The following is a 57671-nucleotide window of genomic DNA, read 5'->3' on the forward strand; positions in this document are numbered from 1 at the left end:
GGCGTTGAGCTAACCAATACTAATTGCCCGTGAGGCTTGACCATATAACACCCAAGCAATTTGCGAACTCGAAAGAGGCCAGATTGCGGTGTGTGAAGACGAAACGAACCGAAAGTTCGAGTTCACAAAACACCTAGCTGTCACATACCCAATTTGCTGAAGCGAGGCCCTCTGGTCACGACTCAGTACCCGAATTTCTTGACGACCATAGAGCGTTGGAACCACCTGATCCCATCCCGAACTCAGAAGTGAAACGATGCATCGCCGATGGTAGTGTGGGGTTTCCCCATGTGAGAGTAGGTCATCGTCAAGATTAAATTCCGAAACCCCAATTGCGAAAGCAGTTGGGGTTTTGTTTTGCCCGCAGGAAAGTTCGTACGACATTCTCGGACGCCCTGCGGCTGTCCTCGCCTGCCGACAATGCTAAGGTTCAGCCTTAGCTTTTGTACTTTTCCAAGGAAGCCTTCATGCCGGACACTCAGTCCCTCAACGCTGCATTCATGGTGGTTCAGAGCAACAGCCTGGACGAACTGCGCAGCCTTGTGATCAGCATAATGCGGCGCTATCCGCTGGCTCCTCTGGAGAACGAAATTGCGCTCGTGCAGAGCAACGGCATCGCTCAATGGCTCAAGCTGGCATTAGCCGAGGATCCTGAAGAGGATGACCTTGGCGGCTGCGGTATTGCCGCCGCAATTGATGTGCAGTTGCCGGGCAGTTTCATGTGGCAGCTTTACCGAATGGTCCTGGGGCGAGATGAGATCCCGGCAAAGTCCCTGCTCGACAAGGCACCTCTGACCTGGCGGTTGATGCGCTTGTTGCCGCAGGTCATCGACCTGCCGCATTTCGAACCGCTGCAACGATTCCTGACCCATGACACCGACTTACGCAAGCGCTACCAGCTGTCCGAGCGTCTGGCTGATCTATTCGATCAGTATCAGGTGTACCGTGCCGACTGGCTCGAGGATTGGGCCGAGGGGCGTCATCAACTACGAAATGTCAGAGGTGAAATAAAACCGCTGCCCATCACCAGTTGCTGGCAGGCGGAGCTGTGGCGCGCATTGCTTGAGGATGTCGGTGAACAAGGCATGGCTCAAAGCCGTGCGGGCGTGCACCAGCGATTCATCGAGTGCATCAACAACCTTGAAAAAGTACCGACAGGTTTGCCTTCACGAGTAATCGTTTTCGGAATTTCCTCACTGCCTGCGCAAGTGCTCGAAGCATTGGCAGGGCTGGCCCGTTTCAGCCAGGTCCTGCTCTGTGTCCACAACCCTTGCCGTTATCATTGGGCCGATATCGTTGCCGACAAGGATCTGTTGCGCCATCAATACAAACGTCAGGCTCGCAAGAACGGCATGCCCGTGGTTCTGGATTCTGAATCACTGCATCAACATGCCCACCCGCTACTGGCAGCCTGGGGCAAGCAAGGTCGTGACTACATCAATCTGCTCGACAGCTATGACGACCCCGGCAGCTATCGCGCGGCATTTCGCAATGGTCGTATCGATCTGTTCAGCGAATCAGTCCCGCAAAATATGCTCAATCAACTGCAAGATGACATTCTGGAGCTGCGCCCACTCGACGAGACGCGTGAGCTCTGGCCCGACGTCGATCTGAAGCAGGACCAGTCGATTCGATTCCACATTGCCCATAGTGCCCAGCGTGAAGTGGAGATTCTCCACGATCAGCTTCTGGCCCGCTTCAGCGCCAATCCCGAACTGCGCCCGCGCGATGTGATCGTGATGGTGCCTGATATCGACAGCTATGCACCGCATGTCCGTGCGGTGTTCGGGCAGCTGGATCGTCATGATCCACGGTTCATTCCTTTCACACTGGCAGACCAGGGGCAACGCGGTCGCGATCCATTACTGATCGCAGTCGAACATTTGCTCAAGCTGCCAGACAGTCGTTTCCCCGTCAGCGAAATCCTCGACTTGCTCGATGTTCCAGCGTTACGCGCACGGTTCGGAGTGGAGGAGCGGGACTTGCCGACTCTGCATCGCTGGATCGAAGGCGCCGGTGTGCGTTGGGGGATGGACGCTGATCAGCGCGCCGGACTGGGATTGCCAAATGAACTGGAGCAGAACAGCTGGCGTTTCGGCCTGAGGCGGATGCTCCTCGGGTATGCGGTTGGCGACTCAAGTGCCTGCGCGGGTATTGAGCCCTACGATGAAATTGGCGGTCTCGATGCCGCATTGATCGGTCCTCTGGTCGCCTTGCTGGATGCTTTGGAGTACTCGCACCAGCAATTGCTGAAGCCTGCGAAACCCCAAGAGTGGGGGAGCCGGTTACAGGTACTGATGCAGGTGTTTTTCAAAGCGAGCAATGAGCATGACGACTACTTGCTGACCCAGCTTGAAGAGCTGCGCGAAACCTGGCTGGAGACCTGCGAATCCGTCGGACTGGAAGACGAGTTGCCGCTGACCGTTGTTCGCGAGGCCTGGCTGGCCGGGCTGGATCAGGGGCGTTTGTCCCAACGCTTCCTGGCCGGAGCGGTGAACTTCTGTACCCTGATGCCGATGCGGGCAATTCCATTCAAGCTGGTTTGCCTTCTGGGCATGAACGATGGCGATTATCCCCGGGCACAACCACCGCTGGATTTCGACCTCATGGGCAGCGATTACCGGCCGGGAGATCGCTCCCGCCGTGAAGATGATCGCTATCTGTTGCTCGAAGCACTGTTGTCTGCGCGTCATCAGCTCTACATCAGTTGGGTTGGACGCAGTATTCGTGACAACAGTGAGCGGCCACCCTCGGTGCTGATCGGTCAGTTGCGCGATCATCTCGCCAACGGTTGGCGCACGACTGACGAAAGTGCGGATATTTTGCATGCCATGACTCAGGAACATCCGCTGCAGCCATTCAGTTCACGTTACTTCCATGAGGGAGATGAACTGTTCAGCTACGCAAGCGAATGGCAGATGCTGCATCAACGTCATGAGCCTGTTGAAGTGAAAGGAATGCTTGAACCCCATGTCCAGGAGGAACCGTTGAGTCTCGCACTGCTGCAGGATTTTCTGCGCAATCCGGTGCGACACTTTTTCACTCAGCGATTGAAGGTTTACTTTGAAGCGGCACAAGTACCTCAAGCCGATGAAGAACCCTTTGTCCTGGATGCGTTGCAGCGATATACCCTCAGCGACAGTTTGCTCGAAGCGGCCCTGAGACATCCGGAGAGTGTTGATCAGGCGCTTGAGGCTCAGGCTCGGCGCCTGCAAAACAGCGGGCTGCTGCCCATGGCGGGATTTGGTGAGTGCCTGCAGCGAGAGTTGATCGAACCGCTTCCTGATTTGCTGCAACGCTATCAGCAGCTACTGACGCTTTGGCCGACTCCGTTGACCAGCGCGATCCCGATCAATCATGAATGTCAGGGATTACGCCTGGAAGGATGGCTTGGAGGTCTGCATCAACGCGCCGATGGCGGTGTGCTGTCGGTGACGACGATCCCCAACAGCATCGGTTCGATCAAGAACCGCAAATGGCACCGTCTGACCAAACCATGGGTCAATCATCTGGTCGCTTGTGCGAGTGGGCTTTCTCTGACTACGGCGCTGGTCGCCAGTGACGACACCCTTTTGCTTGAACCGATGGAGCAGGATCGGGCCTGGAGAATACTCGAAGACCTGCTGCTCGCCTGGCAGTCAGGAATGCGTCAACCGCTCCCGGTGGCGGTGAAAACCGCTTTTGCATGGCTGGGCCAGAATGACCCGCTGAAAGCTGAAGCCGCTGCCCGTAAAGCCTATGAAGGTGATGGCCAGACCAGCGAAGGTGAGCGACGCGAAAGCCCCGCATTGGCCCGTCAATTCCCGGATTACGATGCATTGTTGGCCGAAGAGACATTCCCCGATTGGTGCAACGCTTTATACCGCCCAGTGCTCGAAGCCCCTTGGCAATCCTTGGCCAGCGCGGGGGGACGTTCATGAGCGCAAAGCAGCCTCTTGCCCTGGCGTTTCCGTTAAAGGGCAGTCAACTGATCGAGGCCAGCGCGGGTACTGGCAAGACATTTACAATCTCCGCGTTGTATCTGCGCCTGATCCTTGGCCATGGAGGTGAAGCGAATGGCTTCGGTCGCGAGCTGCTGCCACCGCAGATTTTGGTGGTGACATTCACCGACGCAGCGACCAAGGAGTTGCGCGAACGTATTCGCACTCGCTTGGCGGAGGCCGCACGCTTCTTCCGTGACGAGACACCGCCTCCAGATATGTTGATTGATGAGTTGCGCGCGCAGTTCGACCCTCAGCAATGGCCCGGTTGCGCCAATCGTCTGGACATCGCCGCGCAATGGATGGACGAGGCTGCCGTCTCGACGATCCACAGCTGGTGTCAGCGAATGCTGCGCGAACACGCATTCGACAGCGGTAGTCTGTTTACCCAGACCCTCGAAACCGATCACAGCGATCTGTTGGGCGAAGTGCTCCGCGATTACTGGCGCCTGTTCTGCTATCCGATGCAGGGGGATGTACTGAATTGGGTTCGCAGTCACTGGGGCGGTCCGGCCGCTTTGTTGCCTCGCGTACGTGCTCTCTTCGGTGCTGAACGTAATGGAGCGGAAGGCAGATCTCCGGCCGAACTGATCGAAGAATGCCTGCAAGAACGTCGAGCAGCATTGGTTGAATTGAAAAAGCCCTGGCAGCAGTGGGCGGATGAGCTGCTCGCCATTTGTCATCAGGGCGTCGCCAGCAAGACAGTCGACGGGCGCAAGATGCAGGCTCGCTACTTCGAGCCCTGGTTCGAGAAACTCAAGGCCTGGGCTGAAGACGAGTCACTGGAGCAACTGGATATCGGTACCGGATTTACCCGGCTCACGCCTGACGGCATGGCCGAGGCCTGGAAAGGCGAGCCACCGAGCCATCCGGGACTGGACGCCATGCAGGCACTCAAATCAAGCCTCGATGAGCTGCCAACCCCCGACGCAGCGGTGCTGCAGCACGCCGCCAAATGGGTGGGCGAGCGCTTTGAAGAAGAAAAGCGTCGACGTGCCGAAATGGGTTTCGACGACATGCTGCTGCGACTCGACGCAGCCTTGCAATCCGAAGGCGGCGAGCGCCTCGCCACGCTTATTCGCGAGCAGTTTCCGGTCGCCCTGATCGATGAATTTCAGGATACGGATCCGGTGCAGTACCGGATCTTCGAGAACATCTATCGCATCGAGGAAAACAATCCCGAGACCGGACTATTCCTGATCGGTGATCCGAAGCAGGCGATCTATGCCTTCCGTGGCGCAGACATCTACACCTACCTGCGCGCGCGAATAGCCACCACCGGGCGGCTACATACGTTGGGCACAAACTTCCGCTCCAGTCATGGAATGGTCCGTGCGGTGAACCAGGTGTTCGAGCGCGCGGAATCCCGTGAACAGGGACGCGGCGCGTTTCTGTTTCGAGAGAAAAACGGTGACAACCCGGTGCCGTTTCAGCCCGTGGATTCTCAGGGGCGCAAGGAGTATTTGCAGATTTCCGGGCAAGACGTCCCGGCGCTGAATATCTGGCATTTATCCACCGAGCAACCAGTCTCCGGTGTGGTCTATCGCCAGCAGATGGCGGCGGCCTGCGCCAGTGAAATCACTGCCCTGCTCAATGGCGGACAAGCCGGCAGCGCTGGTTTCGCGCAGGACGGCAAGGATTTTCGCGGGGTGCAACCGGCGGACATCGCAATTCTTGTGCGTGACGGCAAAGAGGCCCAAGCGATACGCGGTGAGCTTGCTGCCCGAGGGGTGCGCAGTGTTTACCTGTCGGACAAGGATTCTGTCTTCGCTGCTCAAGAGGCCCATGATCTGCTGGCCTGGCTCAAGGCCTGTGCCGAACCGGATGTCGAGCGCTCGTTGAAGGCAGCCCTCGCCTGCACCACGTTGAACCTGCCGTTGACTGAGCTGGAGCGCCTGAATCAGGACGAACTGGTCTGGGAAGCACGCGTCATGCAGTTCCGAGCCTATCGCGAGATCTGGCGCAAACAAGGCGTGCTGCCGATGTTGCGGCGTTTTCTGCATGACTTCCATCTGCCGCAAACCTTGATCGCGCGCAGTGATGGTGAGCGGGTGCTGACTAACCTGTTGCACCTGTCGGAGCTGATGCAGCAGGCGGCCTCCGAACTCGATGGCGAGCAGGCGCTGATCCGGCATTTGGCCGAGCACCTTGCGTTGTCCGGTCAAGCGGGTGAGGAGCAGATCCTGCGCCTTGAAAGCGACGAGCAACTGGTCAAGGTCGTGACGATCCACAAGTCCAAGGGGCTTGAGTATCCGTTGGTGTTTCTGCCTTTTATCTGCTCGGCCAAACCCGTGGACGGCAGCCGGCTGCCGTTGCATTACCACGATGCATCCGGCAAGGCTCAGGTCAGTCTCAAACCTGATGCCGAGCTGATTGCCCTGGCCGACAATGAGCGGCTGGCGGAGGACCTGCGCTTGCTCTACGTCGCTCTGACCCGGGCACAACATGCCTGCTGGCTTGGCATGACGGACCTCAAGCGCGGCAATAACAGCAGCTCGGTCCTGCATCTTTCAGCACTTGGTTATCTGGTGGGTGGTGGCGCGTCATTGAGTGAGTCCAGCGGTCTGACTCGCTGGCTCGACGATCTGCAGCAACATTGCCCTGCGCTGAGCATCGTTGAAATGCCCCTGGCAACCAGCGAACGCTACCAGCCGCCACGCAACGAAGCGATCCCAAGTGCCACGTTGATCCCCAAACGCAAGGCCAGTGAGAACTGGTGGATCGCTTCCTACAGTGCCTTGCGAATCAGTGACGTGTTGAGTGTGGGCAGTGATGAAGCACCGGACAGCCCGCAAGCGCAGAAACTGTTCGACGACGAGCGCCTTGAGCCTGATGCTCCCCGCGAGATCATTCCGGGAGGGGCCGAGATTCACCGCTTCCCCCGAGGACCGAATCCGGGGACGTTCCTCCACGGACTGCTCGAATGGGCAGGTGAAGAAGGGTTCGCGGTTTCACGCGAGGCACTGGAAGACGCGATCGCTCGACGCTGCAATCGACGCGGCTGGGAAGGCTGGATCACGACCCTCAGCGACTGGCTGCAGCATTTGCTCAAATCGCCGATGCCTGCAGGCACCGGTCGACCACCGGTGGTGCTGGAGCAATTGAAACAGTATCGGGTCGAGATGGAGTTCTGGTTCGCCAGCTACAAAGTCGATGTCGTCAGACTCGACGAGCAGGTACGCAAGTTCACCCACAACGGTGTTGCCCGGGTCGCCGCCGAAGCGGTGCAACTCAACGGCATGTTCAAAGGTTTCATCGACCTGACCTTTGAACATGACGGTCGTTACTATGTGGCGGACTACAAATCCAACTGGCTGGGCGTCGATGACGCCGCCTACACCGACCAGGCCATGGAACAGTCGATTCTGGAAAATCGTTACGACCTTCAATACGTGCTGTATCTGCTGGCACTGCATCGTCAGCTCAAGGCTCGCCTCGCCGATTATGATTACGACCGGCATGTTGGCGGTGCGCTGTATCTGTTCCTGCGGGGCTCTCGTGCTGACAGCGGTGGTGTGTATTTCGTGCGGCCGCCGCGAGAACTGATCGAGCGTCTGGACCGGATGTTCCAGGGCAAACCGGAACCGAAAGCCGAGCCCGCGTGGGAACAGGGAGAATTGCTATGAGCCGCACCATCGCGGATTTTCCGCCGGTTTCACTGGATGCCGACGGCCTCGCGCAGCTCACCCCTCTGACGCGAGCCCATGACCTGTTGCAGCTACTGAACCTCTGGGTCGAGCGTGGATGGCTGCGGGCGCTGGACAAGGCATTCGTGGCATTTCTTTACGAGTTGGCGCCTGACGTTGATCCGTTGGTATTACTTGCCGCCGCGTTGACCAGTCATCAACTCGGCCACGGTCATGTGTGTCTGGATTTGTTCGAAACCCTCAAGGCCCCGGACTTCGCCCTGTCCCTGCCGCCGGAGGGTGACGTGCAATCGGGTGTGTTGTTGCTGCCATCGCAATTGCTTGAAACCCTGGAAGGGGCGCACTGGTGCAGGGTGCTGGCCGGCAGCTCGCTGGTGGCGCTGGCTGCCGACGACAATGAGTCTGCACGGCAATGTCCTCTGGTGCTATCCGGTAAACGCCTGTACTTGCGGCGGTACTGGGCCTATGAGCGACGCATCGACACTGCTCTGCGTCAGCGCTTGGCGGAGCATGAGCCGACGCCGGGCGATCTGTCGCAGCGGCTGGACGAGTTGTTCGGGTCGGCAAAGAACGCCGATGCGATCGACTGGCAGAAACTCGCCTGCGCGCTGGCGACCCGAGGTGCTTTCAGCATCGTCACGGGCGGGCCTGGCACCGGCAAGACCACCACGGTGGTGCGTTTGCTGGCGTTGCTTCAGGCCCCGGCGGTCGAAGCCGGCCAGCCTCTGCGCATTCGCCTGGCCGCCCCCACGGGTAAGGCGGCTGCGCGGTTGACCGAGTCCATCAGCCAGCAAGTGCAATCGCTGAAAGTCGCCGACGCCGTTCGGGAAAAGATTCCTTCCGAGGTCACCACTGTTCACCGTTTGCTCGGCAGCCGTCCCGGCACCCGACACTTCCGTCACCATGCCGGGAACCGTCTGCCGCTGGATGTGTTGGTGGTCGACGAAGCGTCCATGATCGATCTGGAAATGATGGCCAACCTCCTTGATGCGTTGCCGTCACACGCTCGTCTGGTGTTGCTGGGCGACAAGGATCAACTGGCCTCCGTCGAGGCCGGTGCGGTGCTTGGGGATCTGTGCCGCGACGCCGAGGCGGGTTGGTACAGTCCGCAGACCCGCCAATGGCTGGAGTCCTTTAGCGGTGAGTCCTTGCAGGACAGCGGTTTGCATGAGGACATCGACGGTACACACCCGTTGGCGCAGCAAGTGGTGATGTTGCGTCACTCGCGGCGTTTCGGCGAGGGCAGTGGCATCGGCCAGCTCGCGCGTCGGGTGAATCAGCAATTGCCGGATGAGGCTCGCCAACTGTTGGCTGGGCGAAGCCATGACGACGTGTATTCACTGGCGCTCAAAGGTGAGCAGGACCACGCACTGGAGCGGCTTGTTCTGGAAGGGCATGGCGATGGCCCCCACGGGTATCGGCATTACTTGAGCGTTCTGCGCAATCAGCGTCCGCCTGCCGGAGCTCCCCTTGAGCATCCAGGGTGGCTCGATTGGGCGCGTGAGGTCTTGCAGGCGTTCGATACCTTTCAGTTGCTGTGCGCGGTGCGTAAAGGGCCGTGGGGTGTCGAGGGGCTGAACCAGCGCATCACCGACGCGCTGCTCAAGACGCGGCTGATCGACAGCGACCAGCAATGGTATGAAGGTCGTCCGGTCCTGATGACCCGCAATGACTATGGCCTGGGACTGATGAACGGTGACATCGGCATTGCTCTCAAGCTGCCCGAGCGTGATGGACCGAACGCCGGTGAAGCGGTCCTTCGGGTGGCGTTCCCGCGTAACGACGGGCGCGGCGGGGTACGGTTCGTGTTGCCGAGCCGGCTCAATGATGTGGAAACCGTGTACGCGATGACGGTGCACAAGTCGCAAGGCTCGGAGTTTGCCCATACCGCGCTGATCCTTCCGGACGCCTTGAATCCGGTGTTGACCAAAGAGCTGATCTACACCGGCATTACCCGAGCCAAGCATTGGTTCACCTTGATCGAACCGCGAGCCGGGGTATTTGAAGAGGCGGTGCAGCGCAAGGTCAAGCGCTTGAGCGGTCTGATGCTGGAACTGGAGGAGGGCGTGGGACCTCGATAATGAAAATGCTGATGGATCCCGGCGTTATCTGACCAGCCGGTCAGAGGGTGCTGTATCGCTGGCGTTCCAACGCTGTGCTATCGTTGCGGCATCATCTCGTTACGATCCAAGAGAATCCCTGCATGAAGCTGGCTGTCTGGGCGACAGAGCGCGTAGTTGGCAGCAAGCAAGTGTTGCTTGCCGGTCTGCTCTGTTTGCTCACGGGTGTGGCTGCTGCCCAGTCGCAAACACCGGTCGGTATGGCCGAGCAACGGGCAAAATCCGTTACTCAGGTGGTCCTCGGCATTCTCAGTTATGCCCGCTGGCCGGTTGAACCTGCACAATTGCGCCTGTGCATCGTCGGTCCCACCGAATACACCGACGACCTGGTGAAAGGCACGACCCAGGCCACGGGCCGACCTGTCACGGTGCGTCGCCTGCTGGCCGACAACCCGTCTATCGTCAGCGAGTGCGATGCGGTGTACATCGGCAAACTCACCGCCGATGAGCGCAGCCGACTGTTCGCTTCGCTGATTGGCCACCCGGTATTGAGCATCAGCGAGGGCGGCGATCAGTGCACGGTCGGCAGTCTGTTCTGTCTGCGAGTCGGTGATGAGCAGGTGTCGTTCGAGGTCAATCTCGACTCCGTCGCCCGCAGCGGCGTGCGCATTCATCCGAGCGTGCTGCAGTTGTCGCGCCGCAAGCCGGCGGCCCCATGAGACGCAACAAATCCACAGGGCGTCCGACCCTGGGTTCGGTCATCGGTCGCGGGCATTTGATTGTCGCGCTGGTTGCCGTGGGAATGGCCAGTGTGTCCCTGACCCTGCTCGGCGTGCTGGCGCTGCGGGTCTATGCCGATCACAACCTGCACCTGATCGCTCGTTCGATCAGTTACACCGTGGAAGCGGCGGTGGTGTTCAACGACAAGCCTGCCGCGACGGAAGCGCTGGCGTTGATCGCTTCGACCGAAGAGGTGGCGGACGCGCAGGTGCTGGACAGCCAGGGCCAGGAGCTTGCGCGTTGGCAGCGTCCGGAGAACGGCTTGTTTTCCGGGCTGGAAATGCAGATAACGCGGGTCGTTCTGGAAAAACCGATCAGCCTGCCGATCCTGCATCAGGATCGCGAGATCGGTCGGATCCTGCTGACGGGGCACGGCGGCAGCTTGATGCAGTTTCTGTTGAGCGGTCTGGCGGGCATCATTCTCTGCACCGCGATCAGCGCCTGGGTGGCGCTCTATCTGGCGCGCCGTCAGTTGCGCGGGATCATCGGCCCGCTGCACAGCCTGGCGGGAGTCGCCCACGCCGCCCGCAGTGAGCGGGCGCTCGACCGGCGCGTACCTCCGGCGAAAATCGCCGAACTCGACAACCTCGGTAATGACTTCAATGCCCTGCTCGATGAGCTGGAGTCCTGGCAGACCCACCTGCAAAGCGAGAACGAAACCCTCGCCCATCAGGCCAGCCACGACAGCCTCACCGGATTGCCCAATCGCGCGTTCTTCGAAGGCCGTCTGATCCGCGCGCTACGCAGCGCCAGCAAACTCAACGAGCGGATGGCGGTGCTGTTTCTCGACAGTGACCGTTTCAAGGGCATCAACGACAGTTTCGGTCATGCCGCCGGCGATGCGGTGCTGGTGGCGGTGGCTAACCGGATTCGGGCGCAGTTACGCGAAGAGGATCTGGTGGCGCGTCTGGGCGGCGATGAGTTTGCCGTTTTGCTGACGCCGTTGCACAAGACCGAAGACGCCGAGCGCATTGCCGACAAGATCCTCGCCAGCATGGACACCCCGATTGCATTGCCGGGCGACACCAGTGTGGTGACCTCGCTCAGTATCGGCATTGCGGTTTACCCCGATCATGGCGCCACGCCCGGCACCTTGCTTGATGCGGCTGACGCCGCCATGTATCAAGCCAAGCGCCTGTCGCGTGGCGCCCAATTCACGGCCGGGTCGGAGCACCCGGTCGATCCCGTTCAAACCAGGAGCTAATGCCCGTGTTCTCACTTTCCGTTCGACTGTTTTCCACACTGATGTTGATGGCCATGTTGGCCCTGACCGGATGCCAGACCGCCCCGCAAAAAGGCCTGACGCCAGCGCAGATTGCCGTGCTCAAACAGCAAGGCTTTGAACTGACCGACGACGGTTGGGAGTTCGGCCTGTCGGGCAAAGTGCTGTTTGGCAGCGACATCGAAAGCCTGAACAAGCAAAGTACCGAAATCGTCGAGCGTATCGGCAAAGCCTTGTTGAGTGTCGGCATCGAACGGGTGCGAGTGGATGGTCACACCGATGCCTCGGGCAAGGAAAGCTACAACCAGCAGCTGTCGCTGCGCCGAGCGAAAAGCGTCGGCAAAGTGCTGACCACGGTCGGCATGAAGGAAGAGAACATTCAGCTGCAAGGCCTCGGCAGCCGCGAACCGGTGGCCTCCAACGACACCGTTGCCGGCCGCACCGAAAACCGCCGGGTGTCGATTGTGGTCAGCGCCGATTAATCGGCGAACTGCATTTCGCGGGTCTCACCCATCAACAGCGCCTGATTGCGCTCGGTCACCTCACGGATGTAATCCCACAACAGGGTGATCCGCTTGAGCTTGCGCAGGTCCTCCCGGCAGTACATCCAGAACTGCCGGGTGATGTCGATTTCCTCCGGCAGCACCGGTAACAGGCGTGGGTCCTGGGCTGCGAGGAAACACGGCAGAATCGCCAGCGAGCGCCCCTGCTGCGCCGCCACGAATTGTGCGATCACGCTGGTGCTGCGCAAATTGGCGCTGGCGCCGGGCACCACGTTCGCCAGATACAGCAGCTCCGAGCTGAACGCCAGGTCATCCACGTAACTGATGAATTGATGCTTGCCCAGGTCGGCGGGGCGGCGGATCGGCGGGTGTTTGTCGAGGTATTCCTGGGTTGCGTAGAGCTGCAAGCGGTAGTCGCAGAGTTTGCAGCACACATACGGCCCGTGTTCCGGGCGTTCGAGGGCGATGACGATGTCGGCCTCGCGTTTGGACAGGCTGATGAAGTGCGGCAGCGGCAGGATGTCCACCGAAATTGCCGGGTAGGCGTCGACGAAGTGGCTCAGTTGCGGCGTGATGAAGAAACTGCCGAAACCTTCGGTGCAGCCCATCCGCACATGCCCGGACAGTGCGACACCGGAGCCGGACACCTGTTCGCAGGCCATGTGCAGTGTGCTTTCGATCGACTCGGCGTAGCTCAGCAGACGCTGGCCTTCGGCGGTCAGCACGAAACCGCTGGTGCGGGACTTTTCGAACAGCAATGTGCCCAACGCCGCCTCCAGCGAACTGATTCGCCGCGACACCGTTGTGTAATCCACAGCCAGGCGTTTGGCCGCAGTGCTGGCCTTGCGGGTACGGGCGACTTCGAGGAAAAACTTGAGGTCGTCCCAGTTCAGCGAGCCTAAAGATGTGATGTTTTTTTGCATGATGGACGGGCTTATATGTGCGTTCTTATTAGAAGTTTGCACATCTATACTCCAAAAACAGTCCGACAACCAATTCGTGACACACGCCTCATCTCAAGGCGAACCCTTCGCCTTGGCTCCTAAGATAAAAACAAGTTCTGGAGACCAGCATGAACGCATCGCTTACGCCCAACGAAACCACGATCCAGAAGGTCAAGCTGCTGATCGACGGCGAGTGGGTCGAGTCGCAGACCACCGAGTGGCATGACATCGTCAACCCGGCGACCCAGCAGGTGCTGGCCAAAGTCCCGTTCGCCACTGCCGCTGAAGTCGACGCTGCCGTCAGTGCTGCCCAGCGTGCCTTCCAGACCTGGAAGCTGACCCCGATCGGCGCGCGCATGCGCATCATGCTCAAGCTGCAAGCGTTGATCCGCGAACACTCCAAACGCATCGCCGTGGTGCTGAGCGCCGAACAGGGCAAGACGATTGCCGATGCTGAAGGCGATATTTTCCGTGGCCTGGAAGTGGTCGAGCACGCGTGCTCCATCGGCAGCCTGCAAATGGGCGAGTTCGCCGAGAACGTTGCCGGCGGCGTCGACACTTACACCCTGCGCCAGCCGATCGGCGTCTGCGCCGGCATTACGCCGTTCAACTTCCCGGCAATGATTCCGCTGTGGATGTTCCCGATGGCCATCGCCTGCGGCAACACCTTCGTGCTCAAGCCGTCCGAACAGGATCCGCTGTCGACCATGCTGCTGGTGGAGCTGGCGATTGAGGCCGGCGTTCCGGCGGGTGTGCTCAACGTCGTGCACGGTGGCAAGGACGTGGTCGATGGCCTGTGCACCCACAAGGACATCAAGGCGATTTCGTTCGTCGGTTCGACCGCCGTCGGCACCCACGTTTATGACCTGGCCGGTAAACACGGCAAGCGCGTGCAATCGATGATGGGCGCGAAGAACCACGCCGTGGTGCTGCCGGACGCCAATCGCGAGCAAGCGCTCAATGCCCTGGTCGGCGCCGGTTTCGGTGCGGCCGGTCAGCGTTGCATGGCCACGTCGGTGGTGGTGCTGGTGGGGGCCGCCAAACAATGGTTGCCGGATCTGAAAGCGCTGGCGCAGAAACTCAAGGTCAACGCCGGCAGCGAGCCGGGCACCGATGTTGGTCCGGTCATTTCGAAAAAGGCCAAGGCGAGGATTCTCGATCTGATCGAAAGCGGTATCAAGGAAGGCGCCAAACTCGAGCTGGACGGTCGCGACATCAGCGTGCCGGGCTACGAGAAAGGCAACTTCGTCGGCCCGACCCTGTTCTCCGGGGTGACCACCGATATGCAGATCTACACCCAGGAAATTTTCGGCCCGGTACTGGTGGTGCTGGAAGTCGACACCCTCGATCAGGCCATTGCGCTGGTCAACGCCAACCCGTTCGGCAACGGCACAGGCTTGTTCACCCAGAGCGGCGCGGCGGCGCGTAAATTCCAGAATGAAATCGACGTCGGTCAGGTCGGCATCAACATCCCGATTCCAGTGCCGGTACCGTTCTTCAGCTTCACCGGTTCGCGCGGTTCGAAACTCGGCGACCTCGGCCCGTACGGTAAGCAAGTGGTGCAGTTCTACACCCAGACCAAAACGGTCACGGCGCGCTGGTTCGATGACGACAGCGTCAACGACGGCGTGAACACCACCATTAACCTGCGCTGAGGAATGGCCATGAAAATCGCATTTATCGGTCTGGGCAACATGGGCGCGCCGATGGCGCGCAACCTGATCAAGGCCGGGCATTCGCTGAACCTGGTGGACCTGAACAAAACCGTGCTGGCGGAACTCGAGCAACTGGGCGGCACCATCCGCGCCTCGGCTCGCGAAGCCGCACAGGACGCGGAACTGGTGATCACCATGCTGCCTGCCGCCGTGCATGTGCGCAGCGTCTGGCTCGGTGAAGACGGTGTGCTCGCCGGGATCGGCAAAGGTGTGCCGGCAGTGGATTGCAGCACCATCGATCCGCAGACTGCTCGCGACGTGGCAGCGGCGGCTGCCAAACAAGGCGTGGCCATGGCCGATGCGCCAGTTTCCGGCGGCACCGGCGGCGCCACCGCAGGTACGTTGACCTTCATGGTCGGCGCCACCCCGGAACTGTTCGCCACTCTGCAACCGGTGCTGGCGCAAATGGGCCGCAACATCGTGCATTGCGGTGAAGTCGGCACCGGGCAGATCGCCAAGATCTGCAACAACCTGTTGCTCGCCATTTCGATGGTCGGCGTCAGCGAGGCGATGGCCCTCGGCGATGCGCTGGGGATCGACACTGGCGTGCTCGCCGGGATTATCAACAGCTCGACCGGCCGTTGCTGGAGCTCGGAAATGTACAACCCGTGGCCGGGCATCGTCGAAACGGCGCCGGCCTCGCGTGGTTACACCGGTGGTTTTGGCGCCGAGCTGATGCTCAAGGATCTGGGGCTGGCCACCGAGGCGGCGCGTCAGGCGCATCAACCGGTGGTGCTGGGCGCTGTGGCGCAACAGTTGTATCAGGCGATGAGTCAGCGCGGGGACGGTGGCAAGGACTTCTCGGCGATCATCAACAGCTATCGCAAGCCGCAGTAATCGTCGTCAGGCCTGTGCTCGTCACAGGTCTGTATTGCCGGGAAATCACGTCGGGTGGTTTCCCGGCTTTTTTGTATCAGGCGAACACGAAATATTTGCGCACAGTCTCGACCACTTCCCAGGTGCCCTTCATGCCCGGTTCGACGACGAAGATGTCACCGGCACGCAGGTGGATCGGCTCCAGGCCGTCCGGGGTGATGATGCAGTAGCCCTCCTGGAAGTGGCAGTACTCCCATTTCACGTAATCCACGCGCCACTTGCCTGGCGTGCAGATCCAGGTGCCCATGATCTTGCTGCCGTCTTCGCTGGTGTAGGCGTTGAGGTTGACAGTGTGCGGGTCGCCCTCGAGCTTCTCCCATTTGCAGGCGTCGAGTACTGGCAGCGGGTGAGTGTCGCGCAGAACGGTGATAGGTGCGGGCATGACGGCTCCAGGCCAAAGGCAGTTTGAGTCGCCACCCTAACGTTGGTCAGCACTGTCGGAATGTCTGGGGTCGACCTCCAGATGCCTGTTAGCGCTGGAGGGATTCCCCCTGAAACCGGCCACTTGCACCAATGCTGTGCATACATGACGGTTTTAATACAAGCGCACCATAAAAGTTCAATAAATTTTTAGACCAAAACGAGATAACCATCCGGGCACCTATTGCAAAACAAAATCGTCTGTACTATAACATTCGTACTAAAGGACAATCCCACCCTAATGGAGCTACACCAGAGTCACGGACAGACTTGAATCGGCTTTTCTTCACATAAAACTGACTTGGCCATCGGCGCAAGCGTGAACTTCTACCTGTTGTTAATGAATAACGACAATTGAATGAACCGGTCAGTTAACAAGTTGCGCAGACGCAATGTTGTGCGTGCTTTGAATAGAAGCCCTAAATAAACAGTTAATTGTTATTTGTGCATCGGCGGAATTATATCTGCGGGATACGCACGCCTTTCGAATTTATATGTGCCCGGCATCAATGGAATGAGGCTTGATTGTGGACGACATAAACGTAATTGAAGTTTCGACGACCGTGAATAACGCGAGTGAATTGGGCCGGCATGTCTGGATTCGTGCTGGCAGCCGCCTGCAAAACGTTCAGGTCGCCGATGATTGTTTCATCGGATTCAAGTGTGATTTGCAGTTCGCCTCCATTGGCGCGTCCAGCATGCTGGCCACCGGCGCACGGTGCCTGGGCACTGCGCAATCACCGGTACACATTGCCGACAATGTCTGGCTGGGCGCCAAGGCCACCGTGACCGCGGGCGTTTCCATCGGCGCGGGAGCGGTGATCGCTGCCGGAGCGCTGGTGACTGCTGATGTACCGGCCGATGCCATCGTGGTCGGCCGCCCGGCGCGAGTCATTGCCCTGCGCACGGTGGTCGAGGACGGCCTGCCGAGCCCGGCGCCGGTGCTGGCGAAAGTCCGGGATCGTGCGCGCCAGGGCTTGCCGTCGATGCTCGATCGGTCGACGCAGTCGGTGCCGCGGCTCAAGGCGTTGAACCCCGACGCCGCGACCTGGGACATCAGCGACGAAGCCTTGATTGATGCCGAATTGCGCGGCGGGGCTTCGGTGGAAATCGCCCGGGACTGCATTCTGATCGGACGCAGCAGCCGCCAGGGCGGCATGTCGCAACTGGGCGGCATCGAACTGGGCACTGGCGCTCGACTGGCGCCGGGCGTGGTTATCGAAGCGGCCGGTGGCGTGACCATCGGTGCCTTCAGCGAGCTGGCCGAAGGCGTCACGATTGTTGCGTCTACTCATGATCATTCGTTCCGCTCACTGCCTTGGGAGGAGGCACCTGTGCGCATTGGAAGTCGTTGCGTAATTGGCGAGGGCGCCATCTTGGTAGGTCCACTGAATATCGGTGACGGTGCAGTTATCAAGCCGTACTCAGTGGTGATAAGGGATGTATTGGAAAACACTGTGGTTCATGGCGTTGTTCAACTAATGGAGATTCAAGAATGATTTTATTTGCCCCCAATCCGACCGGTTCAGGCCACAACATGCGCGCGCTTTCGATCGCTCAGGCGATTAAAAAGCAACGTCCGGATATGCCATTGACCGTGGCGCTGGCTTCTTTGCAGCCAACCTTTACGCCGATGTTCGAAAAGTCCGGCGTTGAAGTGGTGGATATTGCCGGTCGTTTGGTCGATTACTCGAAAAAGAGCAACTTGTCGAAGGAACTCGACTGGAATAATTACATCGGCGGTTATATCGCCAATACCTTCTTGTCCGGTGAGCGGATTCTGTCTTACCTGGCCCTGATCGCCGAGTACAAGCCGACCGCCCTGGTGTCTGACTACAACATGGCCGCCTGCCTGGCCGCGATTTTCAGCGGCACGCCGCTGGTGTTCGTGACCGAGCGTTATGACTTCACACTCTGCCAGCTCCAGGATCACGACCTGGCCGACGGTGGTTTCGAAGTCAATGCGCTGGAAATGGCCCGGGCCCGTACCGCGCTGCACAGCCAGTTCAACTGGATGATCAATCAGAGCCAACTGGTGCTGACCGACAAGCCGTACGTGGCTTCCCTCGATCAGGGCACGCCGGTCGCCGAAGCGCTGATCAGCGGCAAAGCGCATTTTGTCGGGCCGATGATCCGCGACATCAATGTCCAGAGCGGTTTGAACGTTCGCGAGCAATTGAACCTGGGCGATGCGCCGTTCGTTGTTGCCTCGATCAGCGGCACCACGATGTTTGCGCAGAACAAGGACGCGCTGCTCGCCGCTTACCTCGACAGCTTCAAGGTCCTGCGCGAACGCAATCCGGAACTGAAACTGGTGTTGCTCGGCCGTCAGGATATCCAGGCCCAGGACGGCGTGGTTTGCGTACCGTATTACCCGGACTGGATGGGCCTGCTGCGCGAAGCCAGTCTGCTGATTTCGGCGCCGGGCTGGATCACCGTGACGGAAATCGCCGCGCTGCAGATTCCGACCCTGTTCGTGCTGCCGTCCAAATCCGAATACCACGAACTCGAAGCGCTGCGCCGCCTGGAGCTGCTCGGTTTCCCGACGCATCTGGGTCACGATCGCGATGCCATCGTCGAGCTGATTCAGGGCGAACTGGAGAAAGACACTCGCGCTTGCGCCTATTACGCGCCTCATCGTCAAGTGGCCGCGCCGGACGGCGAAGGTGCTGCCCGTGCCGCCATGCGCATCATCGAATTGTGTCAGGGCAGCGTTGTGTCGCTGACTGAAAGCAAAGCCGCTTAACCTCAAGGAAGAGGGATTTACCATGCCGCTGCATCCGCAGTTTGTATTTGATCAAGGCCTCAAGGACATTGAGTACGGCGGTTTTTTTGCTGTCACCGATGCCAGTGGCGAAGTCGCGATTTCCACTGACAAGCAGTTGCAGGATCAGGTCGCGGCCACGCTCTACCAGGCCGACCACGGTGACGATGTTCAACTGCGTTTTGCCCACGACGGGTTGATGCGTTTGTACGATGCGCCGAACGCCGGTTTTCACGAGCTCGCTGACCGCTACTGGACGCCGCATGGTTCGGGGCGTTGCCGAACGCTGGCGTTGCAACTGGACGCATTGGCTGCGCTGATTGCCTATCAGCGTCGAGTGCCGCAGGACGCGGCGAACGATGCCGTGATCCACGGCATGCTGGAAAAGGTCGAAGCGCTTTACGCCCGTTCCACGGTTGCCGGCCTGTACAGCAGCGACTGGTCGACGCCGCTGGAGCTGGCGACCTCGATCGATCTGGACATCAGCGCCACGGCCTTGCTGGCGCGTATCGGCAACGAGCCGTTGGGTCTGGGGCTGGTCGGGCACTTGCAGATTCACGCAGAAAACCTGATCGGTCGCGTGGCCGGCAGTGACAGTGCATCCTGTGTCGATGTGTCCCTAACCCGCTGCGCCGTACGCGCTCAGGTCAGCCTGGTGCTGGCGCGTCTGGCCGATGTGCGGGACGACAATGCGCTGTCGAACCTGGCCCGTTCGTTCCTACTGCAAACCCTGTCACTGTTTCGCGATCCGGCCTACGGCGGGTACTGGGACCGGGTGGGCATCAACGGCAAAGTGCGTTGCGACTGGCACACCTCGTACAAAAACCACGAGTCGCCATTCCCGATCAAAACCGCCTACGACGTGGCGTTGCTGTTGCAGGCGATTCAGGCCTTGCCGTCCGGCGCGAGCGAAGCTGACCGGACTTCGGTGACGGCAGCCTTGCTGGAGTTTCACGACGCCCGCAATGGCGGACTGTTCATGGGCAAGGGCTACTTCTGGTCGACACCTGATGACCCGACCGTGCCGTTCATTCGGCAGTTCTGGGCGCCGCCGCGTCAGCCGGGGATTTTCAGCATCGGCAACCTGACGTACCTGCCGTTGCACTTGAAGAGCCTGAAAACCCAGCTCGCCGCCGCCCACGCCTTGCAGGCCATCGAGCCGGCCGCTGCCGTGGCTCATCATGACGATGCGGCGTTGGTAAACCGTGAGCTGCAAGTGATCGATGGCGGTGGCGATGTGCAGCGCATTCACCCGAATGGCGTGCCGACCATCAATGTCGATCTGCAGCGTTATCTCGCGTGGCTGGCCAAGGCCCGGGCGTCGAATGAAACCCCTTACGGGCTGACCGCTGAAACCGCGCCGCTGGGTTTCCGTGCCGACAAAACCTGGCAGGTGTTTTCCGGGTTGCACGTGATTTCGGACTTGCATGCCCTGGGCCTGCAAATCGAAAACAAGGCCAGCCTGATCGATTGCATCAGGGCCTCGCAGAACACCGACGGCGGATTTGCCGAGCAGCCGGGGCACCTGAGCGATGTGTTCGCGACCTACTGCGCGGTGTTGTCGCTGCGGGTGCTGGGCGCGTTGCCGAACGATATCGGCGGCTGTGTGCGTTACCTGCAAGCATGTCAGAACCCCGATGGCGGGTTCGGCGATGTACCGGGTTTCGGCTCGGACATCTGGCACACCAACCTGGCGGTGTTGTCGCTGCATGCGCTGGAAGCCAAGGCGCCGGACGAGCAGGGCGTGATGGCGTTTGCCTTGCGCTGCCGCTCGGCCGATGGCGGTTTCGCCAACAAACCCGGGTATCCGCCGGACGCCTTTTCGGTGTACCGCGTGGTGTCGACGCTGTTCATTCTCAACCGACGCATCGTCGATGCCGAACAGACCGTCGCCTGGCTGCAGAGCCTGCAACTGGCCAACGGCTCGTTCCACTACCGGCCGGGCAAAGCGGTCAGCCTGGTGGGGACTTACATGGCCATCGCGGCGATGTATCTGCTCGACGCCCAGCCGACGTATTTGCAGGAATCGAAAGACTGGATCGCTTCCCATCAGAAGCAGGACGGTGGTTTCGGCCCGCTCAATGCGACCTCGGCGACCACCGATGAAAGCTTCGTCTGCATCCAGACGCTGCTGATTCTCGAGCAAGGGCTGTCGCAATACTGGGTGGCACTGTTGAACTGACCTGCACACAGCATCGAAGGACGTTAAATCATCATTTTGCCAGGGGAGGCGCTGATGAAAATTTTAGTGACAGGGGGCGCGGGCTTCATTGGCTCGGCCGTGGTGCGGTTTCTGATTGAAGAGACCGAATGTGAAGTGATCAACGTCGACAAACTGACCTACGCCGGCAATCTCGAGTCGCTGGCCGATGTGTCCGACTCGCCGCGTTATCGGTTCTGTCAGGTGGACATCTGCGACAAGCCGGCGCTGGACGAATTGTTCGCGCGGCTGCAACCGGATGCGGTGATGCACCTGGCCGCCGAGTCCCACGTGGACCGTTCGATCGATGGCCCGCAAGCCTTCATCGAAACCAACATCGTCGGCACTTACACGATGCTCGAAGCCGCACGCGGTTACTGGAACAGACTGGACGCGGCGCGCCAGGCGGCGTTCCGTTTCCATCACATTTCCACCGATGAAGTGTATGGCGACCTGGAACCCGAAGATCCGGCGTTCACCGAGCGTACGCCGTATGCGCCAAGCTCGCCGTATTCGGCGACCAAGGCCGGTTCCGATCATCTGGTTCGCGCCTGGCATCGCACCTACGGCTTGCCGGTGGTAATGAGTAACTGCTCGAACAATTACGGGCCTTATCACTTCCCGGAAAAACTGATTCCTCACGTCATTCTCAATGCGCTGCAAGGCAAGCCGCTGCCGGTTTACGGCGATGGCGCTCAGATCCGCGACTGGCTGTTTGTCGAGGATCACGCCCGCGCCCTGTATGCGGTGGTCACGCGCGGTGAGGTCGGGCAGACCTACAACATCGGCGGCCACAACGAGAAGACCAACCTTGAAGTCGTGCAAACCCTGTGCGATCTGCTCGAAGCGCGCGGGGCGGAAAAACCGGCGGGCGTCGCGCACTTCCGCGACCTGATCACCTTCGTCAAGGATCGTCCGGGCCACGACAAACGCTACGCCGTCGATGCCGGGAAAATCCACGCGACGCTGGGCTGGACGCCGCAGGAAACCTTCGAAAGCGGTATGAAGAAAACCGTCGACTGGTACCTCGACAACCGCGCCTGGTGGGTCCGGGTGATGTCCGGTGCCTACGCGCTGGAGCGTCTCGGCGAGCAACGCAACGAAGCCCTCGTGGCCTGAACACACAGTCATTCAAATCTCACTGCTTGAAAGGAAAAAAGCATGGCCAAGTACAAAGGAATTCTGCTGGCAGGCGGCGCCGGTTCGCGTCTGCACCCGATCACCCTGGGCGTCTCGAAACAGTCGCTGCCGGTGTATGACAAGCCGATGATCTACTACCCGCTGTCGGTGCTGATGCTGGCGGAAATCCGCGAGATCCTGATCATCTCCACCCCCGAAGATCTGCCGGGCTTCCAGCGCATGCTCGGCGACGGCAGCCAGTTGGGCCTGAGCCTGAGTTACGCTGTGCAACCGAGCCCGGACGGCCTCGCCCAGGCGTTCATCATCGGTCGTGAGTTCGTCGGTGAAGACAACGTCTGCCTGGTGCTCGGCGACAACATTTTCTACGGCGCCGGTTTCGGTGAAACCTTGCTGCAAGCCGCGTCTCGCGATGAGGGCGCCACGGTGTTCGGCTACTACGTGGCCGATCCCGAGCGCTTTGGCGTGGTGGAATTCGATGCCGCCGGCAAGGCCCTGAGCATCTGCGAAAAACCGAGCGATCCGAAGTCCAACTACGCGGTCACCGGCCTGTATTTCTACGACAACGAAGTGCTGCAGATTGCCGCCGACATCAAGCCGTCGCCGCGCGGTGAGCTGGAGATTACCGACGTCAACAACGTCTACCTGCAACGCGGCAAGTTGAATGTGTCGGTGATGGGCCGTGGCATGGCCTGGCTCGACACCGGCACCCACGATGCGTTGATGGAGGCCGGCAACTTCGTGCAGGCCATCGAGAAACGCCAGGGCCTGAAAATCGCCTGCCTCGAAGAGATCGCCTACAACAAGGGCTGGATCGACGACGCGCAGTTGCTGGTGCACGCGGGCAGCATGAGCAAGACCGGTTACGGTCAGTATCTGGCGCGGCTGATCAACGATGATGTGGTGGTTTCGATGGACGCGCAGCGCCCGCTGAAAGGCGCTGCCTGACCGTTGCGAGATCAATGTGGGAGCACGGATGCTCCCACGGTCTCAGTGGCCGGTCACACTGTCATGTTGCGGGGTTTTGACGCCCGGGCGTGGTTCGGCTGGCGACGGTTGCAGGGACTGCAAACGGGCTAGGCGATTGGCGTGAGTCGGCGCTTCGGCCGCCAGTGGCGAGCGGCGTTTGCGGGTTTCTTCACGCAGCACCGGCAACACTTCCTTGCCGAACATGTCGAGTTGTTCCAGCACGGTCTTCAGCGGAATACCGCCGTGGTCGAACAGGAACAACTGGCGCTGATAGTCGCCGAAGTGCTCGCGGAAGGTCAGGGTCTTGTCGATGATTTCCTGAGGGCTGCCGACGGCCAGCGGGGTCATTTCCATGAACTCTTCCAGGGATGGACCGTGGCCGTACACCGGGGCGTTATCGAAGTAAGGACGGAACTCCCGACGTGCATCCTGGGAGTTGCGACGCATGAAGATGTGCCCGCCGAGGCCGACGATCGCCTGCTCCGGCGTGCCGTGGCCGTAATGCGCAAACCGCGTGCGGTAGAACTCGACCAGCGCCATGAAGTGTTCCCGGGGCCAGAGGATGTGGCTGGCAAAAAAACCGTCGCCGTAATAGGCCGCCTGTTCGGCGATTTCCGGAGTACGGATCGAGCCGTGCCAGACGAAGGGCGGCAGGTCGTCCAGCGGTCGCGGGATCGAGGTGAAGTGGTTCAGCGGTGTGCGAAAGCGTCCGCTCCAGTTGATGTCTTCCTCGCGCCAGAGCCGGTGCAGCAGGCGATAGTTTTCCATCGCCAGGGGCAGGGCGTCGGCGATGCTCTTGCCGAACCAGGGATAGACCGGCGCGGTGTTGCCACGGCCGAGCATCAGATCCATGCGTCCGCCGCAGAGGTTTTGCAACAGCGAATACTCTTCGGCCAGCCGCACCGGATCGTTGGTGCTGATCAGGGTGGTGGACGTCGAAAGAATGATGCGTTGGGTCTTCGCTGCGATGTACGCCAGCAGCGTGGTGGGAGAGGAGGTGATGAACGGGGGATTGTGGTGCTCGCCGGTGGCGAACACGTCCAGTCCGATGTCTTCGGCCTTCTGCGCAATTTGCAGGGTGGCCTGGATGCGCTCGGATTCACTGGGGGTACGGGCGTTGGTAGGGTCCTGTGTGACGTCGCCAACGGTGTAGATCCCGAATTGCATAAAGCCTCCTTGCCTTGGGTAAAGGTGTGTTTGAAACCCTTGCCGCGAAGAATGAATCAACGTGGCACTTGAAATGTACGCCTGTACACGTACAATCGCAATCGTGGGGCATTGTACAAACGGATTTGAAGACCTCATCGAGAGAGGAACACGACATGGAACTGGGATTTATCGGTCTGGGCACGATGGGTGCGCCGATGGTGCTGAACCTGCTGAAGGCCGGACATCGGGTCCGCGTGTGGAATCGCTCGTCGGCACCGCTGGAAGAGCTGGCCAGGGCTGGCGCCGAACCTGTCGACACCCCCGCGCTGGCAGCGCAGGCCGACGTGCTGATTTCAATGCTTGGCGATGACACGGCGATCCGCTCGGTGTTCCTCGACGCCAAGGCGCTGGACGGTCTGCAGGCCGGCAGCGTTCACGTCAACATGTCCACGGTGTCCGTGGCGCTGGCCAAAGAGCTGGCGGCCCTGCACGAGGCGCGCGGCGTCGGTTATGTGTCGGCGCCGGTGCTGGGGCGGGTCGATGTGGCGGCCGCCGGCAATCTGAATATTCTCGCCTCGGGGCCTGCCGCAGCACTGGTCCGGGTGCAGCCGCTGTTCGATGTGCTGGGGCGCAAGACCTGGCACTTCGGTGAAGCCGCCGACGTGGCGTGCGCCGCCAAACTGTCGGCCAACCTGATGGTCGCCTCGGCGATCGAGTCCCTGGCCGAAGCCTCGACCCTGGCCGGTGGTTACGGCATCAGTCGTGCGGCGTTCATCGACATGATCACTTCGACCCTGTTCCCTGTTCCGGTCTATCAGGGTTACGGCAAGCAGATGGCCGATGAGACATTCGAGCCGGCCGGCTTCAAATTGTCGCTGGGCCTCAAGGATGTGCGCCTGGTGCTGGAGGCCGGGGAGGCTGCTCAGGTGCCGTTGCTGTTTGCCAGCGTGTTGAAGGACAACTTGCTGGACGGCATGGCCCATGGGCAGGCCGATCAGGACTGGGCATCGCTGTCGCGGGTCAGTGACCGGCGTGCCGGCGTGAAGTAATCAATCGGATTTAAACGCCGTAACTTGCCTTGCTAGTTCGGTTGGAATCTTGCGCTGTTAATTATTGTCGGACAGCTATTTGCCTTTTACTGAAAAGTGAAAGAAGTCTGAGAATAATGCTTGTCAAATGTACGACTGTAGACGTACATTTTTATCGGGGTTTAACAACAATAAAAGTTCGTCTGTTTTTTCGTCTGCTGATCGTAAATAAATAATAGCTAGGAGCCGTTATGAAAAATCTAATGCAATGGAACAGCCTTCCCTCCGAATCCAATGAATGGCTCGAGAAGGTGCGTGCACTGAATCCGCTGATTGTTCAGCACCGCGAGTACAGCGAGCAGACCAATGCGACTCACAAGGATGTGATGTCCCGCTTCTTCAAGGACGGTTTTGGCCGTACGTCGGTGTCCCGGGCGTTCGGTGGCTCCCAGGTCGATATCCAGACCACTTCCGCGCTGGTGCTGGAATTTGCCCGGCATGATGCCTCGCTGTCCTGGCAGCTGGCGGTACAAGTGGCGATGGGGCGCCTCTCGGATTACCTGCCGGAAGCCACTTCCGAAGCGATCTACAACCACTGCGACGGTTTCGTGATCGGCGCCATCCACTCCGGTGGCGAAGCGCTGCCAATGGGTGACGACTACCTGCTGAGCGGCAAGTGGGCCTTCGCCAGCGGCTCGGCCCACGCCGACTGGCTGGTCTGCACCGCCACCGTCAAAGGCACCGAAAACAACACCACCCCGGAAGTGCGGATGTTCTTCGTACCCGCCAGCCAGTGCACCATCCTGTCGACCTGGGACACCTTGGGCATGCGCGGCACCGGCAGCCATCACTTCCAGTGCTCCAACGTCATCGTCAACAAGGCGTTCTCGCTGGACGTCGAAACTCTGAAGAAATCCCCCGAAGCGCGCAGCTCCCGTGCCTACGCCACCGGCTACTACGAGTTCGGCACCCTGGCGGCAATGTCCACCGTGCTGGGCGTGGCCCGGGCCGCCGTGGATCACTTCCGCAACGACCGTGCTATCAACACCGACCCGGGCCTGGAAGGGGTGATCTTCGAGAAGACCGGCCGCGCCATCTCCTCGGTACACACCGCGCAATTGTTGCTTGAAGATGCCATCCATCAGGTGATCAACCGCGGTGAAACCATCGGCGAACCGGTCAGCGCCCGCGTCGGTCTGGCAGCGTCGGTGTTGACTGAAAACTCGGTCAACGCCGTCAACCAGATCTACTCGATGGCCGGTTCCAAAGCCGTCTACAAGTCGCACTTCCTGGAGCGTTGCTTCCGCGATATTCATACCGGTTCGAAGCACTTCACCCTGTCGCCTTTGAACTTGCACGGTATCGGCAAGTATTACCTGGATAAAACCAACGTACTGGCCGCGGCGTAATAGTCGATAAATAAAAAAACGGGTGCGTTATCAGTGAATGTTCACAGGGATCAATAGCGCGCCCGTTTCAAGTTGCACCTTTATTTTCTTAAATCTCAAACTTTTGTGCTCGCAGTAAAGAGTCAAGGGAGTGCCACATGCTTGCTCGAAATATTATTAAGTCGCTGGTGTTTATTATTCTGGTCGTGGTGCTGTCCGCCGCGCTGGGCTGGCGTTTCTGGTCGCCGCAACCGGCTGCGGCCGAGCAACGGATTCCCAGCACCCGGGTCGGTCTGGCCGTGGTCAAGAAACAACCGTACACCTACTACCTCGAAGCCATCGGCAAACTCGAAGCGCAGCGTCAGGTGCTGGTGTCGGCCGAAGTCAGCGGCAAAGTGGTGGACATCGATTTCGAGTCCGGTGATGAAGTGAAGGCGGGGCAGGTGCTGCTCAAGCTCAACGACGCACCCGAGCAAGGTGAATTGGTTCGCCTGAAAGGCGAGTACGAATCGGCCAAGGCACAGTTTGCCCGTGTCCAGGAACTGGCCAAGACCGGCGCCGAAAGCCGTCGCGCCTTCGACAGTGCCCGCGCTCAATACGACGCTGCCAAGGGCGACATGGAACGCATGCAGGCGCAGATCGCTCAACGGCACATTCGTGCGCCGTTCGGCGGCACCCTCGGCATTCGCCAGGCGCATCTGGGCCAGTACCTGCAAGCCGGCAGCGCGGTAGCGACCCTGACGGATCCGGGCCTGCTGCGCGTCAACTTCACCCTCGCCGAACGCGATGGCTCGCAAGTGCAACTGGGCCAGACCGTGCAGGCCAAGGTCGATGCCTGGGGTGACGTGACCTTCGCCGGCAAGATCGTTGCGGTCGACCCGCAGATCAACCAGTCCCACACCATCAACGTTCAAGCGGTCATCACCGACGCGCAAAAACGCCTGCGTCCCGGCATGTATGCACGGGTCTCGGTGACCCTGCCACAGACCGCCGAGTTGCTGATTCCGGAAACCGCGATCACCTACAACGCCTACGGCGAGAGCGTGTTCTCGGTCTACACCGACGAGACCGGCGTGCAGAAGGTCAAGCGTGAGTCGATCAAAGTCGGCGAGCGTCGCAACGGCTGGGCGGTGGTCGACAAGGGCTTGATCGAAGGTGTGCAGGTGGTGACTTCCGGTCAGCTCAAACTCCACGACGGCGTGGCGGTGGAAGGCGTGCCGGACACGATTGCTCTTAAACTCAGTGGGCTGGAAAAATGAATTTCACCGACCTCTTTCTTCGCCGCCCGGTGCTGGCCGTGGTGGTCAGCACGCTGATCCTGCTGTTCGGGGTGCGTGCGCTGATGAACCTGCCGATCCGTCAGTACCCGATGCTGGAAACGTCGACCATCACGGTCACCACCCAGTATCCCGGCGCATCTTCGGAACTGATGCAAGGCTTCGTCACCCAACCGATCAGCCAGGCCGTGGCCTCGGTCGAAGGCATCGACTATCTGTCGTCGGCCTCGACCCAGGGTCGCAGCCAGGTGACGATCCGCATGGCACTGAACAGTGATTCCATCGCGGCGCTGACCGAGGTCATGGCCAAGGTCAACCAGATCAAATATCGCTTGCCGAAGGACGCCTACGACCCTGTGGTTGAACGTACTTCCGGCGGTTTCACCAGCGTGGCTTACGTCGCGTTCGCCAGTTCCAACCTGACCATTCCGGAGATGTCGGATTACATCTCCCGTGTCGTCGAGCCGATGTTCGCCGGCATCGAAGGCGTGGCCAAGATCAACATCATGGGCGAGCAGAAACTGTCCATGCGCCTGTGGCTCGATCCGCAGCGTCTGGCCGGCTACGGCATGACCGGGCAGGACGTTTCGGCCGCCATCGAAGGCAACAACTTCCAGGCAGCACCAGGCCAGGTCAAAGGCCTGTACGTGGTCAGCAACCTGCGGGTCAACACCGACCTGAACAGCGTCGAAGATTTCCGCGACATGGTGCTGCGCAACGACAACGGCCACATCATCCGTGTGCGTGACGTCGGCACGGTGGAACTGAACGCAGCCTCCACCGACACCAGCGGCGCGATGAGCGACGTACCGGCGCTGTTCCTCGGTCTGGACGCCGCGCCGACCGGCAACCCGCTGGTCATCGTCAAACGCGTACGTGAATTGCTGCCGCAGATTCAGGAAACCCTGCCACCGGGCGTGACCGTGCAGATCCCGTTCGAAGTGGCGCACTTCATTCAGTCGTCGATCGACGAGGTGAGCTACACCCTGCTCGAAGCGCTGGTGATCGTGGTGCTGGTGATTTACCTGTGCCTGGGCACGTTCCGCACCGTGCTGATTCCGCTGGTGACGATTCCGCTGTCGATGCTCGGCGCGGCGATGCTGATGCAGATGTTCGGCTTCAGCCTCAACCTGCTGACCTTGCTTGCGATGGTGCTGGCCATCGGGTTGGTGGTGGACGACGCCATCGTCGTGGTGGAAAACGTCCACCGTCACATCGAAGAGGGCAAGACGCCGTTCGACGCTGCACTGATCGGTGCGCGGGAAGTGGCCGGGCCGGTGGTGGCGATGACCTTCACCCTGGCGGCGGTGTACGCGCCGATCGGTCTGATGGGCGGCCTCACCGGCACGCTGTTCAAGGAGTTCGCTCTGACCCTGGCCGGTGCCGTGGTGATTTCCGGCATTGTCGCCCTGACCCTGTCGCCGATCATGAGTACCCGTCTGCTGGACGCGAAAACCAGCGAAGGCTTCATGGCGGTCAAGGCAGATCGATTCTTCCAGTACCTGTCCCGTCGTTATGGCGCGCTGCTCGGCGGTTCGCTGGCACGTCGCTGGATCAGCCTGAGCGTGGCGCTGGTGATCTTCTTCAGCCTGCCGTTCCTCTATCGCTCAGCGCAGACCGAACTGGCGCCGCTGGAAGACCAGAACATCCTGCTGACCGCGATCAAGGCGCCGCAGCACGCCAACCTGAATTACCTCGAAGCCTACGCACACGAGCTGTACAAGACCTTCAACGAAATCCCCGAGGGCTACAGCAACTGGGTGGCGAACGGTTCCGACGGTCTGTCCAACAGCGTCGGCGGGATCAACCTGGTGGACTGGGAAAAACGCGGCCGCGATGCCAACACCATCCAGCCTGATTTGCAGGCACGGGTGAACCAGATCGAAGGCACGAGCATTTTCGTGTTCCAGATGCCGCCGCTGCCGGGCTCTACCGGTGGTCTGCCGGTGCAGATGGTGATCCGCAGCGATCAGGATTATCTGGCGCTGTACAACGTGATGGATCAGCTCAAGAAAGCGGCTCAGGCCAGTGGCCTGTTCGCGGTGGTCGACAGTGATCTGGACTTCAACAATCCAGTGGTGGAAATCCAGGTTGACCGCGCCAAGGCCAACGCCCTGGGCATCCGCATGCAGGACATCGGCGAGACGCTCAACAGCCTGATCGGCGAGAAGTACGTCAACCGGTTCTCGTTCCACGGTCGTTCCTACGATGTGATCCCGCAGTCGGTGTCGGCGGATCGCCTGACCCCGGAAACCCTCAAGCTGTATTACGTGAAGGATCAGAAGGGCAACCCGGTGCCGCTGTCGACGCTGGCGACCCTCAGCGTCAAGGTCGAGCCGAATCGCCTGACCCAGTTCAACCAGCAGAACTCCGCCACGTTCCAGGCCATTCCGGCGCCGGGCGTGACGTTGGGTGATGCGGTGGGCTTCCTGCAGAAGCAATCGGAAAACTTCCCGGCCGGCTTCAGTTTCGACTGGCAGTCCGATGCCCGCCAATACGTGCAGGAAGGCAACAGCCTGGCGTTCACCTTCGGCCTGGCCCTGGTGATCATCTATCTGGTGCTGAGCGTGCAGTACGAGAGCTTCCGCGACCCGTTCATCATTCTGATCAGCGTGCCGCTGTCGATCTGCGGGGCCCTGGTGCCGCTGGCGCTGGGCATGACTTCGATGAACATCTACACCCAGATCGGCCTGATCACGCTGATCGGTCTGATCAGTAAGCACGGGATCCTGATGGTCGCGTTCGCCAACGAGTTGCAGCGCCAGCAAGGCATGGACCGCGTGCAAGCGATCCAGCACGCCGCGCAGGTGCGTCTGCGGCCGATCCTGATGACCACCGCTGCCATGGTGGTCGGCCTCGCGCCCCTGTTGTTCGCCAGCGGTGCCGGTGCCAACAGCCGCTTCGGCCTGGGCCTGGTGATTGTGGTGGGGATGCTGATCGGTACCTTGTTCACGCTGTTCATTCTGCCGTCGGTGTACACGCTGCTCAGTTCGATCAAGCAACCGAGCCACGCACCCGAAGCCGAACCGGCCGGTGTGCCGCAACCCATCCTGTGAGGACGTGACATGTATTCGATTACACGTTTGATGCTGGCGCCCCTGGCGGCGGCCATCCTGTTGGCGGCGGGTTGTGTGAACTACGCCGGGATCGATCATCAGGGCAAATTGCTGGCGGTCGGCGATGCGCCGTCCGACAGCCTGAAAGACAAGTTGCCACCGGCCCAATGGCCGCGTGCGGACTGGTGGACATCGCTGGGTGATCCGCGTCTGGGCGCGTTGATCGAAGAGGCGTATGCCAGCAACCCGGACTTGCAGGAAGTCGCTGCCCGGGTCGCCAAGGCCAACGCATTTCTCGACCTGCGCGATGCCGAGCGTTACCCGGAAATGGACGCGTCGGCAGGTGTCACTCGCGGCCGGCTGTCGCGCTTCGAGGACTACAGCGGCGAGGGTGAAAAGTACTTCACCGCACGCAATCTGGCAGTGAACTTCAGCTACACCTTCGACCTCTGGGGCGGCCAGCGTGCCGCCTGGGAATCGGCGCTCAACAGCGCACGAGCTGCGGAAGTCGACCTGCAATCGTCGCGGCTGATTCTGGCGACCAACGTGGTCAAGGCCTACAACCAGTTGGCATACGCCTGGCAGGTGTCGGAGCTCAACCAGCGCGATCTGGAACGCTTGAGCAAATTGGTGGAGCTGACGGATTCGCGCTACGGCTCGGGCCTCGACAACCTGTCGCAACTCAAGCAGGTGCAGAGCCTCAAGGCACGTTCGGAATCAACCCTGATCGGCGCCAACGAAGACATCGAAATTGCCCGGCTGCAATTGTCGGCGCTGATCGGCAAGGGCGTCGACCGTGCGCACACGCTCGAGCGGCCATCGAATCTGCAGGCCAGCGTGGTGGCATTGCCGGCGCAGTTGCCGGCCCAGTTGCTCGGTCGTCGCCCGGACATCGTTGCGGCGCGCTGGCGAGTGGAGGCCGAGACCAAGAACGTCGAGGCGGTGAAGACCACGTTCTACCCGAACATCAACCTGGTGGCGGCGGCGGGTTCGCATGCCTTGATCGGTGATGCGATGTTCGCCGGGGTCAGCAAGTTCTGGAATGTGGCGCCGACGGTGTCGCTGCCGATCTTCGATGCGGGGCGTCTGCGCTCCGATCTGAAGGCCAGCAACGCTGAACTCGACAGTTCGATCGCACAGTACAACCGGGTGCTGAATTCGGCGTTGCATGAGGTGGCGATTTCGGTGACGCAGTTGCGTTCTTTCGAACAGCAAATCGTCGTGCAGCGCGATGCCTGTTCGATTGCGCAGTCGTCCTACGATCTGTCGCAGTCGCGCTACAAGGCCGGGGAGGACACGTTCCTCGATGCCCTGAATATCGAGCAACAATTGATTCAGGACGAAATGCGCCTGGCCTTCCTCAACAGCAAGCACATCGACAGTTCGGTTTCGTTGATGGCGGCGCTGGGCGGCGGGTTCCAGGCCCCCGCGCTGGAGACGGCACAGAGCAGTGCTCTGTAGTTTTTTTCGGGACGCCGCCTTCGGGGCGGCTGTCGCGGGAAAAAGGCATCTTGTGTATAGTCTTACTGTTCTCGTATAGACGAATACAAGCCGGATTATTCCCGCCTATATCATCAAGGGTACCTACCTATGAACGTCCCGAATCATCCCAATCAGGATCAGATCCTTCTGGAAAATGTGCTGAACGCATTGGGAAGCCCGCTACGCCTGACCGTGTTGAAAGTGTTGTCCGATGGCCAGGAACATCCATGCGGCCGGATCCTCAAGGGTGCATCGAAGTCGACCATGACCCATCACTGGCGGGTTCTGCGTGACAGCGGTCTGATTTGGCAACGCCCCTACGGCCGGGAAAACCTGCTGTCCTTGCGTCGTGAAGACATGGACGTGCGTTTCCCGGGGCTTCTCGACTCGCTGCTGTCGGCGGTCAAGACCGATGAACAGACCATCAGCGTGATCAGCAAACACGAAGTGACCGAAGAAAACGGAGCCGAGTGACAGACACCGCCGGTGAAGGGTTGGCCTTCCACGGCAACCAATCAATTCACCATCACCAGGAAGGTGTGTGCGGGTATGGATACAAGTCATTACTGGTCGTCGCGACCCCTGTCGGAATTGACCGGCTCCGAGCATCACTGGCTGTTTTTGCCCGGGGCACTGACCCCGCGTCTGAAAGCCATGGGCGACTATTCAATCGAAGTGGTCGAGCAGTCCCATGGCCCGCTCAATTCTGAAGAAGCGCAAGCGCTGAACGTGCCACCGGCGACCATCGGCTGGGTGCGTGAAGTGGTGATGAAGCTCGATGGCGAGGCCTGCGTCACCGCGCGCAGCCTGACCAGCATGCCGGCGCTGAACGGCGACTGGGCGGATCTGAATGGCTATGGTCGCCGGCCGCTGGCCGAGATTCTCTACACGTCGGATCAGACCCTGCGTGAACCCTTCCAATGCGCCTTGTTGTCCCCCGGCGCACCGTTGGCGGCGCTGTCCTATCGCTACGCGCCGCAGGCCAAACGGTTGCTGGCCCGACGTTCGCGTTTCACTCGTAATGGTTCGGCACTGCTGGTCAGCGAGTGCTTCCTGCCGGCGTTCTGGGCACGGGTCGAGTACGCTCAGGCGCTCAAATCGGCCTGACAAAATGAAACCTGCGGGAGCGAACTCCCGCAGGTTTTTTTTCGCAAGTTGTTCAGAGCCGGATGACCGCTTCGATCTGCTTGATTGCCGGCGTCAGGGCCTGCGCCAGTTCCTCGGCTTTCGAGGTCGGGCGCATGGTTCTGGATGAGCGCAGAAACAGAGGATCATCGAACCGCTTGCGCAGTCGTGCCAGCGATCCGCTGATGGCGGGTTGTTTGACGTGCAGGCGTTCGGCCGTGCGTGACACGCTGCGTTCGCGGAACAGCACCAGGAAAATGATGATCAGGTTCAGGTCGATATCCGCGAAGTTGTCTTCATTGAATAGCATGGTTACATCCCTGTCATGACCCGCCGGCTAGCAATCTGCGATGCCGGCGGGTGTCTGGATCACTGCTCGGGTGCCAGGCGCAGTTCGTCGTTCAGACGGTAGTAACTGCGGTTGAAATAGACCAGGCCTTCCGTGGCCTCGCTGTGTTGCTGCAGCTCGAGGATTTCACAGTAGAAGATGCTGTGGGTGCCGACCTCGTCGACCTTGCTGACCCGGCAATCGAGGCTGACCAACGCCTCTTCGATCACCGGCGAGCCGGTCTTGAGTGTCTGGCAATTCACGCTGGAAAAGCGCTCCTGCATGCTCAACTGCCGATTGGCGAACGCCCCGGAGGTCGACTGGTGATCGCCGGTCAGGACGTTCACGCACAGCACGCCATTGGTCTTGAAATGCTCGTGATTGGACGACGAGCGATTGACACATACCAACAGCGTGGGCGGTGAATCCGTCACGCTGCACACCGCCGACGCGGTAAAGCCGAAACGCCCCGCAGGGCCATCGGTCGTGACGATGGTGACGGCACTCCCCAGCATCGCCATTGCATTACGAAACTCCGTTGAATCAACCATCGCGTCACCTCATTCCATGTAGGTTTAATGGAGCCGATCCGTTCTTCCTTGTCCGTTGTCGTTGTGCGAAAACGGGTATCGGGCAACACGTTCGCTCTGGCGATATAGTACGTATGTATCCGTACCTTGCAAGCTATTCCTTGTGCTTATTTTGCAGATGAAAAGATAAATCTCAGGGGAGTGCCAAGGCTTGCAGCAAGGCTGTGGCATAGGCCGGCAACGTGGAGAAATCCCGGGCGCACAGCAACAGTTTGCGCATGGCCCACGCTTCATTCATCGGCAGGGACTTGAAGGCCTGCGGTGCGGCACGCTGGACCGCCGCCAGCGGCACGATGCCGATGCCGGCGCCCCGGGCCACCATGCGCATCACGCCGTCGAAACCATCGGCGCGGATGCGCATCTGCATCCGTGAGCCGCTGTGCAGGGCCTGTTCTTCCAGGTACACCGCCAGTGCGCTGTCGGCATGCAGGCCGACGAAGTCATGGCGCAGGGCGTCGCTGAAACTGACTTCGGTCGCATCAGACAGTGGATGTTCCAGAGGCAGAATCAGCACCAGCGGATCATCGCGAAAGGCTCGGGTCTGCAAGTCGGAGGTGTCGATCGCGTCGGACACAATGCCCAGATCCGCCGCGCCCTGGCGCAAGGCATGGGTGATGCGAGCGCTGGGCAACTCCTGCAAATCGATGTCGAGGTTGGGGTGCTCGCGCAGGAAATCCGCCAGTACCTCCGGCAGGTATTCGCTGAGCGCCGTGGTGTTGCACAACAGACGCACCTGGCCTTTGACGCCTTGGGCGTATTCGGCCAGATCCTGCTGCAGGCGGTCGGCCTGTTGCAGCAACACCCGCGCATGTTGCGCCAGAGCTTTGCCGGCCGGCGTCGGCGTGACACCACGGCGCCCGCGCTCAAGGAACTCGGTGCCCAACGAAGCCTCCATCGCCCGGATCCGCGCACTGGCCGCCGCCAGCGACAGATGACTGCGCGCGGCGCCGGCGGTGATGTTGCCGCTGTCGAGGATGTGCAGGTACAGGCGCAGGTCGGTGAGGTCGAAGTGCATGACGCGTGGCTCTTGCTGAGAGAGAGGCTGCCTCAGTGTATGACAGATTTTCAGTTCATCCGTGTGGGTGCAGAGTGTCGCCATGAACGCACTCGCAGATTTTTATCAAAACCTCGGTCTGGCCCTGTCATTGCTGGTGATTGCGACCTTCGTCGTCGCCGGCCTGATCAAGGGTGTGATCGGCCTCGGCCTGCCCACCGTCGCCATGGGCCTGCTCGGTCTGGCTATGGCACCGTCGCAGGCTGCGGCGTTACTGATCATTCCGGCAACCTTGACCAACGTCTGGCAACTGGCGTTCGGCGGGCATTTGCGCGGGTTGGTGAAACGGCTGTGGCCGATGCTGCTGGCGATCTTCCTCGGCACGGCTATCGGCACTTTGTGGATCGGCATGGCAGGCGGGCATTGGGTGGTGCGCGGACTTGGCGCGGCGCTGTTGCTCTATGCGCTGAGTGGATTGTTCCTGCCGACGCTAAGTGTCAGTCGCCGCCATGAACCGTGGCTGGGACCGCTGTGTGGCGTGGTCACCGGCGTCATCACTTCGGCCACCGGCGTGTTCGTGATTCCCGCCGTCCCCTACATGCAGGCACTGGGTTTGAACCGCGACGAACTGGTACAGGCGCTGGGCCTGTCCTTCACCGTGTCGACCCTGGCGCTGGCCGGTGGATTGCTCTGGCGCGGGTCGCTCGGCGGCGCAGAATTGAGCGCCTCGTTGCTGGCGCTGATCCCGGCGGTGCTCGGCATGCTGTTCGGCCAATGGCTGCGCCAGCGCATCAGCGCCGTGCTGTTCAAGCGAGTGTTCTTCATCGGTCTGGGCGCGCTCGGCGCCCATCTGTTGATCAGCGGCTAGCGGACGAATCGCTGAGCATGTCGATCGGACGGATGTCGAAATCCCGCTCCAGATACTCCATGCGCTGAGCGAGAAACTGCTGCATGTGCGGCAGGTTCGAGTGCACGTCCAGGTGCGCCTGGGTTTCCCAGATCTCGTAGAAAATGAACAGGCTCGGATCTTCCTTGTCGCGCAGCATGTGGTACTCGATGCAGCCGGGTTCGGCGCGGCTCGGCTCGACGTAGCCGCGGAAAAACGCTTCGAAGGCCTCGGCTTTTTCCGGGCGGGTCTTGGCGTGCAGGATGAAACCCTGGCGTTCGCTCATCGCAAAAAACTCCTCAGATTCAGATGGCGGCCAATCCTAAGGCAACAATCGGCATTCGATTCGTGCGTTTTACTCAAATGAATTTTGCGCAACCGCGGCTTATTCCGCGCGAGGCGCATCGTTAATCTGCCGCCATCCAGTTTTTCCCCTTCTCCATCCAGCGCTCTGCGCTGCGCATCGGAATCCGATCGAGGCTGTCCCATGAAAAAAGTGCTGTTGCTCAACGGCGGTAAAAAATTCGCCCACTCCGACGGTCGCTACAACGCCACCCTGCACGAAGCGGCGCTGAGCGTGCTGGATCGCGGCGGTGTCGACGTCAAGACCACCTTCATCGACGAGGGTTACGACATCGCCGAAGAAGTCGCCAAATTTCTCTGGGCCGACGTGATCATTTATCAGATGCCGGGCTGGTGGATGGGCGCGCCATGGACCGTGAAAAAGTACCTCGACGAAGTCTTCACCGAAGGCCACGGCAGCCTCTACGCCAGCGACGGTCGCACCCGTTCCGACTCCTCGCAGAAGTACGGCAGCGGCGGTCTGATCCACGGCAAGCAATACATGCTGTCGCTGACCTGGAACGCGCCGCAGCAGGCGTTCGATGACCCGACCGACTTCTTCGAAGCCAAAGGCGTTGATGCGGTGTACTTCCCGTTCCACAAGGCCAACGAGTTCCTCGGCATGACCGGTCTGCCGACGTTCCTCTGTGTGGACGTGATGAAGCGCCCGAACATCGAAGCGGATGTGGCGCGTTACGAGCAGCATCTGACCGAGGTGTTTGGCCTCAAGGCCTGACGCTCGGCTACTATCGAAGGCCTGAGCTTGCGCAGCAGGCCTTTCGATTCGAGGACACCCGTGAAAGCCAGATCCGATGAGTTGCAGATTTTCGTCTGCGTGATCGAATGCGGTTCAATCTCCGCCGCCGCCGAGCAGGTCGGACAGACGCCGTCGGCCGTCAGCCGCACGTTGTCGCGGCTGGAAGCCAAGCTCGACACCACGCTGATCAACCGCACGACCCGACGCATGGACCTGACCGAGGAGGGCAAGTATTTCTTCGAGCAGGCCAAGCTGATCCTCGACCAGATGGACCAACTCGAAGAGCGCCTCTCTTCGCGCCAGCAGACGCCGTCCGGACGGCTGCGCATCAACGCCGCATCGCCGTTCATGCTCCACGCCATCGTGCCGTACATCGACGAATTCCGGCGGCTGTACCCGGACATCCAGCTCGAACTCAACAGCAACGACCTGATCATTGACCTGCTGGAACAAAGCACCGACGTCGCCATCCGCATCGGCACCCTCGCCGATTCGACGTTGCATGCCCGCTCGCTCGGTTGCAGTCCGCTGTTGATCGTTGCCAGTCCCGCCTATCTGGAAAAACACGGCGCGCCGCTGGAAGTGGCCGACCTCAGCGAACACACCTTGCTCGGCTTCACCCAGAACGAAGGCCTCAACCAGTGGCCGCTGCGCTACGTGCACGGCGATCGCTGGCCGATCACCCCGGTGATCAGCGCCTCCAGCGGCGAGACGGTTCGGCATCTGGCGCTGGAAGGCCAGGGCATTGCCTGCCTTTCGCATTTCATGACCATCGACGACATTCGCGCCGGGCGCCTCAAGGTGTTGCTGGCGGAATTCAACAGCGGTTATCGCCAACCGATCAACGCGGTGTACTACCGCAACTCGCAACTGGCGCTGCGGATCCAGTGCTTCCTGGACTTCATCCAGAGCAAACTGGCGGCTTACGCCAGCGCCGATTTCAAAGGCTGATTCGTGACTCCTGCGCAAGAGTGAATTGGCTGAGGGCGGGTTTTTCCACCGGACTCGGCGGTCGATACTCGTTGCATCACTTATTCACGCAGGGAGTTTCTCCATGAACGTATTCGTTACCGGCGCTGCCGGTTTTATCGGCGGCTCCATCGCTACTGGTCTGGTCCAGGCCGGGCACACCGTCACCGGTCTTGTGCGCAGCGCCGAGCAGGCCGATGAGTTGAAAGCACTGGGCATCACCCCGGTGATCGGCACCCTCGACGACAAGGCACTGCTGGCCGAACAGGCCCGCGCCGCCGACGCTGTGATCAACGCCGCCAGCAGCGATCATCGCGGCGCGGTCGAAGCCTTGCTCGATGCCCTGCGCGGCTCGAACAAAGTGTTCCTGCACACCAGCGGTTCGAGCATCGTCGGCGATGCGTCGGGCGGCAAATCCAGCGATGTCATCTACTTCGAAGACAACCTGCCGGAGCCGACTGTCGACAAAGCCGCACGGGTGGCCATCGACAACCTGATCCTCGCGGCAGCGAAGGACGGCGTGAACTCGGCCGTCATTTGCAACACCCTGATCTACGGCCACAGCCTGGGCGTCCATCGCGACAGCGTGCAACTGCCGCGCCTGCTGAAACAGGCGCGCAAAAGCGGCGTGGTGCGTCACGTCGGCACTGGCCAGAACATCTGGTCCAACGTGCACATCGAAGACGTGGTGTCTCTGTACCTGCTGGCGCTGACCAAAAACGTCCCGGGCATGTTCTACTTTGTCGAAAGCGGCGAAGCGTCGTTCATCGACATGACCACCGCCATGGCCCAGGCCCTGAATCTGGGCCAGCCACAGGACTGGCCGCTGAAAGACGCCGAAGCGGAGTGGGGCTACGAAATGGCCAACTATGGCCTCGGATCGAACAGCCGGGTACGCGGCAAACACGCCCGTGAGCTGCTGGGCTGGGTACCGAAGCGCACGTCAGTGGTCGAGTGGATTCGCAACGAAATGGTGTGAGCCCATCCGCGCATCCGGGCCTTGCCAAACCTGTGGGAGCATCGTGCTCCCACAGGTTTTTTTGTGCCCCGGAAATTCAGGACATGAACGTGGGATCTGATTTTTAGGCGGCTGTTTATCGAGACGTTCAGAAATTTCCTACTAGTCTGATCCCCGCACAGGCATGGCCAACGCAGCTGGCCGGTTTGTAGGATAGCGGGCACCCACGGGTTGTCTGGCCATGAGGCCAGGTCGGTGGGTAACGCCCGTGGAATTTTTTTGCAAAAGGAATTTGCGATGGCAATACGCACCTCTGCTGCCTGCACGTAAAGGCATATCCCGGGCGAACCAGACGATTTCGCCTCCTCACGGTTCATGACTCGGCGCCAAGCGCCTTGGCCGGAGCATTGCGCTCTTCGGTCGTGGGCACACTCATCCGCGAAATTGGCAAGAACAAGGAGTAGTTATGGTCATTTTGGGCATTACCAATAACGATTTGTCGGGCGCTTGCCTGGTACGCGATGGTCAGATTCTCTCGGCAGTCAGCGAAGAGCGTTTCACCCGCATCAAGGACCACAAGATCTGGCCCGCCAAGTCCATCGAGTTTGTGTTGAGCCAGGCTGGCGTGTCACTGGAAGATCTCGACTACGTGGCTTACGGATGGAATGCCGGTTTCAACGCAGATAAACACCTTGAGTTGTATTTCGACCGAATCGTCGAGGAAGTCCGGAACAACCCCGAAGGCTTGGCGCAGTTCCGCCAGCGTGTCACCGATGAAGTCCGAAACGACAGAGAGAAGCGCGCCGAATTCGACCAATACATTGTCGCCAATGGCCTGGCCGGCAAGGCGTATTACATCGATCACCATGAATGCCATGCCCTCGGTGCTTATGTCTGCTCGCCGTTCGATGAGGCCTTGACCCTGACCTGTGACGGGCGCGGCGACTTCCAGTCCCTGACCGTGACCTGGTACAGCCCGACCGAAACCACGGTTTTGCAACGCGAAACCAGCATCGACAGCCTGGGTTATTTCTACGGCCGGATCACCCATTTGCTGGGCTACAAACCGAACCGGCATGAAGGCAAGGTCACGGGCCTGGCTGCTTTTGGCGATCCGCAGAAGTTGCTGGGGGTGATGCAGCAGATGATCCGTTTTGAAGACGGACGCATCAAGGCCCGTTGCGGCGACCTGTTCGTGCCGTCCTACAACAACTACAGCGAATCACTGGAAACCCTTTTCTCCCGGGAAACCCCCGAGGATATCGCCGCCGCCGTGCAGCGCCACTCCGAAGACTTGCTGGTGGCGATCGTCAAACATCACCTGGAACAACGCGGCAGTACCAACCTGTGCCTGGCCGGCGGTGTGTTTGGCAACGTCAAACTCAACCAGCGCCTGCGCGAGATTCCCGGCGTGCAAAACGTCTATGTGCTGCCGTGCATGGGCGATGGCGGGTTGGCGCTGGCGGCGGCTGTCGGGGCGGCGTACCTGGAGAACGGTACCCGCTTCAAGAACCCGGCAATGACCCTCGGGCCGGAATCGCGCAGCGTTTCGCAGAACATCAACCTGATCCATCGCGACTACCCTGAACTCGGTTATCACACACCGTCGAACATCATCGACGTGCTGACCGACGCACTGATGGAAAACCAGGTGCTGGGCATGTTCAAGGGCAAGATGGAGTTCGGCCCGCGCTCACTGTGCAACCGCAGCATCGTCTATCACGCGCAGGATGGCGAAGTGAACGACTGGCTGAACAAACGCATGCACCGCACCGAGTTCATGCCGTTCGGCCCGGTCACCGCCATTGAACAGGCAGAGGCCTGCTACGTCGGCTGGGATGAGGATCAAGTGGCGGCAGACACCATGACCATGACCTACGATTGTCATCCGCAGTTCAGCGAAGCGAGCCCGGCGGTGGTGCACATCGATGGTACGGCGCGGCCGCAGATCATTCGCCCGGAGCGTGATCCATTCATGCATCGGCTGTTGAATGCCTGGCATGAGCGGACCGGTCAGGCAGCGTTGATCAACACCTCGTTCAACCGGCACGAAGAGCCGATCGTGTGTTCGCCTCAGGATGCGCTGGATGCGTTGAAAGAAGGGATGGTCGATCTGGTGGTGATGAGTGAATCACTGATTGTCTGGCGCAAAGGCAAAAACAGCTTCACCCAACAACGCTTCGAATAATGGATGGATGATTACAGGGCTCCGCTGGAGCCCTGTTCAGGAGCATCGAGCGTATGGTTGACCCATGTATCTGATCTTTTTCGGGTTCTTTGCGGCAGAAGGCATCATCTACCCGTTCTGGCCGACCTGGCTGAATTCGCTGGGCTTCAGTGCCAGCCAGATTGGCCTGCTGATCGCGGCGGTCTATTGGCCCCAGGTGGTGACCGGGGTCTTGATTACGTACGTGGCCGATTGGCGCGTGGACCAATTGCGGCTCGCGGCGTTTCTCGGTTTCTCGGCAGCATTGTGTACGTTGCTGTTCTATTTCATGCCGGTGCACCTGTGGGGATTCGTGTGCCTGAGCATCCTGTTTGGCGGGCTGTGGATGGTGGTGTTGCCGCTGTCCGAGTCCTATCTGCTCAAGCGTGACAAGCAAGCCCTGCAGAACTACGGCTGGGTCCGTGCGGTGGGCTCTTCAGCATTTATCCTGACTTCGACCCTCGGCGGCCTGTTGTTTGCGCAGTACAGCCAGTCATGGGTGCCGGTGGTGATTGCCGCGTGCATGTTGCTCACCGCGCTGGCTTGCCTGTGGCTGAAGCGTCAGGTCACGCTGGCGCATCTGCAACCGCCCGAGCGTGCGACGAAACGGCCCGACTGGAAGGCGCTGTTCGCCCAAAAAGGCCTGTTGATCGCGATTGCCGCCGCCAGCTTCATTCAACTGAGTCACACCCTGTACTTTTCCACGGCGTCGATTGGCTGGGGCGTGAAGGGCTATTCTTCAACCGCCATCGGGGTGTTCTGGTCAGTGGCGGTGATCGCGGAAATCACTTATTTCGCGTTCTCCAACAAGGTCCTGTCGTTCTGTTCGCCGTTGCCCATCGTGATGTTTTCCAGTGTCTGTGCGGCGGCGCGCTGGGCGTTGTTTTCCGAAAGCGATGCGGTGCCGGTGATCCTGCTGGGGCAATGCCTGCACGCCTTGAGTTTCGCGGCGTATCACTCGGCGATCATGCGCTGCATTCGCGATCACGCCCCGCCAGATATCCAGGTGTTTACCCAGGGTGTCTATTACTCGCTGGCGGTTGCCTTGCCCATGGGCCTGGCCACACCCTTTGCCGGGTATCTGTACGAGACGCAGCCACAATGGTCCTGGTATGTCATGGCGCTGTTTGCCCTGATGGGAACCGTGCTGGCATTCATTGCTCACCAGAAAATGCGAAGTGCAACCGATGCCACAACGAACGTTTACAGCCGTCTGCTTTGATATGGACGGCGTGCTTATCCAGTCTCGCGAGGTCATCGAGTTCGCCTGGACCACGGTGGCGCGCAACTACGGTGTTGCCGTCGATCAGGCGTTCATCGACGACCACATTCACGGCCGCCCGGGCGGCTACACCCTGCAGGCCCTGTTTGGTCAGTTCGACGAACAGACGCGCGTGACCATCAAGCAAGAAGTCGATGCCATCGAAGAGGTTTCGATCTGTCCGCTGGTGCCGGGTGTCGCAGCGTTCATCGCCCAATTGAATGGGCGCGTGCCGCTGGCGCTGGTGACCAGCAGTTGGCGAGCGCGAGTCGACCACGTTTTGCAGCAACACGACCTGACGTCGGTTTTCGACTGCATCATCTGCCGCGACGATGTGCGCAGTGGCAAGCCGGCTCCCGATCCTTATCGCCTGGCCGCCGCCCGACTGGAGCGTCAGAGCGATGAATGCCTGGTCTTCGAAGACTCCGTCAGCGGCGTGCAGTCGGCGGTCAGCAGCGGCGCGCTGTGCATCGGTATCGGCGACGACCCGACGCTGACCACTCATGGGGCACTGCGGACGTACGCGGATTTCACGGCGCTCCCGGTCTCGCAGGGCGGGGTGGATACACACCTCTATGCCGACGGTGGGTTGTTTATCAGCGGGCAGCTTGCCCAGAGGTTCGCACGCTCATGACACCGACCTTGCGACACGCGACCGTCCTGTGGAATTTCCTGGGGGCGGGGCGCCAACACAGCGATTGTGAGCTGATCGTGGTGTGCGGCTCCTACGACCTTCGAGTCTGCGATTACGCCTGCCAGTTGCTGAAAAAAGGCGTCGCCCCGCATCTGTTGTTTACCGGCAACACTGGTAACTGGACGAAGCATTTGTGGGAACGGACCGAAGCCGATATTTTTGCGCAACGGGCCATGATTCAAGGTGTTTCGGCGGATCAGTTCACCCTCGAATCCCGTGCCACCAACTTCGCCGAGAACATCGCATTTGCCCGAGCGTTGTTCCCGGACGTGCGCCGGGCGACGTTCCTGACCAAGCCGAATTCGATCCGGCGCGTGGCATTGACCTTGCCCGTTCAATGGCCAGGGCTTGAGGCCTGGGTGGATGCGCCGTCCTTCAGTTTTCCGGGGGAGGTCAGCAACCTGATCGGGGTCCTGGGGCTGATCGACGAAATGGTCGGGGATGTGCACCGGATCATGGTTTACCCTTCGCTGGGCTTTCAGGTCGAGCAGGTGATTCCCGAGGAAGTCGAGGTAGCCTGGCGCTACCTGATCGAACAAGGATTCGATCACCATTTGATCAAAGGCAGACACTGACGCCGAGCTGCCGCCGGAGACTGACATGCTGTACGACACACTGATTCGCAACGCCCTGGTCATCGACGGCAGCAACAGCCCCGGCTATACCGCTGACGTGGCAATCCTCGATGGCCGCATCGCGCGCATCGGTGACTTGCGCGATGTGAGCGCCACCGATGAAATCGACGCCGCCGGCCGAGTGCTGGCGCCGGGCTTCATCGACGTGCACACCCACGACGACACCGTGGTGATCCGCCAGCCGCAGATGCTGCCCAAGCTCAGCCAGGGCGTGACCACGGTGATTGTCGGCAACTGCGGCATCAGCGCAGCACCGGTCAGTCTCAAGGGCGATCCACCGGATCCGATGAACCTGCTCGGCACTGCCGCCGCATTCGTCTATCCACGTTTCAGCGATTACCGCGTGGCGGTCGAAGCGGCCAACACCACGCTGAACGTCGCGGCACTGGTGGGGCACACGGCACTGCGCAGCAATCACCTCGATGATCTGTTTCGCACCGCGACCGACGATGAAATCAGCGCGATGCGCGAGCAGTTGCGTGAAAGCCTGGAGGCGGGCGCCCTTGGTTTATCCACAGGTCTGGCCTACGCCAGTGCGTTTTCGGCATCCACCGATGAAGTCATGCAGCTGACTGAAGAATTGAACGCGTTCGGCGCCGTGTACACCACCCATCTGCGCAGCGAATTCGAACCGGTGCTGGAGGCCATGGACGAAGCCTTTCGCATCGGCCGCCACGCCCGTTCGCCGGTGATCGTTTCCCACCTCAAGTGTGCCGGCGTAGGTAACTGGGGGCGCAGTCCGCAGTTGCTCGCGTCGCTGGAAGAAGCGGCGAAAACCCACCCGGTCGGCTGCGATTGCTACCCGTATGCGGCGAGTTCTTCGACGCTGGATCTGAAGCAGGTGACCGATGCCCACCGCATCACCATTACCTGGTCGACACCGCATCCGGACATGGGCGGCCGTGATCTCATGGATATCGCCGCGGAATGGAACCTGCCATTGCTCGACGCCGCCAAGCGTCTGCAACCGGCGGGCGCGGTGTATTACGGCATGGACGAGAACGACGTGCGCCGGATCCTCGCCCATCCGCTGTCGATGGTCGGTTCCGACGGCCTGCCGGAAGACCCGTTCCCGCACCCGCGCCTGTGGGGCGCTTTCCCTCGGGTGCTCGGGCATTTCAGTCGTGATGTAGGCCTGTTTCCGCTGCACACCGCCGTGCACAAGATGACCGGTCTTTCGGCGGCGCGCTTTGGCTTGAAGGAAAGAGGCGAGATCCGGGAAGGCTATTGGGCCGATCTGGTGTTGTTCGACCCCGCAACCGTACGTGACGTGGCTGATTTCAGCGATCCGCAACGACCGGCGCAAGGCATCGATGGTGTGTGGATCAATGGCGTGTTGAGTTATCGCGACGGACAGGCCAGCGGTCGGCGTGAAGGCCGATTCCTTGCCAGACAAGGGGATTTGCGCGCGGGATTCGCGCGCGCGTTGTGAGGGCAGGGAAGCTGGATTGATAGCGTGATGGCACATTGAGACTAAAGATTCCCTCGACCAAGCCGAATTGCTGACATCCAGTGGATTTGGCGTACGTCGCCCAGGGAGTTTCATGTATCGCGTCAGTTTGCTCGTAGCCGTCACCCTGTTGACTGGCTGCGCCGTCACCCCGCAAGCCAGAACCGCCGCCTCCCAGGCTGAAACAGGGGGCATCCTGATGCGTCCGATCGTGCAGGACTCGATCATTCGCGAAGGCGATGTCTTGAGCTTTCAAACCAGCGACACAGGCAACGCTCAAGCGGGATCAGGGATCCTCGCGCAACTTGAAGCCTCTTGCACGGCGGATCGCGGCAGCCTTCTGTACCTGACCAGTTCCGTGCGTCGCTATCTGGGGGGCAATGGCCGCGAGTACAGCGTGGGCTTGCCGATTCCTGCGTCGGCGTATCCGACGTTCAAGCGTCACCCTGATTTCATTCGTGCCTGCGCGCAGACGCCACAGGCGGACTGGCGTGTGGTCAAGGGCAGTGGCGAACAGCAATGGGTGATGATCGACCGCAACAGCCTCAAGACCGAAGGCAATGAGTTGAAGTTCTGGGCCGCGTACGACAATCCGTATGTAGCGTTCGATATGCCCTACAACGCGCCTTATGCACAAAAGCGTGAGCACTATGCCGTCAACTGTTCCAAACAGGTGTTCCGTCCGATCGGGGGGTATGACCTCAATGTCGACAACACCGTGACCGACGGCCAGGACCGCACTTCGCTGGCCGCCCAGCCAATTGCCGGAAGCAACGACGACTACGAGATGCTGTTCAAACTGGCCTGTGAGAAGCCGCAATCCATCGCGCAGTTGCCGGTGTTCGTACCCCGTGCCAAGAAGACCCAGCCGACGACTTTGCCGATGGTATCCGACAAGGTACTTTCCGCGATCAAGAACCTGAACATGACCCCGGTCAGCAAGCCTCTGAGCTACGTGGAAGTGGTAGGCAAGTCCACTTACGAGTCCACGACCAAGGACATGCGCGAGGAACGTTTCCTCGGTGTCGACGCTGTCAGTGGCCAGTCGACCCAGCGCTTGACGGGCAACGGCTACGAGGGCAACAGCGTGACCTTCCGTGGGCTGTTCGAGCTGGTGAGGCAAACGGAGTTCGGCGTGGGCAAGCCGTCGTCGATGAAAGACGGCTCCAGCGTGGAGGAGCTCAGCTTCAGTGGTGACTGGCAGCACATGCCGGTCAACGGCAAGCTGGGTTACATCATGCAACTGCGCACGTCCAATTCGGTGATCGGCAAGCTTGGCGAAATCACTCGCCGCAATGAATGCACGGTGGTTCGTGACCTGTCTGCCAATGAACTCAATGCCACGCTGAGCGGCGGGGCCAAAGAACTTTCTTGCCAGCAGAAAAATGATCAGTACGGCCGGGTGGATACGTACTACTACCTGCAGGACTACGGCTACTTTTTCTTCGCCCGTACCGACAAGAACAACCACTACTACCATGACCTCACGCTCAAGACAGTGCGCTGAGCAGGCCGTTTGAACCTGACACGCCCGCCTCAGGCGGGCGAATCCCATACGCGAGAACATGCCCATGAGCTTCGGTAAAACCACCCCGATCCTGCGAATTTTCGATGAAGCCAAGGCCGTGGAATTCTATGTCGACTTCCTCGGATTCAAGATCGACTGGCAGCACCGTTTCGAACCCGGCTTCCCGTTGTACCTGCAAGTCTCGCGCGGTGAGTGCGTGCTGCATCTGTCCGAACATCACGGCGATGCGACACCGGGTTCGGCCCTGCGGATCGAGACCGATGAGCTTGAGGCGTTCCAGCAGCAACTGCTGGCCAAAAACTACAAGTTCTCGCACCCAGACATTCAGGCCATGCCGTGGGGCAGTCAGGACATGACCATCGCCGATCCGTTCGGCAATCGCCTGGTGTTCACCAACGCGATCAGTCTCTAACTGTCGTTCGATACCCGGTGAGTCTGGCGAAACTCGCCGGGCGGCATCCCGCGTCGGCTCTTGAATGTGCGGTGAAAGGAGCGCGGTTCGGTGAAGCCCAGATACTGGGCGATGTCCTGAATCGGCAACGTACTGTTCAACAGATAATGCTCGGCCAGTTCCTGGCGCAAGTCATCGAGGATCTGCTGATACGACGTGCCGGCCTGATGCAACTGGCGTTGCAGCGTGCGCACGGAGACGGCGAGATGTTCGGCCACCTGTTCCTTGCGCGGCAGACCTTCCTTGAGCAACTGGCGCAGGATGCTTTTGACCCGTTGCTCAAGCGACGCATCCTCCAGCGTCGCCATCAGGCTCTGCGCGTGCTCTTCCAGCGTGCGCAGCAAATGCGCATCGGCCTGACGCAACGGCAACTGCAAATACGGCAGCGGCACGATCAGCGCGGAATACGGTTGATCGAATAGCACCGGGCATTCGAAAAACTGTTCGTACTGTTCCAGCGTCGTGTCCGCCGGGCGTGAGTGTTCCAGCCACACGGCGGCCGGCGACAATTGGGTGTCAGCGATCCAGCGTGCATATTGCAGCCAGGAGCCGAGCACGTTTTCCACCAGGTGCCGGCGAATCCGCGGGCGCTCAAAGCGGCAGCTCCAGATCAGGTGCACGTGGCTGTCCTGCACCTCGGCGCGGCTGACGCCCATGTCGCCCACCAGTTTTTCGAACGGCATGATGCGGCTCATGGCGTCGCCCAGTGTCGCGCAGTTCATGGTGATGTAGCCCAGCACGCTCCAGGAGTTGGGCAGCACGAAATTCGCGGCGTTGAGGCCGAACAGCGGATCGCCCGAGTGTTCGCAGAAATAATCGAGCAACCGTTCATGGGTTTCACCCGGCAGGCGCAGGCTGTTGTCGCTCAACTGCTGCGCCTGCAACCCGGCCGCCGTCAATGCAGGCTCGATGGCCATGCCCAGATGTTCGGCATGGCGCAGGTACTTGAGCAGCGGCGGAACGGAGGTGAAGCCGAGCGATTGCATGACCGTATTCCCTTGATCGAGGCCGCCGTGGGCGGATGAGCGCCCTGAAAGGTAATTTGAATCCACGACTAAAGTAAATGGCTGACGCTTGCGCGACGTTTGACTCAATTGGCTACTCGAACTGGCCGGATGCGACCGTGACACTTTCGGCCGGCTGACTAGTATGAGGGCCTGAAATCTCACTGATCAGACTGCACAGAAGGACACACGCATGCGACGCTGGAACGGCTGGGGAGATGCAACAACGGTGGTCGAACTGCCGGCCCAGGGCGCAAGTTTTCTCCATGAGCGACTGGGGGAGGGCCGAGCGCTGCCCGATGCGACGCTTGAAGCGGCGATGGCCCGCGTACCGGTCTCGCGGCTGGCGGAGCACGCGCTGTACAGCATCGATGCCCATGACCGTCTGCTGCATGCCCGAGGGCAGAGCCTGCCGGACTGGCTGGCGTTGCGCGAGGGGGCGCTGGGCAACTATCCCGACGCCGTGGCGTTCCCGGAAACCGCCGAACACATTCGCCAGTTGCTGGCGCTCGCCCAGGCGCAAGACCTGTGCCTGATTCCCTATGGCGGCGGCACGTCGGTGGCCGGGCACATCAATCCGCCCGACTCTGCGCGGCCCGTGGTGACGGTGTCTCTGGCGCGGATGAATCGTCTGCTCGACCTCGATGAACAAAGCCTGCTGGCGACTTTCGGTCCCGGCGCCAGTGGCCCACAGGTGGAAAGCCAACTGCGCGCCCGAGGCTACACGCTGGGGCATTTCCCGCAGTCGTGGGAGCTGTCGACGCTGGGCGGCTGGGTGGCCAGTCGTTCCAGTGGTCAGCAATCGCTGCGTTATGGGCGGATCGAGCAACTGTTCGCCGGCGGGACGCTGGAAACCTTTGCCGGGCCCCTGCAAATTCCAACTTTCCCGGCGTCGGCGGCTGGCCCGGATCTGCGTGAAGTGGTGCTGGGTTGCGAAGGGCGTTTCGGGATCATTTCCGAGGTCAAGGTGCGGGTCAGCGCGCTGCCGGCCGATGAGCGTTTCTACGGCGTGTTTCTGCCCAGTTGGAGCAAGGCACTGCAAGCCATTCAGCAACTTGCGCAAGCACGAGTGCCGCTGTCGATGCTGCGTTTGTCCAACGCAGTGGAAACCGAAACCCAACTGGCGCTGGCCGGCCATCCGCAACAGATCGCCTGGCTGGAAAAGTATCTGAGTTTGCGCGGAGCGGGCGAAGGCAAGTGCCTGCTGACCTTCGGCGTGACCGGCAATCGCAAGCAGAATGCGCTGTCCCTGGCTCAGGCCCGCCAGCACCTGAAAGCCTTCGGCGGGGTGTTCACCGGCACGCTGCTGGGCAAGAAGTGGGCGCAGAATCGCTTCCGTTTTCCGTATCTGCGAGAGAACCTGTGGAACGCCGGTTACGTGGTCGACACCCTCGAAACCGCGACTGACTGGAGCAACGTCGACAACCTGCTCAGCCTGATCGAAAACAGCCTGCGCGATGCCCTCGCGGCTGAAGGAGAGCGGGTGCATGTGTTCACGCATCTATCCCACGTCTACGGCGAAGGTTCGAGCATCTACACCACCTACGTGTTTCGCCCGGCAGCGGACTATCCTGCGACGCTGGCCCGCTGGAAGGCCCTCAAACACGCGGCCAGCCAGACCATCGTCGACAACCACGGCACCATCAGCCACCAGCACGGCGTGGGCAAGGATCACGCGCCGTACCTGCCGCGCGAAAAAGGCGAGCTGGCGATGGACACCTTGCAGGCGCTGAGCCGGCACTTCGACCCGGCCGGGCGCCTGAACCCCGGCACGCTGTTGCAGGAGTGACCGCCATGAGCGCGGACTGGAACGCCGAATGGCGCCAGCAGGTCCTGCCGACACTGGCGGGTGAAACCTGGGACCTGATCGTGATCGGCGGCGGCATCAGCGGTGCCGGAATCCTGCGTGAAGCCGCGCGCCGTGGCTGGCGTTGCCTGCTGCTGGAGCAGCGTGATTTCGCCTGGGGCACCTCCAGCCGATCCTCGAAAATGGTCCATGGCGGTTTGCGTTATATCGCCAAGGGCCAGTGGCGACTGACCCGCGATTCGGTGCGCGAACGCCAGCGTCTGCTCGACGAAGCGCCGGGGCTGGTGGAGCCGATGAGTTTTATGATGCCGCACTATCGCGGCGGTTTTCCCGGGCCTCGGGTGCTGGGTGGGCTGTTATCGATCTATGACGCATTGGCCGGGCGCCGAGATCATCGTTTCCATGACGCGCAGCAACTGCGTTATCTGGCTCCGGGAGTAAAAGAAAATGACCTGCTCGGCGGCACCTGTTTTGTCGATGCGCTGACCGATGACGCGCGACTGGTAATGCGCGTGTTGAGCGAAGCACGGGCCGACGGCGCGGTGGTGCTCAACGGCGTGCGTGTCGAACATGTGCTGCGGGAAAACGGGCGGGTGTGCGGGGTTCAGGTCGAAGATTGCGAAGCCGGCGCTTCAATTCAATTGCGTTGTGGTGTGCTGGCAGTGGCCACTGGCGCCTGGGCCGAACGCTTGCGTCCGCCCGAGGCTCCGCGCCAGTTGCGTCCGTTGCGCGGCAGTCATTTGCTGCTGCCGGGCTGGCGCTTGCCGGTGGCGCAGGCCTTTACGTTTATGCACGAGCAGGATCGGCGTCCTGTGTTCGTTTTCCCTTGGGAAGGCGCCACGGTGGTCGGCACCACCGACCTTGATCATCGCGAGAATCTGGACCAGAGCGCGAGCATCAGCGGCGAAGAACTCGACTATTTGCTGGCCGCCTGCCGACAGCAGTTTCCCGGCGCTGAGGTGACAGCGGCCGACGTACTTTCAACCTGGTCGGGCGTGCGCCCGGTGGTGGGCAGTGCGGCGGGTGAGCATCAAGACAAACCGTCGAACGAAACCCGTGAACATGTGCTGTGGCAGGAGCCAGGCTGCGTCACGTTGGCCGGCGGCAAGCTCACGACGTTCCGCCCGCAAGCCATCGAAGTGCTCAAGGCGTGCGCCGACATGCTCGGCCGTTCCTTCGATGACGATGCCGCGCCGGTATTTGCCGCCGTGCCGCCACTGACAATCCCCGGCCTCAGCCCCGGTCAGTGGCGACGTCTGGCCGGGCGACATGGCCGTGATTTGCCGAGGCTGGCGCAACTGCTCGCCGAACTGGGCCATGACACCGTCGGCGCCACCGACACCTTGTGGGCAGAACTGGCCTTCGCCTGCGAAGCGGAAATGGTCCTGCACCTGGATGACCTGCTGCTGCGCCGAACCCGTCTCGGCCTGTTACTGCCCCATGGTGGAGCAGATTATTTCCCGGCCATTCGCCAACTCTGCCAGCCGCGACTGGGCTGGAACGACGAACGCTGGCAACAGGAACAGCAACGCTATCAGGCGTTATGGCAACGCCATCACGGCCTGCCGGAAATCGCGCAGTGATGCCCCTCGAAGAGAGCTCCATGGACAACCACCCGAACAAGCGTTACCTGCTGGCCATCGACAATGGCACCCAGAGCGTGCGCGCGCTGCTCTTCGATTTGCAGGGCAACCTGCTCGGCAAGGGCAAGGTTGAATTGCAGGCCTATTACTCGACGCAGCCGGGCTGGGCCGAGCAGGATCCGGAATATTACTGGGCGAAACTGGGCGAGGCCTGCCAGCAGGTGTGGGCGCAAACCGGCATCGATCGTTCGCAGATTGCCGGCGTTTCCCTGACCACCCAGCGCGGCACGGTGATCAACGTCGATGCCCAGGGCAAACCGTTGCGCCCGGCGATTCTCTGGCTCGATCAGCGCCAGAGCGAAGTCGAAGGCGGGATCAAGGGACCGTGGGGCTGGCTGTTCAAACTGGCCGGCGCGCAGGCCACCGTGGATTACTTTCGCGCCCAGGCCGAAGCCAACTGGATCGCTCGCCATCAGCCTGACGTGTGGGCGGCGACCGACAAGTTTCTGCTGCTCTCGGGGTTTCTCACGCATCGCCTGTGCGGGCGCTTCGTCGACTCGGTGGGCTGTTGCGTCGGTTACCTGCCGTTCGACTTCAAACGCCTGCGCTGGGCCGCGCCGCGTGACTGGAAATGGCAGGCGCTGGCGGTGCGTCCCGAGCAACTGCCGACCTTGCACAAACCCGGTGAAACCCTCGGCCATATCAGCGCCGAAGCGAGTCGCCACACCGGCATTCCCGAAGGCATTCCGCTGATCGCGGCGGGGGCCGACAAGGCCTGTGAAGTGCTCGGTTCCGGAGTCGTCGATTCGGGCACGGTGTGCCTGTCCTACGGCACCACGGCGACGATCACCAGCACCCGCTCGCGCTATCTGGAAATCGTCCCGTTGATTCCGCCGTACCCGTCGGCGGTGCCGGATCAGTACAACTGCGAGGTGATGATTTATCGCGGCTACTGGATGGTCAGCTGGTTCAAGAACGAGTTCGGCCTGCGGGAAATGCAGCAGGCCAAGGAGCAGGGTATCGAGCCTGAACAACTGTTCGATGCGCTGGTCGATGCGGTGCCGCCGGGCTCGATGGGGTTGATGCTGCAACCGTACTGGTCGCCGGGGATTCGCGAGCCGGGTGTGGAGGCCAAAGGCGCGATGATCGGCTTCGGCGACGTGCATACCCGTGCGCACATTTACCGGGCGATCCTTGAAGGTCTGGCGTATGCGTTGCGTCAGGGCATGGAGAAAATCGAGAAGCGCTCGAAGATCTCCGTCACCCGTTTACGTGTTGCTGGCGGTGGCTCGCAAAGTGATGCGGCGATGCAACTCACGGCGAACATTTTCGGCCTGCCGGCGGAGCGTCCGCACGTCTATGAAGCGTCCGGTCTGGGCGCGGCGATTTGCTGCGCGGTCGGGCTGGGGCTACACGCGGATTTCCCCACAGCAATTGCGGCGATGACCCGGGTTGGCGCGGTGTTTCAGCCGCAACCCGAGGCGCAGCAGGTCTACGAGCGCCTGTACAAGGACGTCTATCTGCGCATGTATCGACAGCTCAAACCGTTGTACCAGAGCATCCGCAAGATCACCGGTTACCCGGCCTGAAAGAACAGCGCATGTGGCGCTATCGGAGAACTTTTCTGGTGAGATCGGACAGTGTCAGGGGCGGGGTCGGTTGTTAGGCTCGATCCCCACGGCACACATAACAAGAACCAGAAGCAATGAAGCTGATCTCCCTCCTGCTGCTTTGCGCAATAGCCCCGACGGCGTGGGGCTGGTCGAATCATACGGTAGGCAGCTACCTGGCGTTGCAGGACCTGCCGGCGTTGCGCGATGCGCCGCCCGTCGAGGTTGAACCGCTGGAGCAGTTTCTCTCCGAGCAATACCCGGCCATCGTCGCGTTGCTCGATGAGCAGGAAGGCTTCGCCCGCGAACACTTCAAGCAATACCCGCCGCGCCCCGACAACCTCAAGTTGCCCGTCGAGCCGAGCGACAATCTGCGCCACGACTTCCTCACCGCGCTGCGGATCAACCCGCAGATTTATCTGGCGATGGCCATCCAGCCGTTGCCGGGCAAGGACCTGCCCGAGCGCGAGCATCTGCAGGCTGATCAGGTGATGGTCGAGCAGACGCTTTCACCGTGGAATCGCCAGCGTTTCATTCGCGTGGCCGATCACGAAAAAGTCGCACCCCTGGCCGTGCTGGCCAGTGCCGCCGACGAGCCGGACTACGGCCACGACATCAATCTGTTCAGCGACAACCCCGGCGAAGTCGCCGCGTTGTACGGCTTCGGCCCGCAGCCGTTTGGCGATGCGCGCTTCCAGTACAGCTCCCAGGCACCGTTCCACATGGGCTTCTTCCATGAGAGCCCGGTGGTGTACGCGGCCGCCGGATTTCTCGAGCGCAGTTGGCCGGACTGGCGCGCCTATCAATATATGGGGTTGGCGCGACTGGCGTTTGCCAGCGGTCATCCTTACTGGGGTTATCGCTTTCTCGGTTGGGGCCTGCACCACGTTCAGGACCTGACCCAGCCGTATCACGCCAAGCCGTTGCCCGGCGTCGAATTGCCAAGCCTTCTGCTGCTGGAGGGCAAGGCGCTGGCCGGTTTTGCGGATGACAAACAGGCGTCCATCGAACGCGTCGCGACCCGCCACATGGAGGTCGAGAAGTACCAGTCGACCTGGCTGCGTCGCGTGCTGCGCGCCGGTCAGCCGCATCCGATGCTCGACGCCTACGCCGATGCCGCCGGGGACGCGCATTACCCGCCGTACTCCGTGGACTACTTGCGCGAAGTGGTGAGCGCCGAGTCCGTCGACGACTCCGCCGCCTTCGATGAAGCCATCGGCCAGTGGCTGGAAACGGCGCCGGTCACCAGCGATTTCAGCGCCGGCAATCAGTTGCAGCGCGAGACCTTCGAGCACCCGGAACTCAACCGGCAATTGCTCAAATTGCTCGGCCATTTCGGCGCCCACAGCCGGATTTATGTCCGTGCGGGGCTGGCGCCATAAGCATCGCGGCAACACACAACAATAAGAACAGGGAAGGAGGAACAGATGATCAACACTCGATTGCGCCTGTCTGGCGTAGCGCTCCCCGGTGTCGGTTTGGCAGGGCTGCTGCAACTCTGCGCAGTCGACGCGGTGCAGGCCGCCGAGTTCAGCGTGCTGGACAATCAGGTCACCGGCTCGCTCGACACGACCTTGTCCTATGGCCGCTTGTGGCGGGTCCAGGGCCGGGACAAGAACAACGATGACGTCAACACCAACGACGGCAATCGCAACTTCGACACCGGGCTGGTTTCCGAGGTGTACAAGATCACCTCGGAGCTGGAGGCGAACTACCAGAACTACGGGATGTTCCTGCGCGGCACCGCGTTCTACGACACCCAGTTGATGGACAAGCGCAACGACTACTACCACAACAACAGCCCGTCGCAGCCGAGCCAGAGTTATCCCCAGGACGACCGTTTCACCAGCCAGACCCGCGACATCGCCGGCAGCCGGATCGAGATGCTCGACGCCTACGTCCATGGCAGCTGGGACGTCGCGCAAATGCCGGTCACCGCGCGAGTGGGGCGTCAGGTGTTCAACTGGGGCGAGGGGATTTTCTATCGCGGCGGGGTCAACACCACCAACCCGGTGGACGCCGCGAAATATCGCTTGCCGGGTGCCGAGGTCAAGGAAGTGCTGATGCCGGTGGAGGCGGTCAGCTTCAACATCGGCCTGACCGACAGCCTGACGATGGAGAGCTTCTACCAGACCAACTGGAAAGAAACCCGCATCGATCCGGTCGGCACGTTCTACTCGCAGACCGACCTGTTCGCCGACGGCGGCAACACCGCTTACAACAACTTCAGCGGCACCGCACTTGATACGCCGGTGCCGGGGTTTGGCAATGTCATCGGTCTGTACAGCGCACTGGGCAACAACCCGTTGCTCGGCCCGGCGCTGAAGTCCACCGGCCTCTACGCCAACGGCGTGACCCCGGCCTACGGCAACACCCTCAAGGTGGCGTCCATTGGCAAGGACTACAACGCACGCAACGACGGCCAGTTCGGGTTTGCCTTTCGCTACATCGCCGAAGAGCTCAACAGCACCGAGTTCGGCCTGTACATGGTCAACTACCACGCCAAGGAACCGACCATCGCTGCCGACCTGGGCGGGTACAAGGGCATCGACATGAATGCCCTGACCAACATGCTCTCCAGCGTTGCCGGCAGTCAGGCCGGGGCCCTCGCCAACGGTCTGGCGACTGCCGATGTGATGGGCAACATCCAGGCCCATCGGCGGTATGCCGAAGACATCCGCATGTACGGTTTCAGCTTCAACACCACGCTGGGCAATGCCTCGGTGTTCGGTGAAGTGGCCTATCGGCCGAACCTGCCCATCGGCGTCGCGGCCACCAACGACCTGATCGGCGATCTGGCCAACGGTGCTGCCGCAGCAGTGTCCGGCAAGACCATCAACGTCGGCGGGCAAATGGTCACCCTCGACAGCCAGATCAACAACGCCGAGCGGGTGGAAGCGTTCAACACTTCGCTGGGCAGCATCTACAACTTCGGCCCGACGCTGTCGTTCGACTCGATGTTCGGCATCTTCGAACTGGCCTCCGAGCATCTGCGCGGCAGCAGCCTGCAATACACCGCCTACGATGGCAGCACCCGTTACTACGCCGGCACCGGCAACACTTCGTACGTGTCCGGCGGTGATCGCGACGATCAGGTCAATCGCAATTCCTACAGCTACACGGTGATGTTCAACGGTACCTGGAACGACTTGTACGCCGGGATCAACGTCTCGCCCTACGTCGTCTACAAGGACGATTTCAAGGGCAACAGCTACCAGGCCGGCAATGCCATCGAAGGTCGCAAGGCCTACACGCTGGGGGTCAAGGCCAACTACCAGAACAAGCTCGAAGCCGAACTGCAATACACCGAGTTCTGGGGCGGCGGGCAGAACAACGGTATTCGCGACCGCGACAACGTCGGTTTCAACCTCAAGTATTTCTTGTGAGCCCACAGGTTTTTGAATTCGGAGAACGAACATGTTTCCTGCATCACGACTGACCAAGACCACGCTGGCGTTGTTTTTGAGTTTGACCGCTGCAAGTACGCTGGCCGCCATTTCGCCCCAGCAGGCCGAACAACTAAAAACCTCGCTGACCCCCATGGGCGCCGAGCGCGCCGGCAACGCGGCCGGCACCATTCCGGCCTGGACCGGCGGCATCACCCAGGCGCCGGCCGGCTACAAACCCGGCCAGCATCACCCCGATCCGTACGCGGCGGACAAACCGCTATTCACCATCACCAAAGCCAACCTCGATCAGTACAAGGCGCATCTCACACCGGGCCAGATCGCTCTGTTCAACAGCTATCCCGACACCTTCCAGATGCCGGTCTATCCCTCGCGCCGATCCGGTTCGGCGCCGCAATGGCTGTATGACAACACCCTGAAGAATGCGGCCTCGGCCAAGTTGCTGGAGGGCGGCAGCGGGTTCGCTGATGCCTACGGCGGTGTGCCGTT

General features: G+C 60.7%; 45 protein-coding genes and 1 rRNA gene (1 of these 46 running past the window's edge). 38 read left to right on the forward strand and 8 right to left on the reverse strand.

Annotated elements, in window-relative coordinates; genetic code table 11:
• Positions 1 to 197 precede the first annotated feature (197 nt).
• From rrf to yfiB, 7 genes are all read left to right on the forward strand, one after another.
• Positions 198 to 313 (forward strand): 5S ribosomal RNA (rrf, locus tag AC3WRD_RS04930).
• 154 nt (positions 314 to 467) lie between these two features.
• Entirely contained in the window at positions 468 to 3920 is a 3453-nt protein-coding gene (gene recC / locus AC3WRD_RS04935; protein ID WP_102619352.1) for an exodeoxyribonuclease V subunit gamma, read from the forward strand.
• The gene (gene recB, locus AC3WRD_RS04940) at positions 3917 to 7606 is read left to right on the forward strand and encodes an exodeoxyribonuclease V subunit beta (RefSeq protein WP_102619353.1); all 3690 of its coding nucleotides are present in this window, start codon (positions 3917 to 3919) and stop codon (positions 7604 to 7606) included. The genes recC and recB overlap by 4 nt, the downstream gene beginning before the upstream one ends.
• Complete coding sequence (gene recD, locus AC3WRD_RS04945; protein WP_102619354.1) at positions 7603 to 9708, forward strand: exodeoxyribonuclease V subunit alpha; 2106 nt, start codon at positions 7603 to 7605, stop codon at positions 9706 to 9708. Before recB ends, recD begins: the two co-directional genes overlap by 4 nt.
• A 122-nt stretch (positions 9709 to 9830) precedes the next feature.
• Positions 9831 to 10406 carry a regulatory sequestration protein YfiR gene (gene yfiR / locus AC3WRD_RS04950; RefSeq protein ID WP_102619355.1) on the forward strand — a complete coding sequence of 192 codons (576 nt, stop codon included), beginning with the start codon at positions 9831 to 9833 and terminating at the stop codon, positions 10404 to 10406.
• The gene (gene dgcN / locus AC3WRD_RS04955; protein ID WP_096818682.1) at positions 10403 to 11671 is read left to right on the forward strand and encodes a diguanylate cyclase DgcN/YfiN; all 1269 of its coding nucleotides are present in this window, start codon (positions 10403 to 10405) and stop codon (positions 11669 to 11671) included. The genes yfiR and dgcN overlap by 4 nt, the downstream gene beginning before the upstream one ends.
• Positions 11671 to 12171, forward strand: a complete 501-nt coding sequence (gene yfiB / locus AC3WRD_RS04960) for an outer membrane lipoprotein YfiB (RefSeq protein WP_173861315.1) — start codon at positions 11671 to 11673, stop codon at positions 12169 to 12171. Before dgcN ends, yfiB begins: the two co-directional genes overlap by 1 nt.
• Here yfiB and AC3WRD_RS04965 read toward each other — a convergent pair.
• A complete protein-coding gene (locus tag AC3WRD_RS04965) occupies positions 12168 to 13115 on the reverse strand; it encodes a LysR family transcriptional regulator (protein ID WP_102619356.1) in 948 nt (315 codons plus the stop codon). The genes yfiB and AC3WRD_RS04965 overlap by 4 nt on opposite strands.
• A 149-nt stretch (positions 13116 to 13264) precedes the next feature.
• Between AC3WRD_RS04965 and AC3WRD_RS04970 the strand changes: the two genes are divergently transcribed.
• Positions 13265 to 14791, forward strand: coding sequence for a CoA-acylating methylmalonate-semialdehyde dehydrogenase (locus AC3WRD_RS04970; RefSeq protein ID WP_102619357.1), 1527 nt, complete (start codon positions 13265 to 13267; stop codon positions 14789 to 14791).
• A gap of 9 nt (positions 14792 to 14800) precedes the next feature.
• Positions 14801 to 15688 (forward strand): 3-hydroxyisobutyrate dehydrogenase, encoded by an 888-nt coding sequence (gene mmsB, locus AC3WRD_RS04975; protein WP_102619358.1) that lies wholly within the window; start codon positions 14801 to 14803, stop codon positions 15686 to 15688.
• A 76-nt stretch (positions 15689 to 15764) separates the two neighbouring features.
• Here the strand turns inward: mmsB and AC3WRD_RS04980 are convergent, their stop codons facing one another.
• The gene (locus AC3WRD_RS04980) at positions 15765 to 16109 is read right to left on the reverse strand and encodes a cupin domain-containing protein (RefSeq protein WP_096818693.1); all 345 of its coding nucleotides are present in this window, start codon (positions 16107 to 16109) and stop codon (positions 15765 to 15767) included.
• Positions 16110 to 16710: 601 nt separating this feature from the next.
• On the opposite strand from AC3WRD_RS04980, the gene AC3WRD_RS04985 reads away from it, so the two are divergent.
• From AC3WRD_RS04985 to rfbA, 5 genes are read left to right on the forward strand one after another with little or no spacing between them, the layout of a single operon-like run.
• The gene (locus AC3WRD_RS04985) at positions 16711 to 17646 is read left to right on the forward strand and encodes an acyltransferase (RefSeq protein ID WP_256580581.1); all 936 of its coding nucleotides are present in this window, start codon (positions 16711 to 16713) and stop codon (positions 17644 to 17646) included.
• Positions 17643 to 18893 (forward strand): glycosyltransferase family 28 protein, encoded by a 1251-nt coding sequence (locus AC3WRD_RS04990; RefSeq protein WP_102619359.1) that lies wholly within the window; start codon positions 17643 to 17645, stop codon positions 18891 to 18893. The genes AC3WRD_RS04985 and AC3WRD_RS04990 overlap by 4 nt, the downstream gene beginning before the upstream one ends.
• Before the next feature lie 22 nt (positions 18894 to 18915).
• Positions 18916 to 21093 (forward strand): prenyltransferase/squalene oxidase repeat-containing protein, encoded by a 2178-nt coding sequence (locus tag AC3WRD_RS04995; protein ID WP_102619360.1) that lies wholly within the window; start codon positions 18916 to 18918, stop codon positions 21091 to 21093.
• A gap of 54 nt (positions 21094 to 21147) precedes the next feature.
• Positions 21148 to 22230: a dTDP-glucose 4,6-dehydratase gene (gene rfbB / locus AC3WRD_RS05000; protein WP_207267942.1), complete on the forward strand. Its 1083-nt coding sequence runs from the start codon at positions 21148 to 21150 to the stop codon at positions 22228 to 22230.
• Between the two features lie 42 nt (positions 22231 to 22272).
• Positions 22273 to 23196 (forward strand): glucose-1-phosphate thymidylyltransferase RfbA, encoded by a 924-nt coding sequence (rfbA, locus tag AC3WRD_RS05005; protein WP_085734075.1) that lies wholly within the window; start codon positions 22273 to 22275, stop codon positions 23194 to 23196.
• A gap of 42 nt (positions 23197 to 23238) precedes the next feature.
• On the opposite strand, the gene AC3WRD_RS05010 is transcribed toward rfbA, so the two are convergent.
• Positions 23239 to 24384, reverse strand: a complete 1146-nt coding sequence (locus tag AC3WRD_RS05010) for an LLM class flavin-dependent oxidoreductase (protein WP_096818702.1) — start codon at positions 24382 to 24384, stop codon at positions 23239 to 23241.
• A 26-nt stretch (positions 24385 to 24410) separates the two neighbouring features.
• Between AC3WRD_RS05010 and AC3WRD_RS05015 the strand changes: the two genes are divergently transcribed.
• From AC3WRD_RS05015 to AC3WRD_RS05045, 7 genes are all read left to right on the forward strand, one after another.
• Positions 24411 to 25415: an NAD(P)-dependent oxidoreductase gene (locus AC3WRD_RS05015; protein WP_256580582.1), complete on the forward strand. Its 1005-nt coding sequence runs from the start codon at positions 24411 to 24413 to the stop codon at positions 25413 to 25415.
• 230 nt (positions 25416 to 25645) lie between these two features.
• Positions 25646 to 26803 (forward strand): acyl-CoA dehydrogenase family protein, encoded by a 1158-nt coding sequence (locus AC3WRD_RS05020; RefSeq protein WP_096818707.1) that lies wholly within the window; start codon positions 25646 to 25648, stop codon positions 26801 to 26803.
• 137 nt (positions 26804 to 26940) lie between these two features.
• Positions 26941 to 28041, forward strand: a complete 1101-nt coding sequence (locus AC3WRD_RS05025) for an efflux RND transporter periplasmic adaptor subunit (RefSeq protein ID WP_102619362.1) — start codon at positions 26941 to 26943, stop codon at positions 28039 to 28041.
• Positions 28038 to 31115, forward strand: a complete 3078-nt coding sequence (locus AC3WRD_RS05030) for a MexW/MexI family multidrug efflux RND transporter permease subunit (protein WP_096818710.1) — start codon at positions 28038 to 28040, stop codon at positions 31113 to 31115. Before AC3WRD_RS05025 ends, AC3WRD_RS05030 begins: the two co-directional genes overlap by 4 nt.
• A gap of 9 nt (positions 31116 to 31124) precedes the next feature.
• Entirely contained in the window at positions 31125 to 32576 is a 1452-nt protein-coding gene (locus tag AC3WRD_RS05035; RefSeq protein ID WP_102619363.1) for an efflux transporter outer membrane subunit, read from the forward strand.
• Between the two features lie 129 nt (positions 32577 to 32705).
• Positions 32706 to 33071, forward strand: coding sequence for an ArsR/SmtB family transcription factor (locus tag AC3WRD_RS05040; RefSeq protein WP_007953843.1), 366 nt, complete (start codon positions 32706 to 32708; stop codon positions 33069 to 33071).
• 75 nt (positions 33072 to 33146) lie between these two features.
• Complete coding sequence (locus AC3WRD_RS05045) at positions 33147 to 33704, forward strand: chorismate--pyruvate lyase family protein (RefSeq protein ID WP_102619364.1); 558 nt, start codon at positions 33147 to 33149, stop codon at positions 33702 to 33704.
• 52 nt (positions 33705 to 33756) lie between these two features.
• On the opposite strand, the gene AC3WRD_RS05050 is transcribed toward AC3WRD_RS05045, so the two are convergent.
• From AC3WRD_RS05050 to AC3WRD_RS05060, 3 genes are all read right to left on the reverse strand, one after another.
• Positions 33757 to 34032, reverse strand: a complete 276-nt coding sequence (locus AC3WRD_RS05050) for a helix-turn-helix domain-containing protein (protein ID WP_085713206.1) — start codon at positions 34030 to 34032, stop codon at positions 33757 to 33759.
• Between the two features lie 59 nt (positions 34033 to 34091).
• Complete coding sequence (locus AC3WRD_RS05055) at positions 34092 to 34601, reverse strand: flavin reductase (protein ID WP_007953834.1); 510 nt, start codon at positions 34599 to 34601, stop codon at positions 34092 to 34094.
• Between the two features lie 172 nt (positions 34602 to 34773).
• The gene (locus tag AC3WRD_RS05060) at positions 34774 to 35655 is read right to left on the reverse strand and encodes a LysR family transcriptional regulator (RefSeq protein WP_096818717.1); all 882 of its coding nucleotides are present in this window, start codon (positions 35653 to 35655) and stop codon (positions 34774 to 34776) included.
• An 82-nt stretch (positions 35656 to 35737) separates the two neighbouring features.
• Between AC3WRD_RS05060 and AC3WRD_RS05065 the strand changes: the two genes are divergently transcribed.
• Positions 35738 to 36502 (forward strand): sulfite exporter TauE/SafE family protein, encoded by a 765-nt coding sequence (locus AC3WRD_RS05065; RefSeq protein WP_102619365.1) that lies wholly within the window; start codon positions 35738 to 35740, stop codon positions 36500 to 36502.
• Here AC3WRD_RS05065 and AC3WRD_RS05070 read toward each other — a convergent pair.
• The gene (locus tag AC3WRD_RS05070; protein WP_102619366.1) at positions 36492 to 36806 is read right to left on the reverse strand and encodes a putative quinol monooxygenase; all 315 of its coding nucleotides are present in this window, start codon (positions 36804 to 36806) and stop codon (positions 36492 to 36494) included. The two genes, AC3WRD_RS05065 and AC3WRD_RS05070, sit on opposite strands and share 11 nt — an antisense overlap.
• 201 nt (positions 36807 to 37007) lie before the next feature.
• On the opposite strand from AC3WRD_RS05070, the gene mdaB reads away from it, so the two are divergent.
• From mdaB to AC3WRD_RS05120, 10 genes are all read left to right on the forward strand, one after another.
• Positions 37008 to 37598: an NADPH:quinone oxidoreductase MdaB gene (gene mdaB, locus AC3WRD_RS05075; protein WP_096818724.1), complete on the forward strand. Its 591-nt coding sequence runs from the start codon at positions 37008 to 37010 to the stop codon at positions 37596 to 37598.
• A 60-nt stretch (positions 37599 to 37658) separates the two neighbouring features.
• Entirely contained in the window at positions 37659 to 38570 is a 912-nt protein-coding gene (locus tag AC3WRD_RS05080; protein ID WP_096818727.1) for a LysR family transcriptional regulator, read from the forward strand.
• A gap of 103 nt (positions 38571 to 38673) precedes the next feature.
• Entirely contained in the window at positions 38674 to 39567 is an 894-nt protein-coding gene (locus AC3WRD_RS05085; protein ID WP_102619367.1) for an NAD-dependent epimerase/dehydratase family protein, read from the forward strand.
• A 445-nt stretch (positions 39568 to 40012) separates the two neighbouring features.
• Positions 40013 to 41734, forward strand: a complete 1722-nt coding sequence (locus AC3WRD_RS05090; RefSeq protein ID WP_102619368.1) for a carbamoyltransferase family protein — start codon at positions 40013 to 40015, stop codon at positions 41732 to 41734.
• A gap of 64 nt (positions 41735 to 41798) precedes the next feature.
• On the forward strand, positions 41799 to 42974 hold the full coding sequence (locus AC3WRD_RS05095) for an MFS transporter (RefSeq protein ID WP_102619369.1): 1176 nt from the start codon (positions 41799 to 41801) through the stop codon (positions 42972 to 42974).
• Position 42975: 1 nt separating this feature from the next.
• Positions 42976 to 43647 carry an HAD family hydrolase gene (locus tag AC3WRD_RS05100; protein ID WP_256580583.1) on the forward strand — a complete coding sequence of 224 codons (672 nt, stop codon included), beginning with the start codon at positions 42976 to 42978 and terminating at the stop codon, positions 43645 to 43647.
• Entirely contained in the window at positions 43644 to 44282 is a 639-nt protein-coding gene (locus AC3WRD_RS05105) for a YdcF family protein (protein WP_096818741.1), read from the forward strand. The genes AC3WRD_RS05100 and AC3WRD_RS05105 overlap by 4 nt, the downstream gene beginning before the upstream one ends.
• A 25-nt stretch (positions 44283 to 44307) precedes the next feature.
• Positions 44308 to 45774: a D-aminoacylase gene (locus AC3WRD_RS05110; RefSeq protein ID WP_102619371.1), complete on the forward strand. Its 1467-nt coding sequence runs from the start codon at positions 44308 to 44310 to the stop codon at positions 45772 to 45774.
• A 112-nt stretch (positions 45775 to 45886) separates the two neighbouring features.
• A complete protein-coding gene (locus AC3WRD_RS05115; protein WP_096818747.1) occupies positions 45887 to 47299 on the forward strand; it encodes a hypothetical protein in 1413 nt (470 codons plus the stop codon).
• 64 nt (positions 47300 to 47363) lie between these two features.
• Positions 47364 to 47732, forward strand: coding sequence for a glyoxalase superfamily protein (locus tag AC3WRD_RS05120; RefSeq protein WP_102619372.1), 369 nt, complete (start codon positions 47364 to 47366; stop codon positions 47730 to 47732).
• On the opposite strand, the gene gliR is transcribed toward AC3WRD_RS05120, so the two are convergent.
• Positions 47729 to 48757: an AraC family transcriptional regulator GliR gene (gene gliR, locus AC3WRD_RS05125; protein WP_102619373.1), complete on the reverse strand. Its 1029-nt coding sequence runs from the start codon at positions 48755 to 48757 to the stop codon at positions 47729 to 47731. The genes AC3WRD_RS05120 and gliR overlap by 4 nt on opposite strands.
• A gap of 211 nt (positions 48758 to 48968) precedes the next feature.
• On the opposite strand from gliR, the gene AC3WRD_RS05130 reads away from it, so the two are divergent.
• The 6 genes from AC3WRD_RS05130 to AC3WRD_RS05155 form a co-directional block, all read left to right on the forward strand.
• Positions 48969 to 50564: an FAD-binding oxidoreductase gene (locus AC3WRD_RS05130; RefSeq protein ID WP_102619374.1), complete on the forward strand. Its 1596-nt coding sequence runs from the start codon at positions 48969 to 48971 to the stop codon at positions 50562 to 50564.
• Positions 50565 to 50569: 5 nt separating this feature from the next.
• Entirely contained in the window at positions 50570 to 52165 is a 1596-nt protein-coding gene (locus AC3WRD_RS05135) for a glycerol-3-phosphate dehydrogenase/oxidase (RefSeq protein WP_102619375.1), read from the forward strand.
• 20 nt (positions 52166 to 52185) lie between these two features.
• Positions 52186 to 53754: an FGGY-family carbohydrate kinase gene (locus tag AC3WRD_RS05140; RefSeq protein WP_102619613.1), complete on the forward strand. Its 1569-nt coding sequence runs from the start codon at positions 52186 to 52188 to the stop codon at positions 53752 to 53754.
• Between the two features lie 116 nt (positions 53755 to 53870).
• On the forward strand, positions 53871 to 55157 hold the full coding sequence (locus AC3WRD_RS05145; protein ID WP_102619376.1) for a phospholipase C/P1 nuclease family protein: 1287 nt from the start codon (positions 53871 to 53873) through the stop codon (positions 55155 to 55157).
• Positions 55158 to 55202: 45 nt separating this feature from the next.
• The gene (locus tag AC3WRD_RS05150) at positions 55203 to 57161 is read left to right on the forward strand and encodes a DUF1302 domain-containing protein (protein ID WP_102619377.1); all 1959 of its coding nucleotides are present in this window, start codon (positions 55203 to 55205) and stop codon (positions 57159 to 57161) included.
• Between the two features lie 31 nt (positions 57162 to 57192).
• Positions 57193 to 57671, forward strand: partial view of a DUF1329 domain-containing protein gene (locus tag AC3WRD_RS05155; protein ID WP_102619378.1) — the 5' portion only. The gene runs 895 nt beyond the window's last position; the window shows 479 of its 1374 coding nt (coding positions 1-479); the start codon lies at positions 57193 to 57195; the stop codon falls past the right edge of the window.

The sequence above is a fragment of the Pseudomonas sp. FW215-R2 genome, assembly GCF_058789255.1.

Excerpts from the sequence above, each read along its gene's own strand:
- recC (WP_102619352.1), top strand. The coding sequence starts at position 468 with ATGCCGGACACTCAGTCCCTCAACGCTGCATTCATGGTGGTTCAGAGC.
- recB (WP_102619353.1), top strand. The coding sequence starts at position 3,917 with ATGAGCGCAAAGCAGCCTCTTGCCCTGGCGTTTCCGTTAAAGGGCAGT.
- recD (WP_102619354.1), top strand. The coding sequence starts at position 7,603 with ATGAGCCGCACCATCGCGGATTTTCCGCCGGTTTCACTGGATGCCGAC.
- yfiR (WP_102619355.1), top strand. The coding sequence starts at position 9,831 with ATGAAGCTGGCTGTCTGGGCGACAGAGCGCGTAGTTGGCAGCAAGCAA.
- dgcN (WP_096818682.1), top strand. The coding sequence starts at position 10,403 with ATGAGACGCAACAAATCCACAGGGCGTCCGACCCTGGGTTCGGTCATC.
- yfiB (WP_173861315.1), top strand. The coding sequence starts at position 11,671 with ATGCCCGTGTTCTCACTTTCCGTTCGACTGTTTTCCACACTGATGTTG.
- AC3WRD_RS04965 (WP_102619356.1), bottom strand. The coding sequence starts at position 13,115 with ATGCAAAAAAACATCACATCTTTAGGCTCGCTGAACTGGGACGACCTC.
- AC3WRD_RS04970 (WP_102619357.1), top strand. The coding sequence starts at position 13,265 with ATGAACGCATCGCTTACGCCCAACGAAACCACGATCCAGAAGGTCAAG.
- mmsB (WP_102619358.1), top strand. The coding sequence starts at position 14,801 with ATGAAAATCGCATTTATCGGTCTGGGCAACATGGGCGCGCCGATGGCG.
- AC3WRD_RS04980 (WP_096818693.1), bottom strand. The coding sequence starts at position 16,109 with ATGCCCGCACCTATCACCGTTCTGCGCGACACTCACCCGCTGCCAGTA.
- AC3WRD_RS04990 (WP_102619359.1), top strand. The coding sequence starts at position 17,643 with ATGATTTTATTTGCCCCCAATCCGACCGGTTCAGGCCACAACATGCGC.
- AC3WRD_RS04995 (WP_102619360.1), top strand. The coding sequence starts at position 18,916 with ATGCCGCTGCATCCGCAGTTTGTATTTGATCAAGGCCTCAAGGACATT.
- rfbB (WP_207267942.1), top strand. The coding sequence starts at position 21,148 with ATGAAAATTTTAGTGACAGGGGGCGCGGGCTTCATTGGCTCGGCCGTG.
- rfbA (WP_085734075.1), top strand. The coding sequence starts at position 22,273 with ATGGCCAAGTACAAAGGAATTCTGCTGGCAGGCGGCGCCGGTTCGCGT.
- AC3WRD_RS05010 (WP_096818702.1), bottom strand. The coding sequence starts at position 24,384 with ATGCAATTCGGGATCTACACCGTTGGCGACGTCACACAGGACCCTACC.
- AC3WRD_RS05020 (WP_096818707.1), top strand. The coding sequence starts at position 25,646 with ATGAAAAATCTAATGCAATGGAACAGCCTTCCCTCCGAATCCAATGAA.
- AC3WRD_RS05025 (WP_102619362.1), top strand. The coding sequence starts at position 26,941 with ATGCTTGCTCGAAATATTATTAAGTCGCTGGTGTTTATTATTCTGGTC.
- AC3WRD_RS05030 (WP_096818710.1), top strand. The coding sequence starts at position 28,038 with ATGAATTTCACCGACCTCTTTCTTCGCCGCCCGGTGCTGGCCGTGGTG.
- AC3WRD_RS05035 (WP_102619363.1), top strand. The coding sequence starts at position 31,125 with ATGTATTCGATTACACGTTTGATGCTGGCGCCCCTGGCGGCGGCCATC.
- AC3WRD_RS05040 (WP_007953843.1), top strand. The coding sequence starts at position 32,706 with ATGAACGTCCCGAATCATCCCAATCAGGATCAGATCCTTCTGGAAAAT.
- AC3WRD_RS05045 (WP_102619364.1), top strand. The coding sequence starts at position 33,147 with ATGGATACAAGTCATTACTGGTCGTCGCGACCCCTGTCGGAATTGACC.
- AC3WRD_RS05050 (WP_085713206.1), bottom strand. The coding sequence starts at position 34,032 with ATGCTATTCAATGAAGACAACTTCGCGGATATCGACCTGAACCTGATC.
- AC3WRD_RS05055 (WP_007953834.1), bottom strand. The coding sequence starts at position 34,601 with ATGGTTGATTCAACGGAGTTTCGTAATGCAATGGCGATGCTGGGGAGT.
- AC3WRD_RS05060 (WP_096818717.1), bottom strand. The coding sequence starts at position 35,655 with ATGCACTTCGACCTCACCGACCTGCGCCTGTACCTGCACATCCTCGAC.
- AC3WRD_RS05065 (WP_102619365.1), top strand. The coding sequence starts at position 35,738 with ATGAACGCACTCGCAGATTTTTATCAAAACCTCGGTCTGGCCCTGTCA.
- AC3WRD_RS05070 (WP_102619366.1), bottom strand. The coding sequence starts at position 36,806 with ATGAGCGAACGCCAGGGTTTCATCCTGCACGCCAAGACCCGCCCGGAA.
- mdaB (WP_096818724.1), top strand. The coding sequence starts at position 37,008 with ATGAAAAAAGTGCTGTTGCTCAACGGCGGTAAAAAATTCGCCCACTCC.
- AC3WRD_RS05085 (WP_102619367.1), top strand. The coding sequence starts at position 38,674 with ATGAACGTATTCGTTACCGGCGCTGCCGGTTTTATCGGCGGCTCCATC.
- AC3WRD_RS05090 (WP_102619368.1), top strand. The coding sequence starts at position 40,013 with ATGGTCATTTTGGGCATTACCAATAACGATTTGTCGGGCGCTTGCCTG.
- AC3WRD_RS05095 (WP_102619369.1), top strand. The coding sequence starts at position 41,799 with ATGTATCTGATCTTTTTCGGGTTCTTTGCGGCAGAAGGCATCATCTAC.
- AC3WRD_RS05100 (WP_256580583.1), top strand. The coding sequence starts at position 42,976 with ATGGACGGCGTGCTTATCCAGTCTCGCGAGGTCATCGAGTTCGCCTGG.
- AC3WRD_RS05105 (WP_096818741.1), top strand. The coding sequence starts at position 43,644 with ATGACACCGACCTTGCGACACGCGACCGTCCTGTGGAATTTCCTGGGG.
- AC3WRD_RS05110 (WP_102619371.1), top strand. The coding sequence starts at position 44,308 with ATGCTGTACGACACACTGATTCGCAACGCCCTGGTCATCGACGGCAGC.
- AC3WRD_RS05115 (WP_096818747.1), top strand. The coding sequence starts at position 45,887 with ATGTATCGCGTCAGTTTGCTCGTAGCCGTCACCCTGTTGACTGGCTGC.
- AC3WRD_RS05120 (WP_102619372.1), top strand. The coding sequence starts at position 47,364 with ATGAGCTTCGGTAAAACCACCCCGATCCTGCGAATTTTCGATGAAGCC.
- gliR (WP_102619373.1), bottom strand. The coding sequence starts at position 48,757 with ATGCAATCGCTCGGCTTCACCTCCGTTCCGCCGCTGCTCAAGTACCTG.
- AC3WRD_RS05130 (WP_102619374.1), top strand. The coding sequence starts at position 48,969 with ATGCGACGCTGGAACGGCTGGGGAGATGCAACAACGGTGGTCGAACTG.
- AC3WRD_RS05135 (WP_102619375.1), top strand. The coding sequence starts at position 50,570 with ATGAGCGCGGACTGGAACGCCGAATGGCGCCAGCAGGTCCTGCCGACA.
- AC3WRD_RS05140 (WP_102619613.1), top strand. The coding sequence starts at position 52,186 with ATGGACAACCACCCGAACAAGCGTTACCTGCTGGCCATCGACAATGGC.
- AC3WRD_RS05145 (WP_102619376.1), top strand. The coding sequence starts at position 53,871 with ATGAAGCTGATCTCCCTCCTGCTGCTTTGCGCAATAGCCCCGACGGCG.
- AC3WRD_RS05150 (WP_102619377.1), top strand. The coding sequence starts at position 55,203 with ATGATCAACACTCGATTGCGCCTGTCTGGCGTAGCGCTCCCCGGTGTC.